The sequence below is a fragment of the Caulobacter sp. BE254 genome (assembly GCF_031457295.1).
Lineage (GTDB): Bacteria > Pseudomonadota > Alphaproteobacteria > Caulobacterales > Caulobacteraceae > Caulobacter.
The window spans coordinates 55,741-108,755 of sequence record NZ_JAVDWJ010000017.1; the positions used below are offsets into that span (position 1 = coordinate 55,741).

Here is a 53,015-nt window from a genome sequence, read left to right on the forward strand (position 1 = left end):
CATCGAGCGCCCGCACCATGCAGACCGGCCAGCCCAAGTGGCGACGACGCAGCGAGGCCCGGCCCGGCGAGATCATCGCCGCGGCGCTGGAGGTGTTCTCCGAAAAGGGCTTCGCGGCCGCGCGGCTGGACGACATCGCCGCCCGGGCCGGGGTCTCCAAGGGCGCGCTCTATCTCTATTTCGAGACCAAGCAGGACCTGTTCCGGGCGGTGGTGCGCGAGACGATCGTCCCCAACCTGGCGACCGTCGCCGGCTTCGTGGCCCAAAGCCCCCTGCCGTTCGGCCACCTGATCCGCCTGGCCTTCGCCCGCGTCGCCGAGGTGATCACCCAGGGCCGGCTGGGCGCGGTGGCCAAGATGGTGATCGGCGAGTCGCGCAACTTCCCCGAACTGGCCAAGGTCTGGCACGAGGACGTGGTCTCGGTGATGCTGGGGGCGATCAGCGCGGCGGTGGCCGCCGCCCAGGCGCGCGGCGAAGTGCGGCCGGGCGATCCCCAGCTCTATGTGTTCAGCCTGGCCGGGCCCCTGCTGCTGGGCGTGCTGTGGCGCGAGGTGTTCGTGCCGGTCGGGGTCAAGCCGATCGACCTGAAGGCCCTGCTGGCCCAGCACGCCGAGGTCGTCCTGCAGGGCATGCTGGTCCAGCCGGCGGAGGGGCGCGCATGAAGCCGCCGGTTCGCATCGTCCTGGCCGTCGTGGCCGTCGGCGTCGTCGGGTTCGTCGCCTGGCGGCTCTGGGGGCCGGGCGCGGCCCATCCTCGGCGGCTGTCGGGCTATGTCGAGGGCGAGACGCTGTATGTCGGGGCCTCGGCGGCGGGGCCGGTCAGCACGGTGTCGGTGCAGCGCGGCCAGCGGGTCGTCGCCGGCCAGCCGCTGTTCGCCCTGGACGCCGCCCAGCTGGTCGCCGCCCGCGACCAGGCCGCCGCCCAGGCCGCCGCCGCCCAGTCCCAGGCCCTGGACGCCGCCAAGGGCCAGCGGCCGGACGAACTGGCGGTCTACGACGCCCAGCGGGCCGCCGCCGCCGCCGCCCTCGCCGAGGCCCAGGCCGACTACAACCGTATCGCGCCCCTGGCGGCCAAGGGCATCTACGCCCCCGCTCGCCTCGACCAGGCGCGCGCCGCGCTGAAGACCGCCCAGGCCAATGTCCGCACCGTCGAGCAGCAGCGCCGGGTCGGAACGCTGGGCGGGCGAACCGACGCCGTCCGCGCCGCGCAAAGCCAGGCCGCCGCGGCCCGCGAGCAGCTGGCGGTCGCCCAGAACCGCCTGGACCAGATCAGCCCCAGGGCCCCGGCCGCCGCCCGGGTGCAGGACGTCTTCTACCAGCCCGGCGAGTGGGTGGCGGCCAACCAGCCAGTGGTGGCCCTGCTGGCCGACGACCGGGTGCGCCTGCGCTTCTACGTGCCCCAGGCCGAGGTCGCGCTCTATCGGCCGGGGACGCGGATCGCCTTCGCCTGCGACGGCTGCAAGGCCGGGCTCGGGGCCCGGATCAATTTCGTCAGTCCCCGGGCCGAGTTCACTCCGCCGGTGATCTACAGCCGCGACGCCCGCGACCGGCTGGTGTTCCTGATCGAAGCCCTGCCGGACCACCCGGCCGACCTGCCGCCGGGCCTGCCGGTCGACGTGGTCCCGCTGAAGGCCGCGGGCAAGTGAGCGTCGCCGACCTCGCCGTCGACGTGCGCGGCCTGGACAAGTCGTACGGCGACAAGCACGTGGTCCAGGACCTGACCATCCAGGTCGGGGCGGGCAAGATCACCGGCTTCCTGGGCCCCAACGGTTCGGGCAAGACCACCACCCTGCGCATGCTGTGCGGCCTGCTGACCCCGGACGACGGCGAGGGGACGGTGCTGGGGCTGGACTTCCGTCGTCGCGCCGAGGCGATCAAGCGCCAGACCGGCTACATGACCCAGAAGTTCTCGCTCTACGAGGACCTGTCGATCCGCGAGAACCTGGACTTCACGGCGCGGATCTACGGCCTGGACCGCCGGCGGGAGCGGGTGGACGAAGCCCTGGACCGCCTGGGCCTGGCCAATCGCCAGAAGCAGCTGGCCGGCAGCCTGTCCGGTGGCTGGAAGCAGCGCCTGGCCCTGGCCGCCTGCGTGCTGCACGAACCGCGCCTGCTGCTGCTGGACGAACCCACGGCGGGCGTCGATCCCCAGGCGCGGCGCGAGTTCTGGGATGAGATCCACGCCCTGTCGGCCGAGGGCCTGACCGTGATGGTCTCTACCCACTACATGGACGAGGCCGAGCGCTGCCACGACATCGCCTATATCGCCTACGGCAAGCTGATGGCCCGCGGCACGCTGGATGACGTGATCGGCCAGTCGGGCCTGACCACGTTCCGGGCCGAGGGGCCCGGGGCCGACCGCCTGGGCCGGGAGCTGGCCAAGGCGCCGGGCGTGGCCATGGCCGCGCCGTTCGGCGCCGCCCTGCACGTCAGCGGCCAGGACCGCGCGGCGCTCGAGGCCGCCATCGCCCCCTACCGCAAGCCGCCGCTGACCTGGACCGAGGTGTCGCCCACCCTGGAGGACGTGTTCATCCAGCTGATGGCCTCGTCGAAGGACAACTTCCAATGAGCGCCCCAAGGAGCGCCCAGTCTTCCGATCCGCGGACTTCGGCCGATCGCGGCCTGTCGCTGAACCGCATCCTGGCGGTGCTGACCAAGGAGTTCATCCAGCTCACGCGTGACCGGCTGACCTATGCGATGATCCTGGTCATGCCGATCGTCCAGCTGCTGCTGTTCGGCTACGCCATCAACAGCGACCCGCGCGACCTGCCGACGGCGGTGCTGGTGCAGGACCACGGGCCCATGGCCCGCTCGGCCCTCTCGGCCCTGGCCCACAACGGCTATTTCAAGATCGTCCGCGAGGCCGCCTCGCCCGAGGAGCTGGACCAGGCCATCGCCCGGGGCGAGGTGCAGTTCGCCCTGACCATCCCCGCCGACTTCACCCGGCGCGTGGTGCGCGGCGACGACGCCCAGATCCTGGTCGAGGCCGACGCGTCGGACCCCGCCGCCACCGGCGGGGCCATCGCCGCCCTGGCCAATCTTCCACGTACCGCGCTTTCCCGCGACCTGGTCGGCGCGGCCGCGTCGCCTTCCGATCTGGGGGGCGGCCAGGAACCGTTCGAGGTGGTGATCCACCGGCGCTACAATCCCGAAGCCATCACCGCCTACAACATCGTGCCGGGCCTGCTGGGCGTAGTGCTGTCCCTGACCCTGGTGATGATGACCTCGCTGGGCATGACCCGCGAATATGAGCGCGGCACGATGGAGAGTCTGCTGGCCACCCCGGCCAAGCCGATCGAGGTGATGATCGGCAAGCTCTCGCCCTATGTGGTGGTGGGCCTGATCCAGACGGTGGTGATCCTGGTCCTGGCGCGGGTGCTGTTCGCGGTGCCCATGGCGGGCGGCTGGGACGCCCTGGCCGTGGGCGTGGTGCTGTTCATCCTGGGGTCGCTGTCGCTGGGCTTCCTGATCTCGACCGTGGCCCGCAACCAGCTGCAGGCCGTGCAGATGTCATTCTTTTACATTCTGCCGTCGATCCTGCTGTCGGGCTTCATGTTCCCGTTCCGGGGCATGCCGGCCTGGGCCCAGGCCCTGGGCAGCGTGATTCCGGTGACCCACTTCCTGCGGGTCGTGCGCGGGTCTTTACTTAAAGGACTGGGTGTTCTGGACCTGTGGACAAGTCTTGCCGCCCTGGCGGTATTTGTCGTGGCCATCGCCGCCGCCGCCATGTCCCGCTATCGCCGAACCCTCGACTGAGGTAGCCGGCGCCCTTTGTACGGCCCGGCGGAATCCGCCCCCGAACGCGACGTTTTTACGCATCCTTGAAGGGCAAAACGTGCCCAAGGCCTTGCGCTGCGCGGATTCACGTGCGAACCGATACCATGCTGGCGCTTTTTCCGAGACAGTCAGCCGAAACGCTCGGAAGTTGATTCTGTGGGGGCGGTCAGGTGTTCGCGGCGTCTTCCCTAAGGGACGCCGAAACCTGGCGGGTGTTGCTCTGCTGACACTTTCGCGGATCGCGCGCCTTGGTATAACAATGCTCGGTCGGTCTCGGCCGGTGCAGGGCAATAGAGGGCTCTTGATATGAAACTTCAACTCCTGGCGGGGGTGGCTCTGGCCGCGGTGTTCGCCGCTGGCGCCGCTTCGGCCCAAGAGACCGGCTGGTACGGCGCGGTCGACCTTGGCTACCACTGGCCCGAGGGCATCACTACCGAATCCGAACAGATCCTGCGGGACGGCGCTGCGGCGCACTGGACCTGGTCGACGGACAACGACTGGGCCGGCTTCGTCCGCCTGGGCTACCAGTTCAACCCGAACTGGCGCGCTGAAGTCGAGGGCGGCTATCGCCCCGGCGACCTGACCAGCGTCCGCGGCAACCCGGTTCGCCAGCAGCCGCTCGGCCTCTGCACCCCCGGCGTGACCCGCACCACGGCCGCCCCGACCTGCGGCAGCCCGTCGGGCTCGATCGACTCCTGGTCGCTGATGGTCAACGTCCTGTACGACTTCGCGCCGGAATCGTGGATCAACCCGTACCTGGGCGCCGGCGTGGGCATCAATCGCCTGGACGTCAGCGCGCTGGGCCAATACAGCGGCGTCGGCCCGGTCACCGCGACCAACCCGGCGATCCAGAACCTGACGGCCGACGACGACGACATCGCCATCGCCTGGCAGGCCATCGCCGGCGCCTCGATCAAGGCGACCGACAAGCTGAAGGTCGACGTGACCTATCGCTGGTTCGCGACCCAGGACCACAGCTGGCAAACCACCAGCTCGGGCCCGATCAACCCCGGCGCGTTCGAAGGGCAGTACAAGGATCAATCGCTGACCGTCGGTCTGCGGTACTCCTTCGCGGCTCCGCCGCCCCCGCCGCCCCCTCCTCCGCCCCCGCCCCCGCCGCCGCCTCCCCCGCCGCCTCCCCCGCCCCCGCCGCCTCCGCCGCCGGTGGCCTACGAGGCCAAGGAATTCATCGTCTACTTCCCGTTCGATCAGTACGTGCTGACGCCGGAAGCCCAGTCGGTGGTTTCGGAAGCCGCGAACTACGCGACCTCGGGTCACGCCACCAAGCTGGTGGTCGTCGGTCACACCGACACCTCGGGTTCGCCGAAGTACAACGCCAAGCTCTCGGAGCGTCGTGCGAAGGCCGTGGCTGACGCCCTGGTCGGCGCCGGTGTCGCCGCCGACACCCTGGCCGTTGACTGGAAGGGCGAAAGCGCCCCCGCCGTCGCCACCGGCGATGGTGTGAAGGAACCGCTGAACCGCCGTTCCACGATCTCGATCAACTTCTAAGATCCAGATCGCGAACTAGGTTGAGGGCCCGGCGGCGACGCCGGGCCCTTTTCTTTTGTCTCGTCTCCTTGCCTCGACCGCCGTCGCGCCAGGGTGTGGAAGCCGAGAAATGAAGGGGCCAGGGATGCGCCGTGGGCGTCGGATCGCCCATCGGCGGGAGGCTGGCCGAAGCAAGCGCCTTTCGATGGAATCCGGTCCGCGATCGGATCACTTCTTTGTGGCCCGCGACAGCACGTCGCAGCCGCGTTCGCCTTTGCCGTGCAACCCCTTGATGATGCCCAGCATCTTCTCGGCCACCGTTGTTCGTTCACAGCTTGTTAAGAAAAAACTCGCCCGCGGGGCGCATCTCGTCGTTGACGAGTCATTAGCCACTGTGGCCCCATATGTGGGCTGAGGGGGCTCCTCGGCCACAAGATGTAGCGGCTGGGCGGGGCGATCCCTTTTCCGGAACACGCTGATTGATTATGGATTTTGATCATGAACGGCAGTGAAGCGGCGAAGACGACGGCTATCCCCCAGGCCCGCACCGGCGGGATGAAGGCCGAACGTCCGAAACTGGCGCTGGTGCGCAAGGTCGAGGTCGATCGCTCGCGCGACGCCCTGCTGACCGATTTCGGCAAGACCACGCTGGAAGACCGCTACCTGCTGCCCGGCGAGTCCTACCAGGACATGTTCGCCCGCGTGTCGACGGCCTTCGCCGACGACGCCGACCACGCCCAGCGCGTCTACGACTATATGAGCCAGCTGTGGTTCATGCCGTCGACCCCGGTGCTCAGCAACGGCGGCGCCGAGCGCGGCCTGCCGATCAGCTGCTTCCTGAACGCCGTCGACGACAGCCTGGACGGCATCCTGGGCGTCTGGAACGAGAACGTCTGGCTGGCGGCCAACGGCGGCGGCATCGGCACCTACTGGGGCGGCGTCCGGTCGATCGGCGAGAAGGTCAAGGGCCAGGGCCAGACCAGCGGCATCATCCCCTTCATCCGCGTGATGGACAGCCTGACCCTGGCGATCAGCCAAGGCAGCTTGCGCCGCGGTTCGGCGGCCGTCTATCTGGACATCCACCACCCGGAAATCGAAGAGTTCCTGGAGATCCGCAAGGCGTCGGGCGACTTCAACCGCAAGTCCCTGAACCTGCACCACGGCATCTCGATCACCGACGAGTTCATGCACGCCGTCCGCGACGGCCACAAGTTCGGCCTGCGCTCGCCCAAGACCAACGAGGTCCTGCGCGAGGTCGACGCCCGGGCCCTGTGGCAGAAGGTGCTGGAGCTGCGCCTGCAGACCGGCGAGCCCTACCTGATCTTCTCCGACACCGTGAACCGGGCCATGCCCCAGCACCAGCGCGAGCTGGGCCTGAAGGTCCGCCAGTCCAACCTGTGCAGCGAGATCATGCTGCACACCGGCGTCGACCACCTGGGCAACGACCGCACCGCCGTCTGCTGCCTGTCGTCGGTCAACGCCGAGACCTTCCTGGAGTGGCGCGACCACCCGATGTTCATCGAGGACATCATGCGCTTCCTCGACAACGTCCTGCAGGACTTCATCGACCGCGCCCCGGACGCCGCCTCGACCGCCGCCTACGCGGCCATGCGCGAGCGCTCGGTGGGCCTGGGCCTGATGGGCTTCCACAGCTTCCTGCAAAGCCAGAACGTGCCGTTCGAGAGCGCCCTGGCCAAGAGCTGGAACATGCGGATGTTCAAGCACCTGCGCCGCGAGGCCGACAAGGCCTCGATCGCCATCGGCCAGGAGAAGGGCCCCTGCCCCGACGCCGCCGAGCGCGGCTCGCTGGAGCGCTTCTCGCACAAGCTGGCCATCGCCCCGACCGCCTCGATCTCGATCATCTGCGGCGGCACCTCGGCCGGCATCGAGCCGATCCCGGCCAACATCTACACCCACAAGACCCTGTCGGGTTCGTTCGCGGTCAAGAACCCCTATCTGGAGCGTCTGCTCGAGGAGAAGGGTCAGAACACCGACGCGGTCTGGGGCTCGATCCTGGAGAACGAGGGCTCGGTCCAGCACCTGGACTTCCTCAGCCAGGACGACAAGGACGTCTACAAGACCGCCTTCGAGCTGGACCAGCGCTGGGTGGTCGAGCTGGCCGCCGACCGCACGCCGGAAATCTGCCAGAGCCAGTCGGTGAACATCTTCCTGCCCGGCGACGTCGACAAGTGGGACCTGCACATGCTGCATTGGCAGGCCTGGGAGCGCGGCGTGAAGTCGCTGTACTACCTGCGCTCCAAGTCGGTGCAGCGGGCGTCCTACGCCGGCTCGGACGTGGCGGTGGCGGGGCCTCTCAACGGCTTCGACGCGCCGTCCAAGACCGACTACGAGGAATGCTTGGCGTGCCAGTGATCCGGCCCGGGCGAACGCTCGGCAAGTCCTGAAAATCAACGGCGTCGCGGACCTCCGCGGCGCCGTTTTCGCGTCCGGAACCATCGCCCGCAAGAAATGTTGATGACGTGGGGATTTGTCCCATGGACGTCACTCGGATTCCGAGTAGGCTTTCAGTGGGGAAATGGGTTCTGGGGACCTGAATGCGTGCTTGCACGGCATTTGTCGCGATCTTGGGGGTAAGCGCTCTGGCTGTCGCCGCCGCGCAGGCCGCGCCGATGCGGTCCGCCCCGACGAAAGCCGCCAAGTCGTCCAGGCCTTCAGATAGGGCGTCCAGCGCCGTCCGCAAGCCTGCCTCGCCCAGCTTTGTCGTCGACCTGCGCGCCGGCGCGCCCGTGGACCTGGGCGTCCGCAACGTCCGGCCCGCCACCAGCAGCGCGGTCGGCTTCGCCGAGGCGCCCGCCACCAGGACCGGCCGCGACAGCGATCCCACCTTCGCGCTCTCGCCCGCCGGCGCCTATGGCGACGCCGGCCTGCTGGACGCCAACCGCTATTACGAGGGCCGCGGCCCGGTCACCTGGCGGTCCAACGCCTTCGTGGTCGGCGAGGGCCACCACGCCGTCGACTCGGTCCGCGTGTCGGTGGCCAGCGTCGCGCCGCTGGGCCAGACCCGGCCCCTGGCCCTGGTACGGCCCGAGCAGGACAGCTTCGAGGACCGCGACGTCGACGTCACCGTCACCCGCGGCTGGCCGGCGGCCGTGTCGCTGGGCGCCGGCAAGTACGCCCTGGACGTCACGCCGCACGCCGGCCTGGGCATCGGCGGGGCCGGCGGCTCGGCCGAGGCGGGCGCGACGGTGCGGTTCGGCAAGAAGATGGGCGACCGGGTGGTCAATTCGCTGGGCGTCGAGGACGGCCGCCAGTTCGGCCAGCAAGGGCGCTGGTACATGTTCGCCGCCGCCAGCGGCCAGGCCGTGGGCCTGAACATGCTGCGCAGCGGCGAGGGCGACTGGAGCCGGGCCGGGGTCACCACCGACGCCAGCAGCAAGCTGGTCGGCGACGGCCAGGCCGGCCTGGCCTGGCGCAAAGGGCCTATGCAAGCCTCGTTCGGCTATGTGCACCGCAAGATCAGGGCCAAGGACCAGATCATGGGCATGGCCACCCAGAAGGACGAGATGGTCGCCTTCTCGTTCAGCTTGAGGCCGCACTGGTAGGACAGCCGCGCCGGCGCGATGTGCTTCGGCGCTTGAGTTTCGGGCTCAGATCATGCAGCTAGCGCCCGTCCTCCACCGAGCCTTCAGCCGGGCCTCCAGCCGAGCCATCCAGCGTCATGAGCGATAGCGAGCCTCCTCGCCGCAAGATCCTGAGCCTGAAAAGCGGCGTCGCCGCGCCGGGCGGCCCGCCGCCGCTCGAGCGCATCCCGCGGCCGGCCGGCGCCAAGCGCGTCGTGCTGAGGGCTCCCGAGCCGCCGCAGCCCGCCCCGCCGCCGCCCACGGGCGACTTCAAGTGCAAGCCCTGCGGCGCGCGCTTCGACCCGCCGGCCGAGCTGGCCGATGAGGACTCGGTGCGCTGCCCGTCGTGCAACGCCCGCCTGGGCCTGGCCGCGGACTTCCGGGCCGATCCGCCGCGCGTCGAGAAGCTGCGCGCCCGCTACCTCAAGAAATAGGTTCTTCCCGTTCGACGCCGGGACCGACCGCCGGATTGGCCGCCGGATCGGCCGCCAGGTCGATGGGCGGCTCGTCCGGCGCGGCCAGGGCCGGCGTCAGGATCGGATCCTTGACTGTCTGACGCCGCGTCCCGGACTGGCGCTTGAACAGGCCGCGCCACAGGGGCTCGGGCGCCGGGATGGCGCTGGACCACAGCCGGCCGCTGATCGCCAGGGCCTCGGCGTCGTCGAAGGTCCGCCGCATGACCGCGGTCTCGAACTTCATCATGTTGAAATGCGAGAAGCTGGCCGGGATCGAGGCCGACCAGAGCGGCAGGTTGTGGCGGGCGCAGAAGCCGGCGGCCACGCTCAGCGCCTGGCGGTACGAAAACCGCAGCATGGTCTCGAAGCTGCGCCCCATGATCGAGGCCACCCCGGGCTGAGTGGTGAGGGGCGAGGGATCGAGCACGGTGTTGAAGATCACATAGACCCGGCCGCGCCGCAGCCGCTGGCCCAGCTCGCGCCAGCGCAGCAGGGCGTCGGGCATCAGGAACAGCGGCGCGGCGATGCCGCCGTCGGCGTGCATCTCCTGATAGTGGGTCACGCCGCCCTCGCCGTCAGGGGCCTCGACATCGATCAGCTTGGGCGGGAACAGGCCCGGCAGGGTGGCCGAGGCCACCAGCACGTCGCGGAACAGCCGCACGGCCGCCTCGCCGCCGCGGGTGGCGATCTCGCCCATGTCCCAGATCGTCGCCTTCTGGCTGTCGAGGTTGGTGGTGGCGATCAGCAGGCGCCGGCCGCGGGCGTGCTCGCCGGCGATGGCCTCGATCATCTCCAGATCGACGAACGGCGCGACCAGCCCGTCCAGAGAGTCGCCGCGGAACAGGCTGGGGCCCAGGGTCGGGCCCAGGCTCTTGAGGCTGAGCAGGTCGGCCGCGTGGCCGCCGACATAGGCCTCGGCCAGGCGGTCGTCCCAGGTCGGGCCGAGGAAGGCGAACGGCGCGATCAGGGCGCCGGTGCTGACGCCGGTGACGATGGCGAACCGCGGCCGCGTCCCGGCCTTGGTCAGGCCCACCAGGGCTCCGGCCCCGAACGCCCCGCCGGCCGCGCCGCCGGACAGGGCCAGGATGTTGAAGTCGTCGCGGCCCAGCAGCGGCCGCAGCGGGGCCAGGCGGTCGGCGACGCTGCGCAGGGCCTCGTCGGCCTCGTCGATGCTGAGCCGCACCCCGGGAAAGCCGGCGGCCTCGATGGTATTGTCAGCGTGGCCCAGCGGGGCGGGCAGGCGTTTGCCGCGCTGGGCGTTCGCCGCGCGGTCCCGGAAAAAGCTCTGGACGGTCTTCTTGGAGTCCGGCGGGGTGTTCAAGGCGCGTCCAACTTAACGGGTCAGGGGTGACCGCTCGAGGCCAGGACCACCCCGACCAGCACGGCGGCGTAATGCAGGCCGGCGCCGCCGATCACGTGACCGTGCCAGATCGCCCGCCGGAACTTCAGCCGCTTCATCAGATAGAACACCGTACCGGTCGAATAGATCACGCCGCCAAGCGCGAGCAGCAGCAGGGCCGCCCAGCCCATGCCGGCGATCATCGGCTTGATGGCCACCAGCACTAGCCACCCCAGGGCCAGGTACAGCCCGACCCAGAAACGCTTGTCCAGGCCCGGCAGGAACAGCTTGGCGGCGACGCCGATCCCGGCCACCGACCACACCGCCGTGGTCATGCCGATCGCCCACCAGCCGTGCAGGTTCTGGGTGGTGAACGGGGTGTAGGAGGCGGCGATCATGATGAAGATGCCGGCGTGGTCGAAGCGGCGCAGCAGCGGCCGCCAGCGGGCCTTGGCGAAGTTGTAGGCGGTCGACAGCGACAGCATGGTGATCAGGCCGACCGTGTAGACGGCGATGGCCGCCACCTGGCTCAGCGAGCCCAGCCCGAAGGCCAGGCCCAGCATGATGCCGCCGCCCAGCAGGGCGCAGGCCAGGCCGGCCAGGTGCACCACCAGGTCGGCGCGCTTGGCGCCCGGCGTCGGATAGTGGTTGGCCGCGACCGTCGCCGGAACCTGCGCCGCGGGCGTGGTCGGGATGATGCTGGTCGTCTCGGTCATGGCCCCACTCTACGCGCGATCGGTGACATATAAACGCCGATCATCGTGGCTGGGATAGGGCCGACGATGCATATTTCGCTCAGCCGGCCGTGCTCGCCGGTGAGAGCGCCGCGAAGTGGCGGAGGCCCAAACGCGTTGTCATCCCGGAAGCCTCGCAGAGGCTGTCCGGGATCCAGGGGACTGGGCGAATGCGGTGCGATTCACCTGGGTCCCGGACAAGCGCTGCGCGCTTTCCGGGATGACAACCTTGTGGGATCAGTTGCGTAAGAGCCTCAGCCCAGCAGGCCGTGGGCCCCGTCCCAGGCCAGCTTGGCCCCGACCGCGATCAGCAGGACATAGATCACCCGGTAGAAGCCCTCGGCCGGCACGCGGCGCACCAGCCAGACGCCGGCCCAGGTCGAGGCGAGGGCCAGGGGCAGCAGCACGGCCGCCGTGGTCAGCACCTGGGGCGTGAACTGGCCCAGGGCGACATAGGCCGGCACCTTCATCCAGTTGACCGTGGCGAAGAAGATGGCGCTGGTGCCGATGAACACGTCGCGCGGCAGGCGGCGGGGCAGGACATAGATCTGGAACGGCGGGCCGCCGGCGTGGGCGACCTGGCTGGTGAAGCCGGCGATCGCGCCGCACAGGGCGCCCAGCCAGGGCCGGCCCGGCCCGGCCTCGACCGCCTCGGCCGCCTTGACCGCCCGCTCGGCCCACAGGCGCTGCAGCGAGAAGGCGATCGAGATCAGCCCGATCGACAGCTCGACCGCCGCCACCGACACCCGGGCCGCCAGCAGCCAGCCGACGAAGACGCCGACCGCCGCGGCCGGCAGCATCAGGACCAGCAGGCCCCGGTCCCAGGTCCTGCGGAACGACCAGACGCTGACCACGTCCTGGGCCAGCAGGATCGGCAGGGTGATCGCCGCGGCCAATACCGGCGAGATGACCAGCGCCATCAGCGGCACGGCCACCACCCCGATCCCGGCGAACCCGCCCTTGGCCAGGCCCAGCAGGATCACCGCGGGCACGGCGACGGCGTAGAACAGCGGATCGGTCAGCATGGATAGGGCTTAGCAGGATCGCGGGCGATTTCCCAAGGACCTCGCCCGCTTACCCTGCGGCTACCTTCCCGGAAGGCAAAAGCCTCAGGTCTTCTTCTCGAAAGCCGCGCTGATGTCGATGGTCGTCGCGTCGCTGACCACGGGAACCCACTTGCCGATCCCGAAGTCCGAGCGGTTGATCCGGCCCTGGGCCTTGAAGCCGATGGTGAAGACCTTGGTGAAATGGTTGGGGCCCGCGCCGGTGAAGGTGGCGTCGAGCACGATCGGCTTGGTGACGCCGTGCAGGGTCAGGTCGCCGGCGACCTTGGCCGTCGTCGGTCCGGTGGGAGTCACCGAGGTCGAGACGAAACGCATCTGCGGATACTTGGCCGGGTCGAAGAAGGTCGAGGAGAGGAACTGGGCGTCCAGGTCCTTGTTGGTCGTCGAGACGGTGGCGATCGGCACGGAGACGTCGAGCTTGGCGTCGCCGAGCGACTTGGGATCGATCATCAGCGTCCCCTTGGCGCCGGGAAACGTGCCCCAGAATTCGCTGACACCCATGTGGATCGTGGCGTAGCGGACCAGCGTCTCCTTGGAGTCCACCGTGTAGGTCCCCGCCTGCACGTCTTCGGGCTTGAAGGGCGACTGGGCGCGGGCCGGGCCAACGACGGCGGCGATCGCCAGGGCGGCCGCGAGGCCAGGCAGCATTCGGGTCATTCAGGAGTCTCCAGGGTTGGACGCGTCTTGAGTCAAAGGCGCCGGCGGTTCGACGCAGCGCCTGGACAGGGCGCCGACCGCCGTCGCGGAGTCCTGAATGGCCGTCTGAAAAGCTCTGAAAACTTCCGTCGAGGGGAATTGGCGGTCGCGATCTTCGCCCCTGGCCCTTGACGTCGCCTGCGTTCGCGAGACCTTCACAGCTGACGCTTGAGGCGCTCGGGCCTGTTCGGAATTCGGAGTTTTCGCAGAACCATGAGCTCTCTCTCCGGATCCGCCTTCCGCGTCGGCGCCTGGTCGGTCGATCCCAGGTCCGGGCGGATCGCCCGCGACGGCGAGAGCCTGCGCGTCGACGACCGGTCCATGCGGCTCCTGGTCTGCCTGGCCGAGCACGCCGGGCGGACGGTCACCATCGACCAGCTTCTCGACGAGGTCTGGGCGGGCGCCGTGGTGTCCCAGGACTCCGTCTACCAGGCCGTCACCTCGCTCCGCCGCCTGCTCGGCGACGATCGCAAGGAGCCGGCCTATATCGCCACAGTGCCCCGCCAGGGCTACCGCCTGGTGGCCTCCGTCATGCCGGACGTCGGCCCGGCGACCGCCGCGCGGACGCCGCCGCCCCCGCGTCGTCGGCTCGGGCTGGTCGCCGGCTGCGCCGCGGTCGTGGCGGTGGCGGTGGGATTGGTCGTTCTGGGCCGGGGCAACACCGCCGATACGCTCCGGCCGCCGTCGCCCGCGGTTTCGCGGCAGCAGCCCCGACAGGCCTTGGCCGTCCTGCCGTTCCTCGACCTCACCAGCCAGGCCATGAACGAGGAGTATGTCGCCGACGGCGTGACCGAGGAATTGATCACCCGCCTGAGCCGCATGGACGGATGGCGGGTGAGCGCGCCCACCGACTCCTTCGCGCTGAAGGGCAAGACGCTGACTGTGGCGCAGACGGCGACGGCGCTGGACGTCGACTATCTGGTCGACGGCAGCCTGCGCAGGTCCGGCGACACCCTGCGGATCTCGGCGCGCGTCGTGCGCGCGGCCGATGGTTCGGTGGTTTGGTCGCAGAGCTATGACCGCTCGTCGCGCGATCTTCTGCAGGTGCAGGACGACATCGCCGGAGAGGTGGCCGAGGCGCTGGGACGATGCTGCCAGGGCCAGCCGCAGCCGTCGCGCGCGACGCCGGCGGCCGTTCCATAGCTCTCCGCGGCGTCCGTGCTGACGCCTATCCCGCCGCCCCCTGACTCTCCCAGCCCTCGACGAACGGAAACCGTTCGGCCCAGAAGTCGGCCAGCCTCAGATCGGCGTCCACCCGCCGGACCACCTCGCTCATCTTCGGCGCCACCTCGTAGAACCGCTTGCGCCGCGGCCCCCAGCGGCTGACCACGGCGACATAGAGGTCGAGCACGGTCAGGTCGTCGCCCAGCAGGTAGCGGCCGGGATCGAGTTGGCTCTCCATCATGCCCCAGCATGCGGCGATACGGTCGGCGGTCGCGGCCTTGATCCGGGCCTGGACCTCCGGATCGGGTCCCCCCAGGCGCGAGGGATCGTCGCGCACCCAGAACAGCGAATAGATCGAGGCCGGCACGAACACCATCCAGCGCAGGAACTGGCCGCGCAGGGGCGAATCGGGCGACGGAGCCAGCCGCGCCTGCGGAAAGCGGTCGGCCAGCCAGATCAGGATGGCGGCGCTCTCGGTGATCGTCTCGCCGTCGGGCGTGACCAGGGCCGGGATCTGGCGAAGCGGGTTGACGCCGGCCACCTTGGCCTGCTGGGCCGCGCCCTCCCAGGTGGGCGCCTCGACGATGTCGTAGGGCTGCCCCAGCAGGGTCAAAGTCGCTTCGACCGGCACGGACCCCGAGCCAAGCGCGCCATAGATGGTGTAAGCTTGATTCATCTTTCGTTACCCAATCTACCCACAACATGTTGTGTGCTGCGACGTCGTGACCACTAGATGATCCCGACGGCTGCGGTACCAAGAGACTCTAGACCGTCCGTCCGATTCGCGTCCGCCTGCCCTGGAGCCGTCCTCGATGTCCGCCAAGCTGATCACCACGCCCGGCCTGCTGACCCCCTCCGGCGCCTACAAGCCCTTCCGCTATCCGTGGGCCCACGACTTCTGGAAGAAGCAGCAGCAGGTCCACTGGATGCCCGAGGAAGTGCCGCTGGGCGAGGACCTCAAGGACTGGGCCGTCAAGCTGAACGACAAGGAACGGAACCTGCTGACGCAGATCTTCCGCTTCTTCACCCAGAGCGACGTCGAGGTCGCCGACAACTACATGGAGCGCTACGGCCGGGTGTTCAAACCCACCGAAGTGAAGATGATGCTGTCGTCGTTCGCCAATATGGAGACCATCCATATCGCGGCCTACGCCCTGCTGCTGGAAACCATCGGCATGCCGGAGAGCGAATTCGGCGCGTTCATGGAATACCAGGCCATGCGCGACAAGCATGACTTCATGCAGAAGTTCGGCGTCGACTCCAACGCCGACATCGCCCGCACCCTGGCCATGTTCGGCGGCTTCACCGAGGGCCTGCAGCTGTTCGCCTCGTTCGCGATGCTGATGAACTTCCCGCGCTTCAACAAGATGAAGGGCATGGGCCAGATCGTCTCGTGGTCGATCCGCGACGAGAGCCTGCACTGCGAAGGCATCATCAAGCTGTACCACACGTTCAACAAGGAGACCGGGGCGGTCACCAAGGCCGTGGCCGACGACATCGTCGACTGCTGCAAGACGGTGGTCACCATGGAGGACGCCTTCATCGACCTGGCCTTCGAGCAGGGCGACGTGCAGGGCATGACCCCGGACGACATCAAGCAATATATCCGGTTCATCGCCGACTGGCGCCTGCGCCAGCTGGCCTTGCCGGAGGTCTACGGCGTGAAGGAAAACCCGCTGCCCTGGCTGCAGTCGCTGCTGTCGGGCGTGGAGCACGCCAACTTCTTCGAGGCCCGGGCCACCGAATATTCCAAGGCGGCCACCCGGGGCCAATGGCACGGCGCGGAAGGCGTGTGGTCGAGCTTCGAGACCATGCTGCAGAAGCGCTCCGAGAACACCCTGCCGGCGGAATAGAACAGCCACAAGAAGCAGGGATAACCGGGGATAACATGCCGCCGCCCTCGAAAGAGGGCGGCGTTTCTTTGTCTGGAGTGGTGCGATGCGGATAGCGGTGATCGGTCCGGGGGCGGTGGGCGGCGTGGTCGCCGCCTGGCTGGCCCAGAACCCCGGCCTGGCGGTCGAGGTCTGCGCGCGCACCGCGTTCGACCGGCTGGAGGTCGAGACCCCGGACGGGCCGCTGACGGCCAACCCGCGCGTGCTGACCGCTCCGGACCAGGCGTCCGTCGTCGACTGGGCGATCGTCACCACCAAGACCTATGACGCGGCCGCGACCGGCGACTGGCTGGCCCGGCTGGTCGGGCCGGACACCCGGGTGGCGGTGCTGCAGAACGGCGTCGAGCACATCGAGCGCTTCACGCCCTATGTTCCCGCCGAGCGGATCACCCCGGCGGTCGTCGACATCCCGGCCGAACGCAGTGCGCCCGGCCGCGTGCGCCAGCGACGGAACGGCGCGATCCTGGTCCCGGAGGGCGCGGCGGGCGAGGCCTTCGCGGCCCTGTTCGCCCACACGCCGATCGCCGTCTCGACCACCGCGGACTTCAGGACCGCCGCCTGGAGGAAGCTGGCCCTCAACTGCGCCGGGGCGGTCAACGCCCTGACCCTGCAGCCGGCCGGCGTGGCCCGGCGCGAGCCGATCGCCGACATCATGCGGGCCCTGGTCGGCGAATGCGTGGCGGTGGGCCGGGCCGAGGGCGCGGACCTGCCGGACGACCTGCCGTCGAGCGTGGTCGAAGGCTACCGCGCCGCCCCGGTCGACGGGATCAATTCCCTGCACGCCGACCGCGCCGCCGGCCGGCCGATGGAGCTGGACGCCCGCAACGGCGTGATCGTGCGGCTGGGCGCGCGGCACGGGATCGCCACGCCGGTCAATGCGATGATGGCAGCCCTGCTGGAGGCGGCGGCTACGTCTTGAGGAAGCCGCCCAACAGGTCGCCGACCGCGCCGCCCAGGCCCTCGGTCGGCAGCTGACCGCCGGGGGTCAGGCGATCGACCAGGCCCGGCAGCAGCTCGGCCAGCTTGGCCGCGCCGACCTGCGGATCGACGCCCAGCTTCTCGGCGAACTGGCCGATCGCGCCCGAGCCGAGCACGGCCTGGATCTGTTCGGCCGAGATCGGGTGGTTGGCCCCGGTGGAAACCCAGGACTGGGCGATCTCGCCGAGGCCGCCCTTCTGGAACGCTTCGACGAGACCGCTGACCCCGCCGGCCGCGCCCTGGCTGGCGATGGTCTCGACCAGGCTCGAAAGGTCGCCGCCGCCATGGCCGCCGACGGCGCCCATCAGATTATCCAGCAAGCTCATGCGACTCTCTCCGGCTGACGGGCGTCCGGAAGCGGGCGCCAGGGAAATCCAAGGTCCGACCGTGAGCGGGTCGCGATGACGCGCGCCTCTACGGCCGGTCCTTCTTCGGGATGGCGGCGACCTGGTCGGCCGAGAGCTTGGTGATCGACTTGGCCATGATCGGCATGGCGAAGCCGAAGCCGTCGGACACCCGCAGGTCCAGGTCCATCGGATGGCAGACCTGGTCGATGCCGCGGACCACCGACACCAGGTGCACGCCGGGCGAGGTCAGCTGGCTGGTGCCGTGCGACAGCTCCACCTGGTAGACATCGCGGTTGCGCACCTTCAGATACAGCGTGTCGCGGTCAGGCGCGCTCCAGCCGTCCCAGTCGGACAGGTAGAAGCAAGTTCGGGCCGGCTTGGCGACAGCCTTGGCGTCGTCGGGCGCGTTGGCGGCCAGGGCCGGCGCCGAGGCGGCCAGGAGCGCCGTCGTCAGCAGGCCTGCCCGGATCATGGATTTGACGTTCATGGCGGTCTTCCTAACCGATGTCCCTCGGGGGAAGAGATTGGTCTTCTCCCCCCCGAAGTCAATCGGTCGCGCTTGGCGGCCTCAGGCCTTGGCGGGCTCGGCTTCGGGCTCCGGATCGTCCAGCTCGCCCTCCCACTTGGCGACCACGGCGGCGGCGACGGAGTTGCCGACCACGTTGGTGGCGCTGCGGCCCATGTCCAGCAGGTGGTCGACGCCCAGCACCAGGGCGATCCAGGCCTCGGGCAGGCCGAAATAGGTCAGGGTGGCCATGATCACCACCAGCGAGGCGCGCGGCACCCCGGCGATGCCCTTGGAGGTCACCATCAGCAGCAGGAGCATGAAGATCTGCTGCTGGATCGACAGATGCACGCCGTGGGCCTGCAGGATGAACATGGTGGCGAAGGTGCAGTACAGCATCGAGCCGTCGAGGTTGAACGAATAGCCCAGCGGCAGGACGAACGAGACGATGCGGCGGCGAATGCCCAGCTTGGGCAGGGCGTCGAGGATGCGCGGATAGGCGGCTTCGGAGCTGGCGGTCGAGAAGGCCAGCAGGGCCGGCTCGCGGATGGTCGCGAACAGCGGCAGGGCTCGCTTGCCCAGCACGACGAAGGCGGCCAGGAACAGCAGCAGCCACAGGGTGGCCATGGTGGCGTAGAAGCCGATCACGAACTTGCCGTAGACCAGCAGCATCGAGATGCCCTGGTCGGCGATGGTCGAGGCCAGGGCGCAGAAGATCGCCAGCGGGGCCAGCTTCATCACGAAACCGGTGACCTTCAGCATGATCTGGGCGCCCTGTTCGGCCAGCTCCAGGATGTGCGGGGCCTTGTTGTCCAGCGAGGCGACGGCCGTGCCGACGAACAGGCTGAAGACCACGATCTGCAGGATCTCGTTCTTGGCCAAGGCGTCGAAGATCGAGGTCGGCACCAGGTGGGTCAGGAAGGCCTGCAGGGTGAAGGTCTCGGTCGAGGCGGCGGGGGCGTTGGCCGCGGCGTTGGTCGCCTCGTTCAGCACCAGGCCCGCGCCGGGATGCAGCAGGTGCACCATCAAAAGGCCCAGCAGCAGCGACACGGCCGAGGCGCTGATGAACCAGCCCATGGTCTTGGCGCCGATCCGGCCGACGGCCGCGGCGTCCTCCATGTGAGCGATGCCGGCCACCAGGGTGGTGAAGACCAGCGGGGCGATGATCATCTTGATCAGTCGCAGGAACAGGTCGGTCCCCATCTTGAACCACTTGACCGCCTCGGCGGTCTGGGCCGGGTCGAGATACTGGTTGCAGGCCCAGCCCACCAGGATCCCCAGGACCATGGCGGCGATGATCAGGAAGGCGAAACGTCGATTCATGGGTTCCCCAGTGGCTCCCCCCTCGAGCGCGGACGCTCGAGCGCTTTGGTGTCGTCACGGGGGTGAGGCTTTCCGCTTCGCGCCGCCGCTCAGGTCGTTGCGACCCTTGTGGCCGACGAAATCGGCTTCGTCCATGCCCCAGCGCCCCTGGCGAGCCCACTTGCGGCCTTAGCCTAGAAAAGCCCGCGGAACGCTGATATAGGGCGCCATGTCAAACCAAGAAAAAGCAATCGCCGCGGTCGAGCGGCTCAATCAAGAATACGAACGCGCCGTCGACGCCCTGCGGACCGCGCTTCGCGCCTATCTCGAACATGGAACCCGGCCCGACCCGCAAACGCGGTTCGACGGCACGTTCGCCTATCCCGAGCTGCGGCTGATCTACGATCCCGAGGCCCTGCCGCCCAAGCTGGCGCGGTCCTACGCCCGGGTCAGCCGGCCCGGCGTCTACGCCACCACGATCACCAAGCCCAATCAGTTCCGCGACTATCTGGTCGAGCAGCTGACCCTGCTGATGAACGACTTCCAGGTCGAGATCGAGATCGACCGGTCCAGCCAGGAGATCCCCTATCCCTACGTGCTGGACGCGACGATCGACCTGAACCAGGCCGACGTCCGCAGCGAGGACATCGCCCGCTTCTTCCCGACCACGGACCTGGCCTTCATCGGCGACGAGATCGCCGACGGGGTCTGGAACCCGGCCATGGAGGAGAACCGGCCGCTGGCCCTGTTCGACGGTCTGCGCACCGACTTCTCTCTGGCCCGCCTCAAGCACTACACCGGCGCGCCGGCCGAGCACGTGCAGCAGTTCATCCTGTTCACCAACTACCACCGCTATGTCGACGAGTTCGTGCGCTGGGGCATCGAGCAGCTGGGCCAGGAGGGCAGTCCTTACGAGGCGCTGTCGTGCTCGGGCGGGCTGATGATCACCGCCAACACCGCCAATCCCGAACTGGCGGTGGCCGAGTCGACCTGGCGCAAGCACCAGATGCCGGCCTACCACCTGATGGCCCCCGGCGGCCGGGGCATCACCCTGGTCAATATCGGCGTCGGGCCCTCAAACGCCAAGACCATCTGCGACCACCTGGCGGTGCTGCGTCCGCAGGCCTGGCTGATGATCGGCCACTGCGGCGGCCTGCGCGACACCCAGACCATTGGCGACTACGTGCTGGCCCACGCCTATCTGCGCGACGACCACGTGCTGGACGCCGTGCTGCCGCCCGAGATCCCGGTGCCGTCGATCGCCGAGGTCCAGCGCGCCCTCTACGACGCCTCCAAGGCGATCAGCGGCGACAGCGGCGACCAGCTGAAGAAGCGCCTGCGGACGGGCACGGTGGTCACCACCGACGACCGCAATTGGGAACTGCGCCACAGCCTGTCGGCCCTGCGCTTCAACCAGAGCCGGGCCGTGGCCATCGACATGGAATCGGCGACCATCGCCGCCCAGGGCTACCGCTTCCGGGTGCCATACGGGACGCTGCTGTGCGTGTCGGACAAGCCCCTGCACGGCGAGATCAAGCTGCCCGGCCAGGCCAACGCCTTCTACGAGCGGGCGATCAGCCAGCACCTGCAGATCGGGATCCTGACCTGCAAACTGCTGCTGGAGGAAGGCCCGAACCTGCACTCGCGCAAACTGCGCGCCTTCGACGAGCCGCCGTTCCGGTGACGTCGCCAAACTCGATCCTCCCCCTGTGGGGGAGGTGTCGGCGAAGCCGACGGAGGGGGGCGTGATCGGCCGATAGCCGCATCCAGGGTCGATGATCCAAAAACTCCCCCCACCGATCGCTGCGCGATCGCCTCCCCCACAGGGGGAGGTTCTTTATTGAGCGGCCTCCAGAAACCCCACGATCGCCTCCGCCAGCGCCGGCTCCATCACCGCGCTCAGGTGATCGCCCGGGACCCGGACCGCGCGGGCGTCGGCCATCATCGCCGCCAGCGCCTCGGCCGAGCCGTTGTCGTCGTCGCGCTGCCCGGCCACGACCAGGGTCGGAACGTCGATCGCCGCGATCTCGTCGGCCGAGGTGGCGGCGAACGAGGCCAGGCCCCCCAGCATGGCCTCCGGCTTCAACCCGCCGGCCGCGCCCCGGCCGCCATCAGCCCGCGCTCGCCCATGCCGGCCAGGACCAGCTTGCGCGGCCGGGCCCCGCGCACCGCCATCCGCACCGCCGTGCGCGCGCCCAGCGAATAGCCGACCAGGTCGTAGTCGCTCAGGTGCAGGTGGGCGATCAGCGCCTCCTGGTCCATGGCCAGCACGTCGCGCGGCCAGGCGGCCGGGTCGGTCGGGGCGTCCGAGCGGCCATGACCCCGCAGGTCGGGCGCGATCACCCGCCGGCCGGCGGCGGCCACGGCGGCGGCGATCCCGGGCAGGAACCAATTGGCCTCGGCGCTGGCCAGGAAGCCGTGCAGCAGCAGCGTCGGCCAGCCCTCCCCGAGCGTGCGGTAGCCGATGGAGACGCCGTCGAAGCTCTGGAAGCGGTGCAGGTCGGTCATGGCGGCAGCTTGGCGCCGCTCGCCCGCCAAGGTCCAGGTTCTTGACGGCGCGAGGCTCCCGTCGCAACTTGAGGTGGTTCGAGTTGCGGAGCGCGTCCATGTCCCTGAAGGTTCTCGTCAAGGCCCTCGCCGCCACGGCCGCGCTCGTCGCGGCCTGCGCCCCGGCCAACGCGTCGCCCGTCGTCTACGCCGACGGCCTGAAGGTCTTCCAGGACGTCTGCGTCACGCCGGACTCGCACGCCGAGATCCTGCGCGCCGCGCGCGCCACCGGCTGGGACAGGCTCGCGGACGAGGCCGTGCCGGCCGTGGTGCGGGGCAACGGCATGGTCGGCCTGCAAGATGTCCGCCAAGGCCAAGTCGGCGGGACTCCGGTGCTGGTCGCGGTCGGCGACCTGGGCGGCACGTCGTTCTGCCGGATCTATTTCCGCCCCGTCGCGCCGGCGGCCATGATCCAGCGCCTCAGCGCCGAGTCGGTGCTGGGCGCCCCGCTGGGCCCGTCGGACTTCGACGGGCCGATGAACTTCCCGGCGGGCTGGAAGGCGACGGGTTGGCACGTCAGCCGGCAGTCGCAGTGGCGCGCCGTCCACTATAGCTACGATCCCGATGGCCAAGGTCCGAACGCGGCCTGGCAGTCCATCGAGATCACCCGGGCGATCCGGCCGGTGAAGGTCAAGGGCCTTCCGACCTTCGGCTAGCCGTCTCGCTTTCGTCACCGCGCGGCGCTAACAAGCCGGCCATGACCCGTCATATCGTTCTGCAAGGCGTCGAGAACTTCCGCGATTTCGGCGACTACGCCACCGGCGCGGGCCGGCTGAAGAAGGGCCTGCTGTTCCGCGCCGCCCACCAGGCCCAGGCCACCGACGACGACCTCGTGGCCATGGCGGCCCTGGGGGTCGTGACGATCGTCGACCTGCGCCGGCCCAACGAACGCCAGCGCGATCCGTCGCGGCGCTGGCAGGACTTCGCCGCCGAGGTGATCGACAACGACCTGGGCGTGACGGGCGAGGATCCCTGGCACGCCTTCCTGCGGGGATCGGACCTGTCGGTGGGCTCGATCCGCGGCTATCTGGTCGAGTACTACCGCCGCGCGCCGTTCGCCGAGCGGCACCTGGACCTGTTCCGCCGCTACTTCCAGGCCCTGGCCGCGGCGCGCGGCCCGGTGCTGATTCACTGCGCGGCGGGCAAGGACCGCACCGGCCTGCTGGCCGCCCTGACCCACCACGTGGCGGGGGTGAGCGACGACGACCTGGTCGACGACTACCTGCTGACCAATGACGAGGCGCGCTTCGCCCGGCGAGGGCCGGTGTTCGCCGACCTGCTCGAGGCCGAGCTGGGCCGCCGCCCGTCCGACGCGGCCGTGCGCGCGGCCATGGGCGTCGAGGCCGACTACCTGGCCGCCGCGATCGCCGAGATCAAGGCCCGCCACGGCTCGCTCGACGGCTATCTGGAGCAGGCGGTCGGGCTGGATGCGAAGGGCCGCGATGCGGTGCGGGGGCATATTCTGCTCTGATCGCGTACTTCGTCCGCGCCCGCAAATAATGAACTCGTCATTCCGGGCCTTGTGCCCGGAACCCCTCGCTTAGCTGACGGTGCGTCGCCTTGGCGCGCTGGCGCGCCACACCACTGCACCTGCGGCGGAAGGAGGGGTTCCGGGCACAAGGCCCGGAATGACGATCAAGAGGGGGAGCGTGGAGGGCGACAAGGCCAGGCGCGCCTAGGGCTTGGTCCGCGCATTCCCCCGTGACAAACGCTCGTTTCAAAGCCACGCTCGCCCCCAAGTCGCCGCGCCAGACGGCGACCTTGTGAACAGGGTGGAACAGCATGAGTGAGGTCTCGGCCGCCGCGGCGGTCCCAGCGGAGGGCGAACCGATGGCCCCGCTGAAGTCGGGCCTGCCGCGCGGCGCCCTCGCCTGGATCCTGCAGCAGGGCGCGCGCGACCCCTATGTGATCCTGATCACCATCTACATCTTCTCGCCCTACTTCTCGCGGGTGCTGGTCGGCGATCCGGTGGCGGGCCAGGCCCTGGTGGCCAACATCTCCACGACCTACGGCCTGCTGACCGCCCTGACCGCGCCGCTGCTGGGGGCGATGATCGAGCAGTACGGACCGCGCAAGCCGATGCTGGGCGGGGTGCTGGCGGTGATGGTCCCGGCCCTGGTCGCCCTGTGGTGGGCCATGCCGGCCGGCGGCCTGCCGCTGATGGCGACCAGCGCCCTGCTGATCGTGCTGGGCCTGGTCTACAACTGGGGCGACGTGCTGAGCAATTCGCTGCTGGGCCGGGCCGCCGGCGACGTCCCGGGCCGCGCCGCCCTGATCTCGGGCCTGGGCTATGCGGTGGCCAACGGCCTGTCGGTGGCCCTGCTGATCTTCATGCTGTGGGGCATGGTGCTGCCCGGCCAGGTCGACTGGCCCGGCGTGCCGCACGCGCCGCTGTTCGGCCTGGACCCGGCCCGGAACGAGCCCAGCCGGATCTCCGGTCCGATGGCCGCGGCCGTGATGCTGCTGGGCGCGATCCCGTTCTTCCTGTGGACCCCCGACGCCGCCCGCACCGGCCGCAGCTGGATGGCCAGCCTGCGGGCGGGGGTCGGCCTGCTGCGCGACATCTTCGCCAATCTGCGCGGCCACCGCGACGTCGCCCTCTTCCTGGGCGCGCGCATGCTCTACAACGACGGCATGACTGCCCTGCTGGTGTTCGGCGGACTGCTGGCGGCGGGCCTGATGAAGTGGGGCGCGCTGGAGATGCTGGCCTACGGCATCTCGCTCAGCGTCTTCGGGGTGATCGGCGGCCTGGTGGCCCCCTGGTTCGACCGGGTCCTGGGGCCGCGCAAGGCGGTGCAGATCGAGATCGCCGGCTCGCTGGCGGTGCTGGTGGCGACCCTGGGCATGGGCCGCGAGAAGATCCTCTATTTCTGGACCTACGACCCCGCCGCCCACGCGCCGATCTGGAACGGGCCGCTGTTCCGCACCGCGCCCGAGCTGATCTATCTGGGCCTGGGGCTGCTGATCGCGGTGTTCGTCACCGCCCAGTACGCGTCCAGCCGCACCCTGCTGATCCGCCTGTGCCCGGCCGACAAGACCGCCGCCTTCTTCGGGCTGTACGCCCTGTCGGGGACCGCCACGGTGTGGCTGGGCTCGCTGCTGGTGGCCGTGGCCACCGCGATCTTCAAGAGCCAGGTCGGCGGCTTCCTGCCCATCGCCGCGCTGCTGGGGCTAGGGTTCTGCGGTCTGTTCCTGGTGCGCGGCGGCGACCCGGAGACCTGATCCGACGCGCGAAGTCATAGCCTCGGGGCGCGGGGGGCGGTATCACCCGCCGATGCGTCACGTCGTCCTCATCAGCGCCCCCTGGCGCGACCCGGTCTGGGCCGCGGCCCCGTGGCGGGACGAGCCCTTCGCCTGCGCGATGATCTCCGGCGGCCAGGCGGGGCGATGGTCCTACCTGCTGCGCGAGCCGGACGCCACGCTGACGGTGACCCCCGAGGATCCCCGCGACCCGTTCGCCGCCTTGGCCGAACTGGTCGGGCCGTCCCAGGCCGTGGACCCCGAGGGCCCGCCGTTCCAGGGCGGCGTCGTGGGCCTAGCCGCCTACGAACTGGGCGACCGGGTCGAGCGCCTGGGCCTGCCGCGCACCGGCTGGCCCGACCTGGCCTGCGCCCGCTATCCGGCCCTGCTGGCCTTCGACCACCTGCAGCGCCAGGTGCTGGCGATCGGCCGCGGCGGCTCGCAGAGCTTCGCCCGGGCCCGGGCCGAGGCGGCCCTCGGCTGGCTGGACGCCGCTTCGTCCGCCCCGCATGACGGCCCGCTGTGCGAGGCGCTGAGCGCCAGCGACGGCGAGGCCTACGAGGCGGCGGTGGCCCAGGTGGTCGAGCGCATCGTCGGCGGCGAGATCTTCCAGGCCAACATCGCCCGCGCCTGGACCGGCCGACTGGTCGCCCCGGCCCATCCGTTCGACCTGTTCGCCCGCCTGCGCGCCGACAGCCCCGCGCCCTTCTCGGCCTATCTGCGCCTGCCGGGCCGGGCCCTGGTGTCCAACTCGCCGGAACGGTTCCTGAAGGTCGCCGCCAAGGACGGGGCGGACGACCTGACCATCGAGACGCGGCCGATCAAGGGCACCCGTCCGCGTGGCGCCGACCCGGCCGAGGACGCACTGCTGATCGCCGAGCTGTCGGCCAGCGCCAAGGACCGGGCCGAGAACCTGATGATCGTCGACCTGATGCGCAACGACCTGGCGCGGGTCAGCCCGCCCGGCAGCGTCGCGGTTCCCGAGCTGTTCAAGGTCGAGACCTTCGCCAACGTCCATCACCTGGTCTCGACGGTGACCGGCAAGCTGGCGCCGGGCCTGGCGGCGGCCGACCTGCTGCGCGCGGCCTTCCCGCCCGGCTCGATCACCGGCGCCCCCAAGGTCCAGGCCATGAAGGTCATCGCCGAGCTGGAGACGCCGCGCGGGCCCTATTGCGGCTCGCTGTTCTGGGCCGGGGTCGACGGGGCGCTGGAGTCCAGCGTGCTGATCCGCACCGTCGGGCTTGAACAGGACCAGGAGGGTTGGCGTTTGGAAGCCAGGGCCGGGGCCGGCGTGGTGGCCGACAGCGACCCGCACGCCGAGCGCCTGGAGACCGAAGCCAAGTTCGCCGCCCTGCGCCGGGCCCTGATGGAGCCGCCTCGCGGATGACCGACACCCTGGACGCCTTCCCGCTGGACGATCGCGGCCTGCTGCTGGGCGACGGCCTGTTCGAGACCCTGCTGTGGACTGGCGGCGGCTTGCCCCACCTCGACGCCCACCTGGCCCGCATGGCGGCCGGCTGCGAGACCCTGGCCCTGCCGGCCTTCGACCTGGACGAGGCCCGAGCGCTGTGCCTGGCCGCGCCGGACCAGGCGGGGCTGGGCGAGGCCCGCGCCGCCGTGCGCCTGACCCTGACAGCCGGATCCGGCGGCCGGGGGCTGGACCGTCCGGCCGCGCCCGTACTCCGCCTGATAGCGACGGCCGCCGCCGCGCCGCTCGTGACGACGCCGGTCGACCTGGTCCTGGCCAAGACCCGCCGCAACGAGGGCTCGCCCGCGACCCGGCTGAAGACCCTGTCCTATGTCGACAACGTCCTGGCCCGGGCCGAAGCCAAGGCGGCGGGGGCCGACGAGGCGGTGATGCGCAACAATCGCGGCGACCTGGCCTGCGCCGGGGCGGCCAACCTGTTCTGGATCGCGGGCGGCTCGCTGTTCACCCCGGCCCTGCATTGCGGCGTGCTGGACGGCCTGGCCCGGCGGCGGGCGATGGCCGCGGCGCGGGCGCTGGACGTCGAGGTCCACGAGGTGGCCAGCGGCGCCGAGGCCCTGGACGCGGCCGAGGCGGTGTTCCTGACCAACAGCCTGATCGGCGTGCGGCCGGCGCGGCGCTTCGAGGGCGAGACCTTCGGGCCCCATGCGCTGGTCGAGCGCCTGCGCGAGGCGCTGCGCGACCCGTCAGCTACTTGACGCGCGTCACCTGCTCGGAAAGCCGCGGCTTCAAGTAGTAGGTGCGGCGGAAGGTCAGCGCCTGCGGGATCATGAACTTGAACACCGAATTGTACTCGTAGCTGGCCTTGCTCATGATCACGCTCTTGCCGGCGGGCAGCACGCTGACGGGAATGTCGAGCACGTCATTGCGCGCGGGGCAGTCGACCGGCGCGTTGGAGGGGTCCGACCAGGCGACCACGTCCTTGCCGTTGGCGTCGGAGACGATGCTGACCAGGCACAGCCGCAGGGTCGAGGTCGGGAACGGCGACATCAGCACATTACCGACGCTGAACAGGTCGGCGACGCGGGCGTCGGTCAGCTGCTGGTCGCGGGCCACAACGTCGCCGATCGAGGCGGCCAGGTGGCTCAGGCGCCGCTGGGCCAGCATCGCCTGGGTCATCTCGGCCATGCCGAAGTAGAAGATGATCAGCACCGGCGCGATCAAGGCGAATTCAACGGCCGAGACGCCGCGGCGATCGCGCCAGAACCGGAAGAGACGGCGGGTCATGTGCATTTGATCGGGACTGGCGTTTCGGAATAGGGCTCGTTGGCGAACACCGCCGCGAACGTGATCCGGCGGTCGCCGGGCGTACCGCCGACCGCCTCCTGCAGCAGCGGGGTGATCAGCGGCCACTTGTAGTAGCCGCGCACCAGCACGATCGACCTGGGGCCGCCGGGATCGAAGCAGGTCTTGCCGTCCGCGGGCGGCGGCAGGTTGGCGGTCTGGGCGAACGAGGGCAGGACGCGGACGTCGAGGACGAGCGAGGTGGCGCACGATGCGCCCAGCCAGGACATTTCGCCGCACACCGCGGTTTTGAAGGTCGCGATGTCGCCGTTGTTGGCCTGCAGCGCTCCGGTGCGGATCGTGCGGTCGACATTGGCCAGGGCGTTCTCCAGGCTCATCGAGACCAGGAACGTCAGGCCCAGCTCGATGATCGCGAACACCAGGAGGAGAAAGGGAATGGCCACCAAGGCGAACTCGACCGCCGCCGCGCCGTCGTCGGCGCGGGCGAAGCGGCGCAGCAGGCCCAGGCGGGCCAGAAGCTGGCGATGGTGTCGGGCTTGGTCGGCCATGGCGGCGTCCGCGTCAGCGCCTTCGGGAACGGCAGGCGGCGCAATCTAGGCCACGCCTCCCTAATCAGGGGTTTAGAGACCCTGGAACAAGCCGCGCGATGCTCTAGGGGCTGTGGACGGGATGATCTTGGGCCGAATTCCTCGTCCTTCGACAGGCTCAGGATGAGGAATTCTACTGAACTGCCCTATAAAGTAGCCCTCATCCTGAGCCTGTCGAAGGACGAGGGCGGCCCACGGCCGCCAGACGCCTAACTGTCCACAGCTCTAGGGGGTCGGCGCGGCGCCGCCGGCCGGCGCGGCCGTGGTGGTGTTCAGCAGGGAGCAGCGATCGCCGCAGGCATAGGTCGCGGCGCTGACGCCGCGCTGGACGACGACGGCCTGGGTCGGGACGTTGGAGACCACTACGTCCCGGTCGGCCAGGGCCCGTCCGTGGGCGTCGAAGACCAGGACGGTCGTGGCGCCGGCCTTCTTGCCCAGCACCACCAGGGTCCGCTCGTTGACCAGGCTGACGTCGGCCACAGTCGGGTCGCCCACCACGATGTCGCGCGCCGGCGCGGACAACATGATGCGCACGGCGGCGCCGGCGCTGACCGAGAGCGGCGCGGACGGGCTTTCGGCGGCGGCGACCGTGGCGACGGAGAGGCTCAGACCGGCGCAGAAGGCGAGAGTCAGGCGGCGCATGAAGATGTCTTTCCAGGCTTTGTACGCGGCCAGCATGCCCTGGAATGGTCAATAAAGAACTAAGTTCACGGCTTGTGTATTCTTTCCGACACTTGAGAAAACGTTGCCGCGTAAGGGATTTTTGCACCTCTCTATATGTCGTAGTTAAGGAAAGATAATGGTAAACTAAAATAAACCTAGGAAAAAACTGAGGAAACCATCGCCTGTTTACTGGACATTAAGCGAGGTCGGCGAAATTGATCGTGTTTTCGGGGGTGAGCAAGTCGACACGGCTTGAGAGCCCAGATCCACTTACTGACCAGGAGATCCACCATGTCGAAGTTTGTCACCCGCTTCCTGAAAGACGAATCCGGCGCCACCGCCATCGAGTACGGCCTGATCATCGCCTTGATCGCAGTCGTGATCGCCACCATCGTCACCACCCTGGGCGGCAGCCTGACGACCGCCTTCGATAAGGCCAACACCGCCGTCAATGGTGGCGCCAAGTAAGCCGCCTACACTCGAAAAAGGAGGCCTCGGCAGCAATGCCGGGGCCTTTTTTGTCCCTGGATCGAGGAACCTCAGCATGTCGAAGTTCATCTCCCGCTTCCTCGACGACGAAGCCGGAGCCACGGCCATCGAGTATGGGCTGATCATCACGATGATCGCCGTCGTGATCGCCAGCGTCGTGGGCGTGCTCGGCGGTCACGTGAAAGATGCGTTCCAAAAAGGCGACGACATCTTCAAGGCCAGCTAGGCCCCCGGTTTTCCGAAAGGCGGCCCGCGTCCGCCGGCCGAGCCTTGAGATTCTGGTCCGCGGGCCGGATTTTCGTCGGCCGGGAAACCATTGCTTCATGCGGTGCGCGCAGACTGGCGTCGATCAAACAGGCAAGGCCGCCATGCAGACCTTTCAGTTCGCCCTGCTGCTTCTCTTCCCCGCGCTGGTCGTCGTGGCCGCGCTGAAGGACGTCGCCAGCTACACGATCCCCAACTGGATCTCCCTGGCCCTGATCGTCGCCTTCCTTCCCGTGGCCCTGATCAGCGGCGCGTCCCTGACGGCCGCGGGCGCCTGCCTGGCCGCCGGCGTGGTCGCCCTGCTGGTCGGCATGGGCATGTTCGCCGCCGGCTGGATCGGCGGCGGCGACGCCAAGCTGTTCGCGGCGGCCGTCCTGTGGCTGGGCTGGCCCGCGGCCCTGCCGTTCATGCTGGTGACCGGCATGGCCGGCGGGGCTTTGACCCTGGGCATCCTCAGCCTGCGCTCGGGCTGGTTCGAACCGGTCCTGGCCGGCAGCCCCGCCTGGATCCGCAAGCTGGGCGCCCCCGGCGGCGACATTCCCTACGGCGTGGCCATCGCGATCGGAGCCCTGGCGACCTTCCCGCAAGGGGCCCTGGCCCTGGCCATCGGCGCCTAGCGTCTCAGCGATCCTCGCGAAGGACGCCCCGCGTCAGCCTGTCGCGCCGCCAGGCCGCCTTTCGAAGCGGCGCCTTTAGCCGCTGTTAACCATGGGGGCGCGAACATCGGACGCGGCCAGAAGGGTCGTCCCGACGATTCGTGCGTGCCCGCCTGAAGGCGGCTCGCCCCGCCTGCATCCCCGTCGCTAGAGCCCGCCGCATGAATCCTCTTCGCGCCATGATCGTCCTGGTCGCCGCCGTCGCGGCCATCGGCCTGGCCGTGGTCATGCAGAAGGTGATGGGCGGCAAGCCCGCGCCCGCCCCGATCGTCCAGACCTCCGCCCCGTCCGCCAAGCCCATGACCCAGGTTCTGGTCGCCAAGCGCGACCTGGCCATCGGCGACCGCCTGGCCGCCGGCGACGTCGACTGGCAGCCCTGGCCGTCCGACGCCGTCAACGCGGCCTTCATCACCAACGGCGCGGCCGACCCCGTCCCGACCAAGGCGACCGCCAAGGCGGCCAAGGCCGTGGGCGACGCGGCGGGAACGATGATCGGCGGCGTCACGCCCGAGAAGGCCGTCGAGGGCGCGATCGTGCGCGACCCGATCCTGGCCGGCGAACCCATCACCCCCCGCAAGATCGTCCGCGGCGGCGAAGGCGGCTACCTGTCGGTGGTCCTGGGCCCCGGCAAGCGCGCCATGGCCATGCCCGTCACCTCCGAGACCGCCGTCGGCGGCTTCATCCTGCCCGGCGACCGGGTCGACGTCATCCAGACCCGCGAGGCGCAGAGCGTCGGCGAAGGTGAAGGGGCCGCCGCCAAGCAGACGGTCGCCGAGACCATCGTCCAGAACGTCCGCGTGCTGGCCCTGGACCAGAGCACGGCGGCCGAGAAGGACGCCAAGACCATCGTCGCCTCCACCGCCACGCTCGAGGTCGGTCCGGCCGAGGCCGAGGCCCTGGCCCGGGCCAAGGCCAGCGGCCCGGTGACCCTGACCCTGCGCGCCTATACCGACCTGGGCGGCCCCTCCGGCCTCGCGGTCGCCTCGCAAGATTCCACCGTCGTCCGCATCAACCGCGGCGGCCAGACCTCCAGCATCTCGGTCCGCCCATGATCCGCCGGCTTTCTTCCGCCTCGCTGGCGGCCCTCCTGGTCCTGGCGCCGTCGACCGCCGTCCTCGCCGACGGCCCGGCGGCCGGCACCCATCTGTATCAGACGCCGGCCCGCATGGCGCCGCGTCCCATGACGGCCCCGATCATGGCGGCGCCCGCCGACCAGGTGCTGCGCGTCGACCTGACCAGCTCGGGCGCCCAGAGCCTGGCCCTGTCGCGCGGCAAGTCGGCGATCATCGAGCTGCCGGTCGACGTGCGCGACATGCTGGTGACCAACCCGGCCGTGGCCGACGCGGTGCTGCGCGGCCCGCGTCGGATCTATGTCATGGGCATGGCCCTGGGCTCGACCGACGCGGTGTTCTTCGACGCCTCGGGTCGCAAGATCCTCAGCCTGGCGATCCGCGTCGAGCAGGACTCCACGGCGCTGGAGGACACCCTGCGTCGCGTGCTGCCCAACGCCAGCATCCAGGTGCAGGCGATCCGCGACAGCGTGATCCTGACCGGTTCGGTCGCCAATACCGGCGAGGCGGGCATGGCCTCGCAGATCGCCAGCAAGTTCGTCGAAAAGCCCGACGACGTGCTGAACATGCTGACCATCGCCGGCAAGGACCAGGTGATGCTCAAGGTCCGCATCGTCGAGGTCCAGCGCAACGTGATCAAGCAGCTGGGCGTCTCGACCGACCTGCTGTTCAACGACGGCTTCAAGAGTTACAGCCTGGGTCGCTCGAACACCTTCGGCGTCAACGGCGCGCTGGTGGGCGGCGGCGGCGCCTGCTACGGGCGCGACAACATCCGCACGACGAATGTCGCCAATACCGCCACGTCGAATGGCAGCAGCAGCTCGTCATCAACCAACAACACCAACAGCACGAGTACTTCGGCGGACTGGACCGGCAGCCTGGGCCAGGTGTCCAGGACCGTCTACGACATCAACGGTAGGCCGGTGACGGTCCTGGCGGATCAGACGGGCGTCCTCCATCAGGTCAACGGCAGCACGACCGGCTCGACCACCGGCTTGTCGAGCGTGCTCAGCAGCGTGGCCAGCACCGCCTTCAAGACGGTGACCGGCAACAAGCTCAGCGGCTGTCTGCAGGCCTTCGAGCGCGTGGGCTTGTTGCACACCCTGGCCGAACCCAACCTGACCGTGGTGTCGGGCGAGGCCGGCAAGTTCCTGGTCGGCGGCGAGTTTCCGGTGCCCGTGGCCCAGGACTCCAGCGGCCGGATCTCGCTGGAGTTCAAGCCTTACGGCGTGGGCCTGGGCTACACGCCCGTGGTGATGTCGGGCGGCCGCATCTCGCTGAAGCTGTCCACGGAAGTCTCCGAGCTGACCAGCCTGGGCGCCTTCACCCTGGGCGGCAGCACCAGCGGCGGCAATCTCAGCGTGCCCGGCCTGACGGTCCGGCGGGCCGAGACCACGGTCGAGCTGCCGTCGGGCGGCTCGTTGATGATCGCCGGCCTGCTGCAGCAGACCACCAAGCAGAACGTCGACTCGCTGCCGGGCATGACCAACCTGCCGATCCTCGGCTCGCTGTTCCGTTCGCGCGACTATCTGAACGGCGAGACCGAACTGGTCGTCATCATCACCCCCTACATCGTCGACCCGACCCGCCCGCAGGACCTGCAGACCCCGGCCGACGGCCTGCAGACGGCCAGCGACATGAGCACGGTCCTGCTGGGGCGGCTGAACAAGGTGGTCAAGGCGCCGATCGGCGCGAACAGCGGGCGCGCCTATCAGGGCCCCGTCGGCTATGTGATCGAGTGAGAACGCGGACATGACGCGACCCCATCCTTCTTCGCCCCGCACGGCCTCGAGACTGGCCGCCGCCGGCCTGGGCCTGGCGTTGCTGACCGCCTGCGCCTCGTCGGGCGCCGGTTCGGACCCGACCGCCGCGCCGCGCACCGCCTCCCAGCAGTGGGAAGACCGCGTCCATGTCGACGGCCGGCCGGACGAGGTGCTGCTGGTCGTTCACGCCGAAGGGCTGTCGCCCGCCCAGAACCAGGCCCTCGACGGGCTGCTGGGCCGCTGGCTGAAGGCCGAGGCGCGCGAGATCGTGGTCAGCGCCCCGATCGGCGGCGCCGGCGGCGAGATCGCCGGCCGCATGGCCATGGCCGCCCGCCAGCGCCTCGTCGCCATGGGCGCGCCGCCCGCCAAGGTGCGGGTCGTCGGCTATGACGCCGCCGGCGCGCCGGACGCGCCGCTGAAGGCCGGCTTCCTGCGCTACATCGCCCAGATCCCGCAATGCGGCGCCTGGGAGAACATCACGGGCACCCGCAACAACAAGGCCTACGAGAACTTCGGCTGCGCGGTGACCGCCAACATCGCCGCCCAGGTGGCCAATCCCGAAGACCTGCTGGGCCCGCGCCCGGAGACGCCGATCGACTCCGGTCGCCGGGCGACCGTGCTCGACAAGTACCGCAAGGGCGAGGTCACCTCCTCGGCCAAGGACCAGCAGTCCAACGGCGTCATCTCCAAGGCGGTCAACTGATGACCACGCGCAACGATCACGATCCCTTCGACCTCGGCTTCGAGGCCGACGACGATTTCACCGTTCCGGCGGCCGCCGGAAGCGACCCGTGGCGCGGCGCGCCGCCGGAACGTTCGGGCGCCGACGACCCGTTCGCCGATTTCCCGCCCGTGCGCGAAACCGTCGCCGCGCCGTTCGCGGACCTGCCGCCGCCGGCCGAGCCCTATGCGCCCAAGCCGCCGACCGCCGCGCCGGTCGCCGCTGCTCCCGCCGCGGCTGGAATGGTCTCGGTCGAAGCGGCCGAGCCGGTCGCGCCGGTCGCGCCGGTCGTCCATCCGGTCGGCTCCACCCAGGCCCTGGTCCAGGAAGTCCTCGCCGCCGCCGACGCCGACATGGGCGAGGCGGCCGTGCCGCGCATCACCATCCACGCCTTCTGCGCCCGGCCCGAGACCGTCGCCCTGGTCGAGGCCGCCTCGGCCGACCGCCGGATGGCCCGCGCCTCGACCATCGCCCAGCCCGGTGGGCTGGAGGGGGCGGTGGCCTACTACCAGAACCAGTCGACCCCCTCGCTGGTGCTGGTCGAGAGCGTGGACGCCGCGCCGCGCATGCTGGCCCTGCTGGACGGCCTGGCCCAGGTCTGCGACCCGGGCACCAAGGTCGTGGTCATCGGCCAGACCAACGACATCGCCCTCTATCGCGAACTGATGCGGCGCGGGGTCAGCGAGTACATCACCCAGCCCCAGGGGCCGCTGCAGATCATCCGCGCGGTCTCCAGCCTCTATGCCGACCCCTCCGCGCCGTTCGTCGGCCGGCAGGTCGCCTTCGTCGGCGCCAAGGGCGGCGTCGGGTCCTCGACCCTGGCCCACAACTTCGCCTGGTCGATGGCCGAGCGCGTGCAGGCCGCCACGGTGATGGTCGACCTGGACCTGCCGTTCGGCACCGCCGGCCTCGACTTCAACCAGGATCCGCTGCAAGGCGTGCTCGACGCCCTGAGCCAGCCCGACCGGCTGGACCCGGTGCTGATGGACCGGATGATGGTGCGCTGCGGCGACCGCCTGTCGCTGTTCGCCGCGCCCGCCGCCTTGGACCAGGACTACGAGATCCCGGCCGACGCCTTCGAGGAGGTCACCCAGAAGATCCGCGGCGCCGCGCCCTTCGTGGTGCTGGACCTGCCGCACAGCTGGAGCGCCTGGACCCGCCGCGTGCTGATCGCCAGCGACGACCTGGTGGTGGTGGCCACGCCCGACCTGGCGTCCCTGCGCAACGCCAAGAACATCGTCGACCTGGTCCGCCAGGCCCGGCCCAACGACGCCCCGCCGCGCCTGGTGCTGAACCAGGTGGGCGTGCCCGGCCGTCCGGAGATCCCGGTCAAGGACTTCGGCGAGGCCCTGGGCCTGACGCCGTCCCTGGTGCTGCCCTTCGATCCCAAGCCCTTCGGCCAGGCCGCCAACAACGGCCAGATGGTCGCCGAGGTGGCGCCGAAGTCGAAGGCGGCCGAGGGCATCGACCACCTGGCGCGCCTGATCAGCCGCCGCGAACCGCCGGCGGTCCAGAAGACCTCGGTCCTCTCCAGCCTGTTCAAGAAGAAGTAGGGCATGTTCGGCAAGCGCGACCAGGCCGCCGTCCGCACGGAGCAGGCGCCGCCGCCCGTCTCGACCGGCGCGCCGGCCATCGCCACGCGTCCGCAGCGGGTCGAGCCCGCCGCCAACGAATCCGCGCCCCCCGGCGCGCCGCCGCCGGTCGCCGCGCCGACCAAGGCCGTCGGCCCCAAGACCACCAACGGCCTGGAGCAGTTGCGCGCCGCCCAGGGCGCGCCGCCGACCGCCCACGTGGTCCGCGAACAGAGCGACTACTACCACGCCACCAAGACCACGATCTTCAACGCCCTGCTCAACACCATCGACCTCAGCCAACTGGCCCAGCTGGACCTGAAGGCGGCGGCCGAGGAGATCCGCGACATCGTCGCCGAGCTGGTGGCGATCAAGAACGTCTCGATGTCGGTGTCCGAGCAGGAGCACCTGGTCCAGGACATCATCAACGACGTCCTCGGCTACGGCCCGCTGGAGCCTCTGCTGGCCCGCGACGACATCGCCGACATCATGGTCAACGGCGCCCACCGGGTGTTCATCGAAGTGGGCGGCAAGGTCCAGCTGACCAATGTCCGCTTCCGCGACAACCTGCAGCTGATGAACATCTGCCAGCGGATCGTCAGCCAGGTCGGCCGGCGGGTCGACGAAAGCAGCCCGATCTGCGACGCCCGCCTGCCCGACGGCAGCCGCGTCAACGTCATCGCTCCGCCCTTGGCGCTGGATGGTCCCACCCTGACCATCCGGAAGTTCAAGAAGGACAAGCTGACGATGAAGAACCTGGTCGACTACCAGTCGATCAGCCCGGAAGGGGCGCGGGTGCTGGGCGTGATCGGCGCCTGCCGCTGCAACATCGTCATTTCGGGCGGCACCGGTTCGGGCAAGACCACCCTGCTCAACACCATGACCGCCTTCATCGACCCGACCGAGCGGGTGGTGACCTGCGAGGACGCCGCCGAACTGCAGCTGCAGCAGCCGCACGTGGTGCGCCTGGAAACCCGGCCGCCGAACCTGGAAGGCTCGGGCGCGGTGACCATGCGCGACCTGGTCAAGAACTGCCTGCGGATGCGTCCCGAGCGGATCATCGTCGGCGAAGTCCGCGGGCCCGAGGCGTTCGACCTGCTGCAGGCCATGAACACCGGCCACGACGGCTCGATGGGCACCCTGCACGCCAACAGCCCGCGCGAGGCGATCAGCCGGATCGAGAGCATGATCACCATGGGCGGCTACGGCCTGCCCTCCAAGACCATCAAGGAGATGATCGTCGGCTCGGTCGACGTCATCGTCCAGGCTGCCCGCCTGCGCGACGGCTCGCGGCGGATCACCCACATCACCGAGGTGGTGGGACTGGAAGGCGACGTGATCGTCACCCAGGACCTGTTCGTCTACGAGATCAACGGCGAGGACGCCGACGGCAACGTGCTGGGCAAGCACCGCTCGACCGGCATCGGCCGTCCGCGCTTCTGGGACCGCGCCCGCTATTACGGCCTGGAGCGCGAGCTGGCCGAAGCCCTCGACGCGGCGGAGTAGGCGATGCTGTTCATCCTCGCCGGCGTCCTGGGCTTCATCACCATAGCGGGGCTGGGTTTCGTGCTGGCCGGCGGCGGCGGCGGCGGCGCGTCCAAGACCGTCAAGCGCGCCCAGCTGATCGCCGGCGGCGACCGCCAGGTCGTGGCCGCCCGGGCCAAGGCCGCCACCAACACCCCCGACGTTCGCCGCAAACAGATCCTCAAGACCCTCAAGGAACAGGATCAGAAAAAGAAGAAGGCGTCGCTGACCATTGCCGCGCGCCTGCGCGCCGCCGGCCTCGGCGACAAGGTCCAGCTGTTCTGGATCATCAGCGCGGTGATCGGGCTGACCGTCGGCCTGGCGCTGCTGCTGCTGCGCCAGATGCCGCTCATCGCCCTGGGCGCGGCCTTCGCCGCGGGCTTGGGCCTGCCGCGCTGGGTGGTGGGCATGTTGGCCACGGCCCGCACCAAGAAGTTCACGTCCGCCTTCTCCGACGCCATCGACATCATCGTGCGCGGCATCAAGTCGGGCCTGCCGGTCAACGACTGCCTGAAGATCATCGGCAAGGAGTGCCCCGAGCCCCTGGCCGGCGAGTTTCGGGCGCTGGTCGAGAACACCGGCATGGGCATGTCGATGGACCAGGCCCTGGAGCGCATGTACGAGCGCATGCCGACCAACGAGCTGCGGTTCTTCACCATCGTCCTGGCCATCCAGGCCAAGACCGGCGGCAACCTGGCCGAAGCGCTGGGCAACCTGTCGACCGTGCTGCGGGCGCGCAAGCTGATGGCCGAGAAGATCAAGGCCCTGTCGGCCGAAGCCGTGGCCTCGGCGGTCATCATCGGCTCCCTGCCGCCCGGCGTCATCGTGCTGATCTCGATCACCGCGCCCTCCTACATGGCGCCGATGTTCAGCGAGCAGCGCGGCCACTTCATGCTGATGATCGCCGGCTTCTGGATGAGCGTGGGCATCTTCGTGATGCGCAAGATGATCAACTTCAAGTTCTAGGGGAGGCGAACCATGATCGACAGGCTCACCGATCCCCAGACGCTGTTCAGCGCCTTCATCGCGATCGTGGTGTTCGCCACCATCGTCACCCTGGCCATGCCGATGATGAACGGCAGCAGCCTGGAAGGCCGGCTGAAGTCGGTGGCCAACCGCCGGGAAGAACTGCGCCGCCGCTCGCGCGAAGCCATGGCCGAAAAGGGCGGCGGCTCGCTGCGCCACGTCGACGAGGGGATGTACAAGAACGTCGTCGACCGCCTGCAGCTGTCCAGGCTGCTGGAGGACCCCAAGGTCGTCGACAAGCTGGCCCAGGCCGGCTTCCGCGGTCCCAAGCCGGTGTCGACCTTCTACTTCTTCCGCTTCGTGATGCCGTTCGCGTTCGCGGCCGTGGTGGCCTTCTACCTCTATCTGATCAACGGCTTCGGCCTGCTACCGGTCCAGAAGCTCGCCGCCTGCTTCTTCGCCCTGACGGCGGGCTATTACGCGCCCAACCTCTACATCTCCAACATCGCCCAGAAGCGCCGTGAGTCGATCGTCCAGGCGTTCCCCGACGCCTTGGACCTGATGCTGATCTGCGTCGAAAGCGGCATGTCGATCGAGGCCGCCATCGCCAAGGTGGGGGCCGAGGTCGGCTCGGCCTCGATGGAGCTTGCCGAGGAGCTCAGCCTGCTCACCGCCGAGCTCAGCTACCTGCCCGAGCGCCGCCTGGCCTATGAGGGCCTGGCCCGGCGGACCAACCATCCCGGCATCCGCTCGGTGGTCACCGCCATGATCCAGGCCGAGCGCTACGGCACGCCGCTGGGCTCGGCCCTGCGGGTGATGGCCAAGGAAAACCGCGAGCTGCGGCTTTCCGCCGCCGAGAAGAAGGCCGCCGCCCTGCCGGCCAAGCTGACCGTGCCGATGATCGTGTTCTTCCTGCCCGTGCTGTTCATCGTGATCATGGGCCCGGCGATCATCAAGATCCAGGACGTGATGAAGAACCGCTAGGATCTGTGGACAGTTGGGCGTTTGGCCGTCGTGGGCCGCCCTCGTCCTTCGACAGGCTCGGGATGAGGGCTACTTTATAGGGCGGTTCAGTAGAATTCCTCATCCTGGGCCTGTCGAAGGACGAGGAATTGGGCCCTGCGGGCGTCGACGCGGCCGCCCAAGCCAGCCTCGGCATGGTCGAGCGGTCCGGCTTCATCGGAAAGATCCCGTCAGGCCTGGCTGGCCGCGAAGGACGGGCGAGCGGCCCGGCGGCTCTCGCTCCATTTCCAAGACCGGCCCCACCGGGTCAGCGGCTCCTCGATGAGCTTGGTCATGCCCACCCCGACCAGGACGCACACCGGCGCGGCCATCAGGGTGACCGCCCATTGCGCGGGACTGCCCAGGCCGGGGCGGGCGTGCAGGATCAGGCCGTGCATCAAGCCCAGGACAGGGAGGTGGGACAGATAGATGCAGTAGCTGTTGTTGCCGAAAAACCGCAAGAACCGCGATTCCATGGTCTTGGCTTCGGGAGCGCCCCTGACCAGCGCGAGCAGATAGCTGACGCATCCGATCGCCATGGTCAGCGGCCCGAAGACGTCGAACGCGGATCCGCCCAGTCTCTTGAGGACCAGGATGCCCCCGAGGGCGGCCAGGGGCGTCCATCGAAGCCAGGGTTCAAGCATCTTCCACGGCACGCGCGGGGAAGTCGCCATGAGGGCGCCCAGAATGCCGACCGCCAGGAGATCTCCGCGGCTGGGCAAGAGGGTCAGGCCGACCATGTGATTGGCGAAGCCGAATTCGAAGACGGCCAGGCGCAGGCCGACGGCGAGCGCCACGACGCAGGCCAGAACGGCGGGCAACCAGCGACGGGGCGTGAAGACGATCGCCGCCGGGGCCAGGAGATAGAAGTGCTCTTCCATCGCAAGCGTCCAGGTGGGCGCCAGCCAGTGGGCTCCGATCGTCTCCGTGGCGATCATGAACGCGGGTTGGCTGAAGGTCAGATAGCTCCACAGCGGAAAGAGCGGTTCGGCCTCCGACCACGCCGGGTCGCAGAGCCTGAAAAGGCCGAAGACCACCAGCACGGTGATCATGTAGGCGGGAATGGTTCGAAGGAACCGTCGCGCATAGAAGACCGAGAAGAAATTCTCGCACGAGCGCTTTTCCAGGATCAGCTTTCCGACCAGATAGCCGCTGAGGACGAAGAACATGTCGACGCCGATCCAGCCGAACATCAGCGCCGAAACACCTCCTGGAACTTCGGCGAACAGGTGCGAGACGACCACGAACAGGGTCATCAAGCCTCTCACGCCGTCGAGCGCCACGATCCGCCGGACTTCCCCCGACGAGGTCGCCGATGTCGCGTCAGGGACGGACACCCTCTGATCCTGCACTGAAGCGGCCATCGTTCTCCCCCTCGGAGGTTGAAAATCGGCCAGGCGGCATTGTCGTCGCGTTAACAGGCCTGGATGGAGGGGCTTTTTTCTTCCGCGTCTTGCGTTTGACCTGACGTCTCGCGGTTGGTCGGCGGGGTGGCCGAGAAGGGCGTCAGGCGCCTATCCGCCCGCCTTCACGGCGGTCCACGACCGCGTCGCGCCTTCCTGGCCGACAGCGGCGCGCAGCCAGGCCAGGTTGTTGTCGACCGACTCCGGCGGCAGGTCCTGGCGGGCCAGTTTCTCGGCCTCGTCGAGGCGGCCCTGCAGGCCGATCACCAGGGCCAGGTTCTGGCGCACCTGGATGGTGGCGGTGGGCAGGGCGGACGCCTGGCGGAGCAGTTTCTCGGCCCCCGGCAGGTCGCCGGTCGAGGCCAGGTGCATGGCGAGGTTGGTCAGGGGGACCGCCTCGGCGGGGGCCAGGGCCACGGCCTGGCGATGGGCGGCCAGGGCCTCGTCGTCGCGCTTGGCCTGCTCGTAGGCCACGCCCAGCAGCGACAGCGGCCGCCAGTCGCGCGGCTGCAGGGCGGCGGCCTTGCGGCCCGGTTCAATGGCGTAGAAGCCCTGGCCGCGCGCCACGTTGGCCCGGGCCGATTCCATCAGGGCGTCGTAATTGTCGGGGACGACGACCAGGATCCGGGCGGCCGCGTCGGCCGCCTCGTCGTAGCGGCCCAGGGCGCGCAAGGCCTGGGACAGGCCCACGCCCGCCTCGACGTCGCGACCGTCGCGCTCGGCTTCGGTCGACCAGAACGCCATCCGGGTCAGGGGATCGGCGCGCCGCATCTCGGACCGCTCGGCCGGCGTCGCCTTGCCCGGCGCCTGGGGCGCGGCGGCGGGCGCGGCCACGGGCTTGTCGGCGGCATGGGCCGAGGCCGCCATCAGCACGCTGGAAGCGAGGAGGGGGGCGAGAATGGTTGCGAGGCGCGCGCGCTTGCGACACATGAAGAGGAATCTCCCGACGGTCCCGCATCCTCGCGCGCGGCCCTCAAGGAATCGTTAAGCATAATTTCCCCGACCCATTGCAAGTTCAGGGCGCGTCCATGTCGGAACCGATCATCGCCTCCTCGTCCCGTTCCGCCGAGGACGGCCCGCCGACGCCGATCCACTGCCTCTACGAGTCCGAACTGGCCGCCTTCGTCGAGGCGCGGCCCAGCTTCGTGAAGGGCTTCGTGGCCCTGGAGGACTTCAAGGCCAAGGCCGGCCAGGTGCTGGTCCTGCCCACGCCGCAAGGGGCCGTGGACCGCGTGCTGCTGGGCCTGGGCGTGCGGGGCAAGGCCGAGGCCGCGCTGTTTCGCGCCCTGCCCGCTCGCCTGCCGGCCGGCGACTATCGCCTGGCGGCGGTCCCCGACGGCCTCGACGCCGGTCAGGTCGCCCTGGCCTTCGCCCTGGGCGCCTACAGGTTCGACCGCTACCGGCCCCGCACGGGGGAAGAGCCGCGACGACTGGTCGCGGACGAAAACGTCGACCTGGACGAGGTCCACGCCGTCGCCCACGCCTGCGCCCTGGCCCGCGACATGGTCAACACCCCGGCCAATGACATGGGACCGCTGCAGATCGAGACCATCGCCCGCGAGATCGCCGAGCGCCATGGCGCGACCCTGGAGGTGATCGTCGGCGACGACCTGCTGGAAGCCAACTATCCCGCCGTCCACGCCGTCGGCCGCGCCGCCGTCCCGGCCCGCGCGCCGCGGATGCTGGAGCTGACCTGGGGCGATCCGGCCCACCCGCGCGTCGCGCTTATCGGGAAGGGCGTGGTGTTCGACACCGGCGGCCTGGACATCAAGCCGTCCGGCGGCATGCGGCTGATGAAGAAGGACATGGGCGGCGCGGCCCACGCCCTGGCCCTGGGCCGGATGGTGATGGCCGCCGGCCTGCCGGTGGCGCTGAGCGTGCTGGTCCCGGTGGTCGAGAACGCCATCGCCGGCGACGCCATGCGACCCGGCGACGTGCTGGCCACCCGCGCCGGCCTGACCGTCGAGGTCGGCAACACCGACGCCGAGGGCCGGCTGATCCTGGCCGACGCCCTGACCCGCGCCGCCGAGCTGGAGCCGGCGCTGACGATCGACCTGGCCACCCTGACCGGCGCGGCCCGCGTGGCCCTGGGGCCGCAGGTCATCCCGTTCTACACCCCCGACGACGACCTGGCCCTGGAGATCGAGGAGGGCGCGCGCGAGGCCTCCGACCCGGTCTGGCGCATGCCCTTGTGGGAGGGATACAGGGAGGCGGTCGAGAGCGACATCGCCGACCTGAAGAACGATCCCGACGCCTGGGCCCAGGCGGGCTCGATGACGGCGGCCCTGTTCCTGCAGCGCTTCGCCCCGACCACCGGATCGTGGGTCCATTTCGACATCTTCGCCTGGAACCCCAAGGGGCGGCCTGGCTTCGCGTCCGGCGGCGAGGCCCAGGTGATCCGGGGGCTCTACGGCATGCTGAAGTCGCGATTCCCGAAGGCCGAGGCATGAGCGATCCGCGCCTCACCCTCGCCCGCCCAGACCTGGCGAATCTTGATCTGCAGGGCCTGGTCGCCGCCGAGCGCTACGCCGCCCCGACCCTGCGCCAGGTGGCGGTCCCGACCGCCGCCCTGCGCAAGGCCGCCCATCCGATGGCCGAGCAGTGGGACCAGCTGCTGTTCGGCGAGCTGTTCCGGGTGCTGGACGTCAAGGACGGCTTCGCCTGGGGCCAGGCGGCCCGCGACGGCTATGTCGGCTTCGTCGCCGAGGACGACCTGGCCGCCCGGGGCGCGCCTGCCACCCACCAGGTGGCGGTCCCGCGCACCTACGCCTTCGCCGAGCCCGACATCAAGTCGCGACCGGTCGGGCTCTATTCGCTGAACGCCCTGACGGCGATCGAGGCCGTGGAAGGCCGGTTCGCCCGGGGCGAGGGCACGGGCTGGTTCGTCGCCGCCCACCTAGCGCCGGTCGGCAAGGTCCTGACCGACCATGTGGCGGTGGCGCAGGGCTATCTGGGCGCGCCCTACCAGTGGGGCGGCCGCGAATCGCTGGGCCTGGACTGCTCGGGCCTGGTCCAGCAGGCCCTGGCGGCCTGCGGCAAGGCGGTCCCGCGCGACACCGACCTGCAGCTAGCCTTCTTCGCGCCGATCGCGGCGGAGGAACGCCGGCGCGGCGACCTGGTGTTCTGGAAGGGCCACGTGGCCATCCTGCTGGACGCCGAGACCATCCTGCACGCCAACGCCCATCACATGGCCGTGGCGATCGAGCCCTTGGCCGAGGCGGTGGCCCGCGTCGAGGCGGCGGGCGGCGGTGGGGTGACGGGGTGGCGAAGGCCGTAGCCGGACGCCCCCTCCGTCACGACGCTACGCGCCGCGCCACCTCCCCCGCTTCGCAGGGGAGGAGAAGATCGCTCCTCCCCCGTGAAACGGGGGAGGTGGCGGGCGAAGCCCGACGGAGGGGGCGTTCCCGGCATCAGTCCGTCACTTCGGCCACTGGGCCAGCCAGTCGGCCAGCGACTGCGGCGTCATGTGGCGGGCGTCGGTCAGGGCGAACAGGGCGTTCGGATTGACCAGCTTGCCCTTGGTGTCGACCACCAGGAAGGTCGGCACGCCGTTCAGCTTGTTGACCCCGTAGCGGGCCGGGATCTGCATGTTGTGGTCGTAGCGGCCGACATTGACGGTCACCACCTCGTAGTGCTTTTCGACGAAGGCCTTGAGGTCGGGCTGTTCGATCATGCCGGCGAACACCCGGCAATCGCCGCACCAGTTGCCGCCCAGGTCGATCAGGACCAGCTTGTGCTTGGCCTTGGCGGTCTTGATCGCCTTGGCGACGTCGGCCTCGGCGTCGGCCTTTTCGTCATAGGGATAGGGCAAGGGCGTGGGCAGGTCGGCCAGCGACTTCAGGGCCACGGTCGGGGCCTTGGCGGCGAAGGCCAGGCTCGGCAGCGCCGAGACGGGGGCGGCGATCAGCAGCGCGGCGAGCGAGGCGGCCAGCAGGCGAGACGTCATGGTCGAACGGTTCCGGTGAAGCGGTGCGGTCCGATACTCTACTCACGGAATGGGGAAAGACCGCAAGGCAGCTTTGCTGCGGGCGGTTCCACAACGCCTGAGGCGCCCCGATCGCAGGCGCCCGGAAAGACGGCAAGGAAAAAGGCCGCGAAGCGAACTTCGCGGCCTTCGTCATGTCTGGACCTGGAGTCGATCAGGACTTGGCGGTCGTCGCGGCCGGGGCCGGGGTGGCCGGCGCGCCGGCGGCGGGAGCCCCAGCGCCGGCGGGAGCCGGAGCGCCCGGAGCCGCCGGAGCGGCGCCCGAAGCGGCCGCGCCAGCCGCCGGAGCTTCGCCGGCGGGAGCCGGAGCCGCGCCCGCGGGCTTCGGCGCCGGGATCGGCAGGCTGGAACCCAGGCTGTGCAGATAGGCGATGATGGCGATGCGGTCTTCCTGCTTCTTCAGGCCGACGAAGGTCATCTTGGTGCCCGAGACGTCCTTGCCCGGGGCCTTCAGGAAGGTGTCGAGCTTGTCGTAGTCCCAGACCGGGTTCTTGTTGCCGTACTCGACCATGGCCGGCGAATAGGCGAAGCCGGGGTGGGTGCCGGGCTTGCGGCCGACCACGCCGAACAGGCCGGGGCCGGTGTGGTTCTCGGGGGTGAAGTTGTGGCAGGAGGCGCACTTGGCGCTGACGGCCTGGCCGGCGGCGACGTTGGCCGGGGTCAGGACGCTGCCCCAGTCGGGCGCGACCTCGGCGGCGGCGCCGCCTGCGCCCGCCTCTTCGGCGACGGCGATCTCGTAGCCGGGCTTTTCAAGCTCGTGCTTGGCGAAAACGATGTCCGACGCTTCCTTGAGACCGAAAATGATCAGGCCGGTCAGCAGCACGCCGCCAGCGATCTTGTTGAACGTCAGGTCGCTCATCTAAAGCCTTACCAGCCTCTTGGGGGCCGTCTGACGACAGGCCCGAAATCCGCGCCCGGAGGTTTCCCCCGCGCGCTCCATGTTGCGCTCGCGTCTCTTACACGCTACCGCCCGAGGCGCAACCGGGCAGCAACGGTTTTGACCCGCAACGGCCTTTCATGAACCCTATCGTCGTCATTCCGGCCCGCATGGCCGCCACCCGCCTTCCCGACAAGCCATTGGCCGACATCGGCGGGCTGCCGATGATCGTGCGCGTGCTGCGCCAGGCCCAAGCGGCGGGAATCGGCCCGGTGGCGGTGGCGGCCGGCGACGTGGCCATCGTCGAGGCGGTCGAGCGGGCCGGCGGCCAGGCGGTGCTGACCGACCCGGCCCTGCCCTCGGGCTCGGACCGCATCCTGGCCGCCCTCGACGTGCTGGATCCAGACCGCCGCCACGACGTGGTCATCAACCTGCAGGGCGACATGCCGTTCGTGCAGCCGGCGGTGCTGGGCGCCTGCGCCGACCTGCTGAGCGCCTATCCCGGCTGCGACATCGCCACCGTCGTCGCGCCGGAAGCCTCGCCGGCCGACCGGTCCAACCCCGACGTGGTCAAGGCCGTGCTGGCCATGGAGCAGGACGGCCTGTCGGGCCGGGCGCTCTATTTCACACGCTCCACCCTCTATGGCGACGGGCCGATCTGGCGCCACATCGGCATCTACGGCTATCGTCGCGCGGCGCTGGAAGCCTTCAACGCCGCCCCGCCCTCGCCGCTGGAGAAGCGCGAGAAGCTGGAGCAGCTGCGGGCCATGGAGCTGGGCCTCGACCTGCGCGCCGCCGTGGCCGCCGAGGCCCCGATCTCCGTCGACAATCCCTCCGACCTAGAAGCGGCGCGCGCCTACGCCGCCGGGAAGACCGCCGCATGAGCATCCTCAAGAAGATCGCCTTCCAGGGCGAACCCGGCGCCAACAGCCACGAAGCCTGCCGCACCTATTTCCCCGACTACGAGGCCGTGCCCTGCGCCACCTTCGAGGAGGCGTTCGAGGCCATCAAGACCGGCGCCTGCCAGCTGGGCATGATCCCGATCGAGAACTCGATCGCCGGCCGGGTCGCCGACGTCCACCATCTCTTGCCCGCCTCGGGATTGCAGATCGTCGGCGAGCGCTTCAAGCCGATCCGCTTCCAGCTGATGGCCAACAAGGGCGTGACGCTGGAGACGGTGAGGATCGCCATGTCGATGCCGATCGCGCTGAGCCAGTGCCGTCACAGCCTGAAGAAACTCGGCCTGGCCCACGAGAGCGCCGGCGACACGGCCGGCGCCGCCAAGGCCCTGGCCCTGAAGCCCGACCCGACCCGCGCCGCCGTCGCCCCCGCCCTGGCCGCCGAGATCTACGGCCTGGACATCCTGGCCCAAGGCATCGAGGACGAGCGCAACAACACCACGCGCTTCCTGGTGATGACGGCCGACAAGTCGCCGGAACCGCCGCCGTTCACCCACCGCTGCGTGACCAGCTTCGTGTTCAAGGTCCGCAACCTGCCGGCCGCCCTCTACAAGGCGCTGGGCGGCTTCGCGACCAATGGCGTCAACATGACCAAGCTGGAAAGCTACATGGAGGGCGGCCACTTCACGGCGACCTTCTTCTACGCCGAGGTCGACGGCCGCCCCGAGGACCGCAGCCTGGCCCTGGCCTTCGACGAGCTGAAGTTCTTCTCCGACAAGTTCGAGATCCTGGGCGTCTATCCGGCCGATCCGTTCCGGGATCGGGTCTAAAACGACCTTGTCGCATCTGGAGGTTGTGCCTAGCTTGGCTGCGGTCAGGTCGGTTTCGGCCCGGGGAACAAGGGGAAGCGGGATGAGGATCTTGCCGTGGGCGTTTGGTGCGGCTGGCATGTTGTTGCTGGGCCTGGCGATCGGTTTGGGAATCTGGGCTGGCATGCCGGCCAATCCGCTTACGGCCCTGAGACTCATTGTCGGCTATTCAGGCGCGTTGTCCAAACTCTGCTACCCGCTTCTGGCCGGTCTGGCGATCTGGACCTTGGTTCTTGTCGCCTTGCGACTGGCGGGCCGGCCGCTGAAAGATCTGTCCCTTCTGACCATCCTGAGCTTGGTTCCGCCGGCGATCGGTTTGGTCGTATTGCTTCTGACAGGTTTGATCATTCTTCGTGTCGCGGCGCAGACGCATACGACCGATCTCATCGTCATTGCCCCCGGCCTGGCGGAAGCAATAACGCCCTTTGCTTTTGGCCTTATAATCGGCGCTGTCGCCGCCACGCTCAAGGCGGCGCCGACGGGACGGACGGTGGCCTGACGTAGCCGCGGGCTTCGCCGTAACAGCCGGCAGGCCAAGCGTCGCACGGCGATGCGGGGAGGGACTTCGACATGAACACGCTGGTCGCGCCGGTGATGGCGCTGGTGGCCTGGTCGCTGGTGATCTGGGTGTGGATGTACGTCCAGCGGTTGCCGGCCATGAGCAAGGCCGGGATCGCGCCGCAGGCGGCGGCCTTTCCCGGCAGCCTGGACGGCCTGCCGGCGCCCGCCCGTCAGGCGGCCGACAACTACAACCACCTGATGGAGCAGCCGACGATCTTCTACGCCGCGGCCCTGGCCATCCAGGTCGCCGGCCATGGCGACGCCCTGGCGGTCGGGCTGGCCTGGGCGTTCGTGGCGTTGCGGGTGGTGCACAGCCTGATCCAGGTCAGCGTCAACATCGTGCTGCTGCGCTTCCTGGCGTTCTCGGCCGGGACGCTGGTGCTGGCGTGGATGGTGGTGCGGGAGCTGGTGGTGCTGTTCGCGGGCTGACGTCCAGCAAGACCCTCCCCCTGTGGGGGAGGCGATCGCGGAGCGATCGGTGGGGGGAGTTCTGGGATCGTCGATCGTAGATCTGGCCGCCTGCCGATCACTCCCCCCTTCCGTCGGCTTCGCCGACACCTCCCCCACAGGGGGAGGATCTAGCCCTACTCTTCCTCCGCCCAGGCCTTGATCAGCTGGTGGGCGATGGCCAGGGGCGGCGGGGCGAAGAAGCCGTCCAGCTCGCCCTTGATCAGGGCCCGGGCCTCGTCCTTGGTGAACCACTTGACCGCTTCCAGCTCGGTCTGGTCGGGGGCGGCCGTGTCGCTGTCGACGTCGGCCATCAGCCCCATCATCAGCGACGAGGGCCAGGGCCAGGGCTGGCTGGAATGGTAGCGGACGGCCGTGGCAGTCAGGCCGGCCTCTTCCTTCAGCTCGCGGGCGCAGCCTTCCTCGATGGTCTCGCCGGGCTCGATGAAGCCGGCCAGGGCCGAATACATGCCGGGCGGCCACAGCGCCTGGCGGCCCAGCAAGCAGCGGCCGCCGTGCAGGGCCAGCATGATCGCCACCGGGTCGGTGCGCGGGAAGTGCTCGGCCTGGCAGGAGGGGCACAGCCGCTTCCAGCCGCCGTCGCTGACCGCCGTCTCCTGGCCGCAGTTGCTGCACCACTTGTGCTTGCGCCGCCATTCGAACATCGACTTGGCGGTGGCCAGGATGCCGGCGTCGGGCGGCGGCAGGGTCGCGGCGATCCCGCGCAGCTCCTCGAACCGGCCCAGGCCCTGCAGCGGCCCCTCGGCCGGGTCGGCCCCGCCCTCCAGGTCGACGGCGAACACCGCGATGTCCTTCCACAGGCCCAGGAACAGCAGCCGCTCGGGCGTGGCGGCCAGGTCCTTGGCCATGTCGGCGCGCAGATAGGCGATCTGGGCGCCCGTCACCTTGGCGTCGCCCCCTTCGCCGTCAGGTCCGACGACGTCCTCGACCAGCGCCTTGCCGTTCCAGATGGCCACGGCCAGCGAATGCGGGTCGGCGGCCTTCTCGGCCAGCCAGGCCTCGTCGCCCCGGCGCTCGCTGGCGCGGTCGAGCGGATTGCCGGCGAAGGTGTTGGTGATGATCGAAAGGGCCATGGGAATTCTCTAACATCCGCGACGAAGAGTCGTCACGGCTCCGCGCTTCATGTCTTGCATCCGTCACGATGAGTCGCGATATAGGCCTCGGAGATCGGCGACGGGCGGAGTCCTCGCCAACCTGGTCAGGGCCGAGAGGCAGCAGCCACAACGAGTTTCGCTCCGGGTCGTCTGCCGGTCTCCACCTTTCCCCGAAATCTGTCAGCTTCTGGACCCCGCGCGCGCCGCGAGCCTTTTGCTGCGCCCTTCCGCACACTACACTCACGCCATGGCCGACCACGACGACCTCACGACCGATTCCGCGCCGCCGTGGGACGAAGAGCCCGCCGAGCGCGACGAGAACACCGCCGACATCTTCGGCGGCGCGCCGCCGGCCGTCGCCGCGCCGGCCGCCACGCCCGCCGCCACGCCGATGACCAGCCAGGCCTCCGATCCGGACGCCGCCTACACCGTGCTGGCCCGCAAGTACCGGCCGCGCACCTTCGAGGACCTGATCGGCCAGGAGGCCATGGTCCGCACCCTGGCCAACGCCTTCTCCACGGGCCGCATCGCCCACGCCTTCATGCTGACCGGCGTGCGCGGGGTGGGCAAGACCACCACCGCCCGCCTGCTGGCCCGGGCCCTGAACTACGAGACCGACACGGTCCACCAGCCCTCGGTCGACCTGACCGTCGACGGCCGCCACTGCAAGGCCATCGTCGAGGGCCGGCACATGGACGTGCTGGAGCTGGACGCCGCCAGCCGCACCAAGGTCGACGAGATGCGCGAGCTGTTGGACGGGGTGCGCTACGCCCCGGTCGAGGCGCGCTACAAGGTCTACATCATCGACGAAGTGCACATGCTGTCGACGGCGGCGTTCAACGCCCTGCTGAAGACGCTGGAAGAGCCGCCGCCGCACGCCAAGTTCATCTTCGCCACCACCGAGATCCGCAAGGTGCCGGTGACCATCCTGTCGCGCACCCAGCGCTTCGACCTGCGCCGGGTCGAGCCGGACGTGCTGGTCAAGCACTTTGCCCGCATCGCCGCCAACGAGGGGGCCAAGGTCGAAGAGGACGGCCTGGCCCTGATCGCCCGGGCCGCCGAGGGCTCGGTGCGCGACGGCCTGTCGCTGCTGGACCAGGCCATCGTCCAGGGCGAGCGCGGCTCGACCGTCACCGCCGCCGTGGTCCGCGACATGCTGGGCCTGGCCGACCGCGGCCAGACGATCGCCCTGTTCGAGAACGTGATGAGCGGCAAGCCGGGCGAGTCACTGAAGGGCTTCCGCGCCCTGTGGGGGTTCGGCGCCGATCCGGCGGTGGTCATGCTGGACCTGCTGGACCACTGCCACGCGTCTTCCGTGGCCAAGGCCCTGGGGCCGGACGCCCTGACCCTGCCCAAGGAGCAGGCCGCGCGCCTGACCTCGATCGGGGCCCAGACCTCGGCCGGGACCCTGTCGCGCCTGTGGCAGATGCTGCTGAAGGCCCATGACGAGGTGCGCCGCGCGCCCGACGCCATGGCCGCGGCCGAGATGGCGATCATCCGCCTGTGCTGCGCCGCCGACCTGCCCGGTCCGGAAGAGGCGCTGAAGGCCCTGCGCGACGGCCAGCCCGTTGGCGGCGGTCCGGGCGGTGGCGGCGGCGGCTCGATGGGCGGCGGCGGAGGCGGCGGAGGCGGCGGAGGCGTCAACGCCCAGGCCCGGGTGATGGCCGCGCCGGCCGCCCAGGCCGCGCCGACCCTGGCCTCGTTCGAGGACGTCGTGAAGCTGATCGCCGAGAAGCGCGACATCGGCCTGCGGCTGGACGTCGAGCAATATGTCCGCCCGATCAGCTTCCGGCCCGGGGCGATCACCTTCGAACCGGCCCCCGGCGCGCCCGGCAACCTGGCCGGCCGGCTGGTGCGAGCGCTGAAGGAATGGACCGGCCAGCCCTGGCTGGTGGCGGCCGAGGGCGGCGGCGGGGCCGAGAGCCTGTTCGAGCGCCAGAAGCGCGAGGAGCGCGAGGAACTGGCCTCGATCAAGTCCGACCCCTTCGTCGCCTCGGTGCTCAGCGCCTTCCCCGGGGCCGAGATCGTCGAGGTCCGCAAGATCCTGACGCCCGAGGCGCCGCCGATCGAGCCGGACGAGCTGGAAGAGACCTGAATTTCTCCCTTCCCCCTTGATGGGGGAAGGGAGTTTGCAAGAATGGAGCTTGATCCCATGAAAGACCTCGGCGGCCTGATGAAGCAGGCCCAGGCGATGCAACAGAAACTGGCCGACGCCCAGGCGCGGCTCGCCGAGCTGAGCGTCGACGGCACGGCCGGCGGCGGCATGGTCACCGTCACCCTGAAGGGGTCGGGCGAGCTGGCCAGGGTGGTGCTGGACGAGAGCCTGGTCGAGCCCGGCGAGGGCGAGGTGATCGCCGACCTGATCGTCGCCGCCCACGCCGACGCCAAGAAGAAGCTCGACGCCAAGCAGGCCCAGCTGATGCAGGAAGCCGCCGGTCCGATGGCCGGCATGATGGGCGGCCTGCCGGGCATGAAGTTCTAGGATGTCGGTCCGCGCCCTCCTGGCCGCCGCCGCCCTGCTGGCGCCGGGCCTGGCCCTGGCCGACCCGCTGCCGGCCGACCTGGCCGCCGCCGCCCACGCCTATGACGCGGCCCAGGTGAACGGCGACCGCGCGGCGCTGGAGCGGCTGGTCGCCGACGACTACGTGCTGGTCAACGGCGCGGGCCAGGTCCAGGACAAGGCGCGGCTGATCGCCGACTATGTGGCCCCGGGCTTCAAGCTCGACCCGTTCACGATCGAGGAACCGGTCGAGAAGGTCCTCGGCGACACCGCCCTGCTGGGCGGCCGGGTCAACATGACCGGCGTGGACGGCGGCCAGCGCTTCGCCCTGGTCGTGCGGTTCGTGGACACCTGGGCCAAGCGCGACGGCCAGTGGCGGGTGGTCTATTCGCAGGTCACCCGGGTCGCCAAGCCCTGATGGCCGCCTCCGCCGGACCCGAGATCGAGCGCCTGATCGCCCTGCTGTCCAAGCTGCCCGGCCTGGGTCCGCGCTCTGGTCGGCGGGCGGCGCTGGCTCTGCTGAAGAAGCGCGACACCCTGCTGGCCCCCCTGGCCGCCGCGATCGTCGACGCCCAGGCCAAGGTGCGCACCTGCTCGGTCTGCGGCTCGCTGGACACTTCCGATCCCTGCGCCGTCTGCTCCGACGCTACCCGCGACAATCGCCTGCTGTGCGTGGTCGAGGAGGTGGGCTCGCTGTGGGCCATGGAGCGCGGCGGCTCGTTCAAGGGCCGCTACCACGTGCTGGGCGGCCTGCTGTCGGCGCTGGACGGGGTCGGTCCCGAAGCGCTGCGGGTAGGCGAACTGCTGGGCCGGGCCAGCAACAGCGAGATCCAGGAGGTCATCCTGGCCCTGCCGGCCACGGTGGACGGCCAGACCACGGCCCACTACCTGGCCGACCGCCTGGCGCCCACCGGCGTCTCAGTGACCATGCTGGCGCGCGGCGTGCCGGTGGGCGGGGACCTCGACTGGCTGGACGACGGGACGATCGCCCAGGCGCTGCGGGCAAGACGGCCGGCTTAAAGATCCTCCCCCCGTGGGGGAGGCGATCGCGCAGCGATCGGTGGGGGGAGTCTTAGGAACGATGATCCGGGATGCGGTCACCCGCTGAATACTCCCCCCTCCGTCGGCTTCGCCGACACCTCCCCCACAGGGGCAGGGGAATCGCATTTGATGCGGCTGGGGAGTTGCCAGAGATTTGCTGATCGATTCTGACAGTGTTTCCGTAATGAGGAGGCGCTGATTTG

General features: G+C 69.7%; 55 protein-coding genes and 1 other RNA gene. 38 read left to right on the forward strand and 18 right to left on the reverse strand.

What is annotated here, in order from left to right; genetic code table 11:
- The first annotated feature begins 17 nt into the window (after positions 1-17).
- The 8 genes from J2X41_RS22425 to J2X41_RS22460 all read left to right on the forward strand — a co-directional run bounded on the left by J2X41_RS22425 (position 18) and on the right by J2X41_RS22460 (position 9,279).
- Positions 18-662 carry a helix-turn-helix domain-containing protein gene (locus J2X41_RS22425; protein WP_310086142.1) on the forward strand — a complete coding sequence of 215 codons (645 nt, stop codon included), beginning with the start codon at positions 18-20 and terminating at the stop codon, positions 660-662.
- Positions 659-1,645 (forward strand): HlyD family efflux transporter periplasmic adaptor subunit, encoded by a 987-nt coding sequence (locus tag J2X41_RS22430; protein ID WP_310086145.1) that lies wholly within the window; start codon positions 659-661, stop codon positions 1,643-1,645. Before J2X41_RS22425 ends, J2X41_RS22430 begins: the two co-directional genes overlap by 4 nt.
- Positions 1,642-2,568: an ABC transporter ATP-binding protein gene (locus tag J2X41_RS22435; RefSeq protein ID WP_310086148.1), complete on the forward strand. Its 927-nt coding sequence runs from the start codon at positions 1,642-1,644 to the stop codon at positions 2,566-2,568. The genes J2X41_RS22430 and J2X41_RS22435 overlap by 4 nt, the downstream gene beginning before the upstream one ends.
- Positions 2,565-3,755 carry an ABC transporter permease gene (locus J2X41_RS22440; protein WP_310086150.1) on the forward strand — a complete coding sequence of 397 codons (1,191 nt, stop codon included), beginning with the start codon at positions 2,565-2,567 and terminating at the stop codon, positions 3,753-3,755. Before J2X41_RS22435 ends, J2X41_RS22440 begins: the two co-directional genes overlap by 4 nt.
- Positions 3,756-4,082: 327 nt before the next feature.
- Positions 4,083-5,285 carry an OmpA family protein gene (locus tag J2X41_RS22445; RefSeq protein ID WP_310086153.1) on the forward strand — a complete coding sequence of 401 codons (1,203 nt, stop codon included), beginning with the start codon at positions 4,083-4,085 and terminating at the stop codon, positions 5,283-5,285.
- Positions 5,286-5,756: 471 nt separating this feature from the next.
- The gene (locus tag J2X41_RS22450) at positions 5,757-7,637 is read left to right on the forward strand and encodes a ribonucleoside-diphosphate reductase subunit alpha (protein ID WP_310086155.1); all 1,881 of its coding nucleotides are present in this window, start codon (positions 5,757-5,759) and stop codon (positions 7,635-7,637) included.
- 182 nt (positions 7,638-7,819) lie between these two features.
- Positions 7,820-8,827: a lipid A-modifier LpxR family protein gene (locus J2X41_RS22455; protein WP_310086157.1), complete on the forward strand. Its 1,008-nt coding sequence runs from the start codon at positions 7,820-7,822 to the stop codon at positions 8,825-8,827.
- 116 nt (positions 8,828-8,943) lie between these two features.
- Positions 8,944-9,279, forward strand: coding sequence for a hypothetical protein (locus J2X41_RS22460; protein ID WP_310086160.1), 336 nt, complete (start codon positions 8,944-8,946; stop codon positions 9,277-9,279).
- On the opposite strand, the gene J2X41_RS22465 is transcribed toward J2X41_RS22460, so the two are convergent.
- The 4 genes from J2X41_RS22465 to J2X41_RS22480 form a co-directional block, all read right to left on the reverse strand.
- Complete coding sequence (locus J2X41_RS22465) at positions 9,269-10,621, reverse strand: patatin-like phospholipase family protein (RefSeq protein WP_310086162.1); 1,353 nt, start codon at positions 10,619-10,621, stop codon at positions 9,269-9,271. The two genes, J2X41_RS22460 and J2X41_RS22465, sit on opposite strands and share 11 nt — an antisense overlap.
- 20 nt (positions 10,622-10,641) lie before the next feature.
- Positions 10,642-11,355, reverse strand: a complete 714-nt coding sequence (locus J2X41_RS22470; protein WP_310086164.1) for a hemolysin III family protein — start codon at positions 11,353-11,355, stop codon at positions 10,642-10,644.
- Between the two features lie 272 nt (positions 11,356-11,627).
- On the reverse strand, positions 11,628-12,398 hold the full coding sequence (locus J2X41_RS22475; RefSeq protein ID WP_310086167.1) for a sulfite exporter TauE/SafE family protein: 771 nt from the start codon (positions 12,396-12,398) through the stop codon (positions 11,628-11,630).
- 84 nt (positions 12,399-12,482) lie between these two features.
- On the reverse strand, positions 12,483-13,094 hold the full coding sequence (locus tag J2X41_RS22480) for a YceI family protein (protein WP_310086169.1): 612 nt from the start codon (positions 13,092-13,094) through the stop codon (positions 12,483-12,485).
- Between the two features lie 252 nt (positions 13,095-13,346).
- Here J2X41_RS22480 and J2X41_RS22485 point away from each other — a divergent pair, with 252 nt between their 5' ends.
- A complete protein-coding gene (locus J2X41_RS22485; RefSeq protein ID WP_310086172.1) occupies positions 13,347-14,276 on the forward strand; it encodes a winged helix-turn-helix domain-containing protein in 930 nt (309 codons plus the stop codon).
- 25 nt (positions 14,277-14,301) lie between these two features.
- On the opposite strand, the gene J2X41_RS22490 is transcribed toward J2X41_RS22485, so the two are convergent.
- The gene (locus tag J2X41_RS22490) at positions 14,302-14,973 is read right to left on the reverse strand and encodes a glutathione S-transferase family protein (RefSeq protein ID WP_310086175.1); all 672 of its coding nucleotides are present in this window, start codon (positions 14,971-14,973) and stop codon (positions 14,302-14,304) included.
- Between the two features lie 136 nt (positions 14,974-15,109).
- Here J2X41_RS22490 and J2X41_RS22495 point away from each other — a divergent pair, with 136 nt between their 5' ends.
- Positions 15,110-16,150 carry a ribonucleotide-diphosphate reductase subunit beta gene (locus J2X41_RS22495; RefSeq protein ID WP_310086177.1) on the forward strand — a complete coding sequence of 347 codons (1,041 nt, stop codon included), beginning with the start codon at positions 15,110-15,112 and terminating at the stop codon, positions 16,148-16,150.
- A gap of 85 nt (positions 16,151-16,235) precedes the next feature.
- Positions 16,236-17,108 carry a 2-dehydropantoate 2-reductase gene (locus tag J2X41_RS22500; protein WP_310086180.1) on the forward strand — a complete coding sequence of 291 codons (873 nt, stop codon included), beginning with the start codon at positions 16,236-16,238 and terminating at the stop codon, positions 17,106-17,108.
- Here J2X41_RS22500 and J2X41_RS22505 read toward each other — a convergent pair.
- From J2X41_RS22505 to J2X41_RS22515, 3 genes are all read right to left on the reverse strand, one after another.
- A complete protein-coding gene (locus J2X41_RS22505) occupies positions 17,098-17,493 on the reverse strand; it encodes a YidB family protein (protein WP_310086182.1) in 396 nt (131 codons plus the stop codon). The two genes, J2X41_RS22500 and J2X41_RS22505, sit on opposite strands and share 11 nt — an antisense overlap.
- A gap of 88 nt (positions 17,494-17,581) precedes the next feature.
- A complete protein-coding gene (locus J2X41_RS22510; protein ID WP_310086184.1) occupies positions 17,582-18,001 on the reverse strand; it encodes a DUF6491 family protein in 420 nt (139 codons plus the stop codon).
- A gap of 81 nt (positions 18,002-18,082) precedes the next feature.
- Positions 18,083-19,342 (reverse strand): dicarboxylate/amino acid:cation symporter, encoded by a 1,260-nt coding sequence (locus J2X41_RS22515; protein ID WP_310086187.1) that lies wholly within the window; start codon positions 19,340-19,342, stop codon positions 18,083-18,085.
- A 208-nt stretch (positions 19,343-19,550) separates the two neighbouring features.
- Here J2X41_RS22515 and J2X41_RS22520 point away from each other — a divergent pair, with 208 nt between their 5' ends.
- Positions 19,551-21,005 (forward strand): AMP nucleosidase, encoded by a 1,455-nt coding sequence (locus J2X41_RS22520; RefSeq protein WP_310086190.1) that lies wholly within the window; start codon positions 19,551-19,553, stop codon positions 21,003-21,005.
- 153 nt (positions 21,006-21,158) lie between these two features.
- On the opposite strand, the gene J2X41_RS22525 is transcribed toward J2X41_RS22520, so the two are convergent.
- Both J2X41_RS22525 and J2X41_RS22530 read right to left on the reverse strand, forming a co-directional pair.
- A complete protein-coding gene (locus tag J2X41_RS22525) occupies positions 21,159-21,392 on the reverse strand; it encodes a hypothetical protein (RefSeq protein ID WP_310086193.1) in 234 nt (77 codons plus the stop codon).
- 11 nt (positions 21,393-21,403) lie between these two features.
- Complete coding sequence (locus J2X41_RS22530) at positions 21,404-21,829, reverse strand: alpha/beta fold hydrolase (protein WP_310086195.1); 426 nt, start codon at positions 21,827-21,829, stop codon at positions 21,404-21,406.
- A gap of 98 nt (positions 21,830-21,927) precedes the next feature.
- Between J2X41_RS22530 and J2X41_RS22535 the strand changes: the two genes are divergently transcribed.
- The 5 genes from J2X41_RS22535 (at position 21,928) to J2X41_RS22555 (ending at position 27,292) form a co-directional block, all read left to right on the forward strand.
- Entirely contained in the window at positions 21,928-22,524 is a 597-nt protein-coding gene (locus tag J2X41_RS22535) for a hypothetical protein (protein ID WP_310086197.1), read from the forward strand.
- Positions 22,525-22,565: 41 nt separating this feature from the next.
- Entirely contained in the window at positions 22,566-23,339 is a 774-nt protein-coding gene (locus tag J2X41_RS22540) for a tyrosine-protein phosphatase (RefSeq protein ID WP_310086201.1), read from the forward strand.
- Positions 23,340-23,650: 311 nt separating this feature from the next.
- Positions 23,651-25,090, forward strand: a complete 1,440-nt coding sequence (locus J2X41_RS22545) for an MFS transporter (protein ID WP_310086203.1) — start codon at positions 23,651-23,653, stop codon at positions 25,088-25,090.
- A gap of 52 nt (positions 25,091-25,142) precedes the next feature.
- Positions 25,143-26,495 (forward strand): aminodeoxychorismate synthase, component I, encoded by a 1,353-nt coding sequence (pabB, locus tag J2X41_RS22550; protein WP_310086206.1) that lies wholly within the window; start codon positions 25,143-25,145, stop codon positions 26,493-26,495.
- Positions 26,492-27,292 carry an aminotransferase class IV gene (locus tag J2X41_RS22555; RefSeq protein ID WP_310086209.1) on the forward strand — a complete coding sequence of 267 codons (801 nt, stop codon included), beginning with the start codon at positions 26,492-26,494 and terminating at the stop codon, positions 27,290-27,292. The genes pabB and J2X41_RS22555 overlap by 4 nt, the downstream gene beginning before the upstream one ends.
- On the opposite strand, the gene J2X41_RS22560 is transcribed toward J2X41_RS22555, so the two are convergent.
- The 3 genes from J2X41_RS22560 to J2X41_RS22570 form a co-directional block, all read right to left on the reverse strand.
- Positions 27,285-27,821 (reverse strand): pilus assembly protein, encoded by a 537-nt coding sequence (locus J2X41_RS22560; RefSeq protein ID WP_310086212.1) that lies wholly within the window; start codon positions 27,819-27,821, stop codon positions 27,285-27,287. The two genes, J2X41_RS22555 and J2X41_RS22560, sit on opposite strands and share 8 nt — an antisense overlap.
- Positions 27,818-28,387, reverse strand: coding sequence for a pilus assembly protein (locus tag J2X41_RS22565; RefSeq protein ID WP_310086216.1), 570 nt, complete (start codon positions 28,385-28,387; stop codon positions 27,818-27,820). The genes J2X41_RS22560 and J2X41_RS22565 overlap by 4 nt, the downstream gene beginning before the upstream one ends.
- 264 nt (positions 28,388-28,651) lie before the next feature.
- Positions 28,652-29,068, reverse strand: a complete 417-nt coding sequence (locus J2X41_RS22570) for a pilus assembly protein N-terminal domain-containing protein (protein WP_310086219.1) — start codon at positions 29,066-29,068, stop codon at positions 28,652-28,654.
- A 312-nt stretch (positions 29,069-29,380) separates the two neighbouring features.
- Between J2X41_RS22570 and J2X41_RS22575 the strand changes: the two genes are divergently transcribed.
- From J2X41_RS22575 to J2X41_RS22620, 10 genes are all read left to right on the forward strand, one after another.
- The gene (locus tag J2X41_RS22575) at positions 29,381-29,557 is read left to right on the forward strand and encodes a Flp family type IVb pilin (protein ID WP_310086222.1); all 177 of its coding nucleotides are present in this window, start codon (positions 29,381-29,383) and stop codon (positions 29,555-29,557) included.
- A 76-nt stretch (positions 29,558-29,633) separates the two neighbouring features.
- A complete protein-coding gene (locus J2X41_RS22580; RefSeq protein WP_310086225.1) occupies positions 29,634-29,804 on the forward strand; it encodes a Flp family type IVb pilin in 171 nt (56 codons plus the stop codon).
- 142 nt (positions 29,805-29,946) lie between these two features.
- Positions 29,947-30,459, forward strand: coding sequence for a prepilin peptidase (locus tag J2X41_RS22585; protein ID WP_310086227.1), 513 nt, complete (start codon positions 29,947-29,949; stop codon positions 30,457-30,459).
- Positions 30,460-30,659: 200 nt separating this feature from the next.
- The gene (gene cpaB, locus J2X41_RS22590) at positions 30,660-31,550 is read left to right on the forward strand and encodes a Flp pilus assembly protein CpaB (RefSeq protein WP_310086230.1); all 891 of its coding nucleotides are present in this window, start codon (positions 30,660-30,662) and stop codon (positions 31,548-31,550) included.
- Entirely contained in the window at positions 31,547-33,310 is a 1,764-nt protein-coding gene (locus J2X41_RS22595; protein WP_310086232.1) for a type II and III secretion system protein family protein, read from the forward strand. The genes cpaB and J2X41_RS22595 overlap by 4 nt, the downstream gene beginning before the upstream one ends.
- 10 nt (positions 33,311-33,320) lie before the next feature.
- On the forward strand, positions 33,321-34,034 hold the full coding sequence (locus J2X41_RS22600; RefSeq protein WP_310086234.1) for a CpaD family pilus assembly lipoprotein: 714 nt from the start codon (positions 33,321-33,323) through the stop codon (positions 34,032-34,034).
- A complete protein-coding gene (locus J2X41_RS22605) occupies positions 34,034-35,605 on the forward strand; it encodes a CpaE family protein (protein WP_310086237.1) in 1,572 nt (523 codons plus the stop codon). The genes J2X41_RS22600 and J2X41_RS22605 overlap by 1 nt, the downstream gene beginning before the upstream one ends.
- A 3-nt stretch (positions 35,606-35,608) precedes the next feature.
- Entirely contained in the window at positions 35,609-37,129 is a 1,521-nt protein-coding gene (locus J2X41_RS22610; RefSeq protein WP_310086238.1) for a CpaF family protein, read from the forward strand.
- A 3-nt stretch (positions 37,130-37,132) separates the two neighbouring features.
- A complete protein-coding gene (locus J2X41_RS22615; RefSeq protein WP_310086241.1) occupies positions 37,133-38,113 on the forward strand; it encodes a type II secretion system F family protein in 981 nt (326 codons plus the stop codon).
- A 12-nt stretch (positions 38,114-38,125) separates the two neighbouring features.
- Positions 38,126-39,097, forward strand: a complete 972-nt coding sequence (locus J2X41_RS22620; protein WP_310086244.1) for a type II secretion system F family protein — start codon at positions 38,126-38,128, stop codon at positions 39,095-39,097.
- A 209-nt stretch (positions 39,098-39,306) separates the two neighbouring features.
- Here the strand turns inward: J2X41_RS22620 and J2X41_RS22625 are convergent, their stop codons facing one another.
- Together J2X41_RS22625 and J2X41_RS22630 are read right to left on the reverse strand one after the other, a co-directional pair.
- Positions 39,307-40,479, reverse strand: coding sequence for an acyltransferase (locus J2X41_RS22625; protein WP_310086247.1), 1,173 nt, complete (start codon positions 40,477-40,479; stop codon positions 39,307-39,309).
- A gap of 150 nt (positions 40,480-40,629) precedes the next feature.
- Complete coding sequence (locus tag J2X41_RS22630) at positions 40,630-41,448, reverse strand: tetratricopeptide repeat protein (RefSeq protein WP_310086249.1); 819 nt, start codon at positions 41,446-41,448, stop codon at positions 40,630-40,632.
- A gap of 98 nt (positions 41,449-41,546) precedes the next feature.
- Between J2X41_RS22630 and J2X41_RS22635 the strand changes: the two genes are divergently transcribed.
- A complete protein-coding gene (locus J2X41_RS22635) occupies positions 41,547-42,968 on the forward strand; it encodes a leucyl aminopeptidase family protein (RefSeq protein WP_310086252.1) in 1,422 nt (473 codons plus the stop codon).
- On the forward strand, positions 42,965-43,795 hold the full coding sequence (locus tag J2X41_RS22640) for an NlpC/P60 family protein (protein ID WP_310086254.1): 831 nt from the start codon (positions 42,965-42,967) through the stop codon (positions 43,793-43,795). The genes J2X41_RS22635 and J2X41_RS22640 overlap by 4 nt, the downstream gene beginning before the upstream one ends.
- Before the next feature lie 141 nt (positions 43,796-43,936).
- Here the strand turns inward: J2X41_RS22640 and J2X41_RS22645 are convergent, their stop codons facing one another.
- Entirely contained in the window at positions 43,937-44,464 is a 528-nt protein-coding gene (locus J2X41_RS22645; protein WP_310086255.1) for a thioredoxin family protein, read from the reverse strand.
- Positions 44,465-44,657: 193 nt separating this feature from the next.
- The gene (locus J2X41_RS22650; protein ID WP_310086258.1) at positions 44,658-45,362 is read right to left on the reverse strand and encodes a cytochrome c family protein; all 705 of its coding nucleotides are present in this window, start codon (positions 45,360-45,362) and stop codon (positions 44,658-44,660) included.
- A gap of 158 nt (positions 45,363-45,520) precedes the next feature.
- On the opposite strand from J2X41_RS22650, the gene J2X41_RS22655 reads away from it, so the two are divergent.
- From J2X41_RS22655 to J2X41_RS22670, 4 genes are all read left to right on the forward strand, one after another.
- The gene (locus J2X41_RS22655) at positions 45,521-46,264 is read left to right on the forward strand and encodes a 3-deoxy-manno-octulosonate cytidylyltransferase (protein ID WP_310086261.1); all 744 of its coding nucleotides are present in this window, start codon (positions 45,521-45,523) and stop codon (positions 46,262-46,264) included.
- A complete protein-coding gene (locus J2X41_RS22660) occupies positions 46,261-47,109 on the forward strand; it encodes a prephenate dehydratase (RefSeq protein ID WP_310086263.1) in 849 nt (282 codons plus the stop codon). Before J2X41_RS22655 ends, J2X41_RS22660 begins: the two co-directional genes overlap by 4 nt.
- 82 nt (positions 47,110-47,191) lie before the next feature.
- Positions 47,192-47,647, forward strand: a complete 456-nt coding sequence (locus tag J2X41_RS22665) for a hypothetical protein (RefSeq protein WP_310086266.1) — start codon at positions 47,192-47,194, stop codon at positions 47,645-47,647.
- Between the two features lie 71 nt (positions 47,648-47,718).
- Positions 47,719-48,138 carry an MAPEG family protein gene (locus tag J2X41_RS22670; RefSeq protein ID WP_310086268.1) on the forward strand — a complete coding sequence of 140 codons (420 nt, stop codon included), beginning with the start codon at positions 47,719-47,721 and terminating at the stop codon, positions 48,136-48,138.
- A gap of 155 nt (positions 48,139-48,293) precedes the next feature.
- Here the strand turns inward: J2X41_RS22670 and nudC are convergent, their stop codons facing one another.
- Positions 48,294-49,250, reverse strand: coding sequence for an NAD(+) diphosphatase (nudC, locus tag J2X41_RS22675; RefSeq protein WP_310086271.1), 957 nt, complete (start codon positions 49,248-49,250; stop codon positions 48,294-48,296).
- A gap of 91 nt (positions 49,251-49,341) precedes the next feature.
- On the opposite strand from nudC, the gene ffs reads away from it, so the two are divergent.
- The 5 genes from ffs to recR all read left to right on the forward strand — a co-directional run bounded on the left by ffs (position 49,342) and on the right by recR (position 52,791).
- Positions 49,342-49,434: signal recognition particle sRNA small type (ffs, locus tag J2X41_RS22680), an RNA gene on the forward strand.
- Between the two features lie 84 nt (positions 49,435-49,518).
- Complete coding sequence (locus tag J2X41_RS22685) at positions 49,519-51,366, forward strand: DNA polymerase III subunit gamma/tau (protein ID WP_310086273.1); 1,848 nt, start codon at positions 49,519-49,521, stop codon at positions 51,364-51,366.
- Between the two features lie 57 nt (positions 51,367-51,423).
- On the forward strand, positions 51,424-51,753 hold the full coding sequence (locus tag J2X41_RS22690) for a YbaB/EbfC family nucleoid-associated protein (RefSeq protein ID WP_310086274.1): 330 nt from the start codon (positions 51,424-51,426) through the stop codon (positions 51,751-51,753).
- 1 nt (position 51,754) lies between these two features.
- Positions 51,755-52,189 (forward strand): nuclear transport factor 2 family protein, encoded by a 435-nt coding sequence (locus tag J2X41_RS22695; protein ID WP_310086276.1) that lies wholly within the window; start codon positions 51,755-51,757, stop codon positions 52,187-52,189.
- Entirely contained in the window at positions 52,189-52,791 is a 603-nt protein-coding gene (gene recR, locus J2X41_RS22700) for a recombination mediator RecR (RefSeq protein WP_028037346.1), read from the forward strand. The genes J2X41_RS22695 and recR overlap by 1 nt, the downstream gene beginning before the upstream one ends.
- Positions 52,792-53,015 lie beyond the last annotated feature (224 nt).

Coding starts and splice junctions, on each gene's coding strand:
- J2X41_RS22425 (WP_310086142.1), top strand. CDS start 18: ATGCAGACCGGCCAGCCCAAGTGGCGACGACGCAGCGAGGCCCGGCCC.
- J2X41_RS22430 (WP_310086145.1), top strand. CDS start 659: ATGAAGCCGCCGGTTCGCATCGTCCTGGCCGTCGTGGCCGTCGGCGTC.
- J2X41_RS22440 (WP_310086150.1), top strand. CDS start 2,565: ATGAGCGCCCCAAGGAGCGCCCAGTCTTCCGATCCGCGGACTTCGGCC.
- J2X41_RS22445 (WP_310086153.1), top strand. CDS start 4,083: ATGAAACTTCAACTCCTGGCGGGGGTGGCTCTGGCCGCGGTGTTCGCC.
- J2X41_RS22455 (WP_310086157.1), top strand. CDS start 7,820: ATGCGTGCTTGCACGGCATTTGTCGCGATCTTGGGGGTAAGCGCTCTG.
- J2X41_RS22460 (WP_310086160.1), top strand. CDS start 8,944: ATGAGCGATAGCGAGCCTCCTCGCCGCAAGATCCTGAGCCTGAAAAGC.
- J2X41_RS22470 (WP_310086164.1), bottom strand. CDS start 11,355: ATGACCGAGACGACCAGCATCATCCCGACCACGCCCGCGGCGCAGGTT.
- J2X41_RS22475 (WP_310086167.1), bottom strand. CDS start 12,398: ATGCTGACCGATCCGCTGTTCTACGCCGTCGCCGTGCCCGCGGTGATC.
- J2X41_RS22480 (WP_310086169.1), bottom strand. CDS start 13,094: ATGACCCGAATGCTGCCTGGCCTCGCGGCCGCCCTGGCGATCGCCGCC.
- J2X41_RS22485 (WP_310086172.1), top strand. CDS start 13,347: ATGAGCTCTCTCTCCGGATCCGCCTTCCGCGTCGGCGCCTGGTCGGTC.
- J2X41_RS22490 (WP_310086175.1), bottom strand. CDS start 14,973: ATGAATCAAGCTTACACCATCTATGGCGCGCTTGGCTCGGGGTCCGTG.
- J2X41_RS22495 (WP_310086177.1), top strand. CDS start 15,110: ATGTCCGCCAAGCTGATCACCACGCCCGGCCTGCTGACCCCCTCCGGC.
- J2X41_RS22500 (WP_310086180.1), top strand. CDS start 16,236: ATGCGGATAGCGGTGATCGGTCCGGGGGCGGTGGGCGGCGTGGTCGCC.
- J2X41_RS22505 (WP_310086182.1), bottom strand. CDS start 17,493: ATGAGCTTGCTGGATAATCTGATGGGCGCCGTCGGCGGCCATGGCGGC.
- J2X41_RS22510 (WP_310086184.1), bottom strand. CDS start 18,001: ATGAACGTCAAATCCATGATCCGGGCAGGCCTGCTGACGACGGCGCTC.
- J2X41_RS22515 (WP_310086187.1), bottom strand. CDS start 19,342: ATGAATCGACGTTTCGCCTTCCTGATCATCGCCGCCATGGTCCTGGGG.
- J2X41_RS22520 (WP_310086190.1), top strand. CDS start 19,551: ATGTCAAACCAAGAAAAAGCAATCGCCGCGGTCGAGCGGCTCAATCAA.
- J2X41_RS22525 (WP_310086193.1), bottom strand. CDS start 21,392: ATGCTGGGGGGCCTGGCCTCGTTCGCCGCCACCTCGGCCGACGAGATC.
- J2X41_RS22530 (WP_310086195.1), bottom strand. CDS start 21,829: ATGACCGACCTGCACCGCTTCCAGAGCTTCGACGGCGTCTCCATCGGC.
- J2X41_RS22535 (WP_310086197.1), top strand. CDS start 21,928: ATGTCCCTGAAGGTTCTCGTCAAGGCCCTCGCCGCCACGGCCGCGCTC.
- J2X41_RS22540 (WP_310086201.1), top strand. CDS start 22,566: ATGACCCGTCATATCGTTCTGCAAGGCGTCGAGAACTTCCGCGATTTC.
- J2X41_RS22545 (WP_310086203.1), top strand. CDS start 23,651: ATGAGTGAGGTCTCGGCCGCCGCGGCGGTCCCAGCGGAGGGCGAACCG.
- pabB (WP_310086206.1), top strand. CDS start 25,143: ATGCGTCACGTCGTCCTCATCAGCGCCCCCTGGCGCGACCCGGTCTGG.
- J2X41_RS22555 (WP_310086209.1), top strand. CDS start 26,492: ATGACCGACACCCTGGACGCCTTCCCGCTGGACGATCGCGGCCTGCTG.
- J2X41_RS22560 (WP_310086212.1), bottom strand. CDS start 27,821: ATGACCCGCCGTCTCTTCCGGTTCTGGCGCGATCGCCGCGGCGTCTCG.
- J2X41_RS22565 (WP_310086216.1), bottom strand. CDS start 28,387: ATGGCCGACCAAGCCCGACACCATCGCCAGCTTCTGGCCCGCCTGGGC.
- J2X41_RS22570 (WP_310086219.1), bottom strand. CDS start 29,068: ATGCGCCGCCTGACTCTCGCCTTCTGCGCCGGTCTGAGCCTCTCCGTC.
- J2X41_RS22575 (WP_310086222.1), top strand. CDS start 29,381: ATGTCGAAGTTTGTCACCCGCTTCCTGAAAGACGAATCCGGCGCCACC.
- J2X41_RS22580 (WP_310086225.1), top strand. CDS start 29,634: ATGTCGAAGTTCATCTCCCGCTTCCTCGACGACGAAGCCGGAGCCACG.
- J2X41_RS22585 (WP_310086227.1), top strand. CDS start 29,947: ATGCAGACCTTTCAGTTCGCCCTGCTGCTTCTCTTCCCCGCGCTGGTC.
- cpaB (WP_310086230.1), top strand. CDS start 30,660: ATGAATCCTCTTCGCGCCATGATCGTCCTGGTCGCCGCCGTCGCGGCC.
- J2X41_RS22595 (WP_310086232.1), top strand. CDS start 31,547: ATGATCCGCCGGCTTTCTTCCGCCTCGCTGGCGGCCCTCCTGGTCCTG.
- J2X41_RS22600 (WP_310086234.1), top strand. CDS start 33,321: ATGACGCGACCCCATCCTTCTTCGCCCCGCACGGCCTCGAGACTGGCC.
- J2X41_RS22605 (WP_310086237.1), top strand. CDS start 34,034: ATGACCACGCGCAACGATCACGATCCCTTCGACCTCGGCTTCGAGGCC.
- J2X41_RS22610 (WP_310086238.1), top strand. CDS start 35,609: ATGTTCGGCAAGCGCGACCAGGCCGCCGTCCGCACGGAGCAGGCGCCG.
- J2X41_RS22615 (WP_310086241.1), top strand. CDS start 37,133: ATGCTGTTCATCCTCGCCGGCGTCCTGGGCTTCATCACCATAGCGGGG.
- J2X41_RS22620 (WP_310086244.1), top strand. CDS start 38,126: ATGATCGACAGGCTCACCGATCCCCAGACGCTGTTCAGCGCCTTCATC.
- J2X41_RS22625 (WP_310086247.1), bottom strand. CDS start 40,479: ATGGCCGCTTCAGTGCAGGATCAGAGGGTGTCCGTCCCTGACGCGACA.
- J2X41_RS22630 (WP_310086249.1), bottom strand. CDS start 41,448: ATGTGTCGCAAGCGCGCGCGCCTCGCAACCATTCTCGCCCCCCTCCTC.
- J2X41_RS22635 (WP_310086252.1), top strand. CDS start 41,547: ATGTCGGAACCGATCATCGCCTCCTCGTCCCGTTCCGCCGAGGACGGC.
- J2X41_RS22640 (WP_310086254.1), top strand. CDS start 42,965: ATGAGCGATCCGCGCCTCACCCTCGCCCGCCCAGACCTGGCGAATCTT.
- J2X41_RS22645 (WP_310086255.1), bottom strand. CDS start 44,464: ATGACGTCTCGCCTGCTGGCCGCCTCGCTCGCCGCGCTGCTGATCGCC.
- J2X41_RS22650 (WP_310086258.1), bottom strand. CDS start 45,362: ATGAGCGACCTGACGTTCAACAAGATCGCTGGCGGCGTGCTGCTGACC.
- J2X41_RS22655 (WP_310086261.1), top strand. CDS start 45,521: ATGAACCCTATCGTCGTCATTCCGGCCCGCATGGCCGCCACCCGCCTT.
- J2X41_RS22660 (WP_310086263.1), top strand. CDS start 46,261: ATGAGCATCCTCAAGAAGATCGCCTTCCAGGGCGAACCCGGCGCCAAC.
- J2X41_RS22665 (WP_310086266.1), top strand. CDS start 47,192: ATGAGGATCTTGCCGTGGGCGTTTGGTGCGGCTGGCATGTTGTTGCTG.
- J2X41_RS22670 (WP_310086268.1), top strand. CDS start 47,719: ATGAACACGCTGGTCGCGCCGGTGATGGCGCTGGTGGCCTGGTCGCTG.
- nudC (WP_310086271.1), bottom strand. CDS start 49,250: ATGGCCCTTTCGATCATCACCAACACCTTCGCCGGCAATCCGCTCGAC.
- J2X41_RS22685 (WP_310086273.1), top strand. CDS start 49,519: ATGGCCGACCACGACGACCTCACGACCGATTCCGCGCCGCCGTGGGAC.
- J2X41_RS22690 (WP_310086274.1), top strand. CDS start 51,424: ATGAAAGACCTCGGCGGCCTGATGAAGCAGGCCCAGGCGATGCAACAG.
- J2X41_RS22695 (WP_310086276.1), top strand. CDS start 51,755: ATGTCGGTCCGCGCCCTCCTGGCCGCCGCCGCCCTGCTGGCGCCGGGC.
- recR (WP_028037346.1), top strand. CDS start 52,189: ATGGCCGCCTCCGCCGGACCCGAGATCGAGCGCCTGATCGCCCTGCTG.